This window comes from Clostridium sardiniense (assembly GCF_016907995.1).
In the GTDB taxonomy this organism is placed as follows: Bacteria; Bacillota; Clostridia; order Clostridiales; family Clostridiaceae; genus Clostridium; species Clostridium sardiniense.
In genome coordinates this window covers 1-57,671 of record NZ_JAFBDA010000008.1, presented here as the reverse complement: position 1 = coordinate 57,671, position 57,671 = coordinate 1, and the positions used below count along the sequence as shown (strand labels likewise).

60 protein-coding genes, 1 pseudogene and 1 riboswitch are annotated in these 57,671 nt (G+C 27.1%); of the genes and pseudogenes, 19 read left to right on the top strand and 42 right to left on the bottom strand.

Translation table 11 applies throughout. The annotated features are described in order from the left end of the window. Nucleotides 1–69 precede the first annotated feature (69 nt). The 5 genes from JOC62_RS19425 to JOC62_RS08510 all read right to left on the bottom strand — a co-directional run bounded on the left by JOC62_RS19425 (nt 70) and on the right by JOC62_RS08510 (nt 4,406). The gene (locus JOC62_RS19425; protein WP_204594842.1) at nt 70–1,563 is read right to left on the bottom strand and encodes a PH domain-containing protein; all 1,494 of its coding nucleotides are present in this window, start codon (nt 1,561–1,563) and stop codon (nt 70–72) included. A gap of 2 nt (nt 1,564–1,565) precedes the next feature. Next, entirely contained in the window at nt 1,566–2,069 is a 504-nt protein-coding gene (locus tag JOC62_RS08520) for a PH domain-containing protein (protein ID WP_204594841.1), read from the bottom strand. 202 nt (nt 2,070–2,271) lie between these two features. Beyond that, a complete protein-coding gene (locus JOC62_RS19340) occupies nt 2,272–2,397 on the bottom strand; it encodes a CPC_1213 family protein (protein ID WP_279381514.1) in 126 nt (41 codons plus the stop codon). A 69-nt stretch (nt 2,398–2,466) separates the two neighbouring features. Then, a complete protein-coding gene (locus tag JOC62_RS08515; RefSeq protein ID WP_204594840.1) occupies nt 2,467–3,843 on the bottom strand; it encodes a DUF4179 domain-containing protein in 1,377 nt (458 codons plus the stop codon). Continuing rightward, a complete protein-coding gene (locus JOC62_RS08510) occupies nt 3,840–4,406 on the bottom strand; it encodes a sigma-70 family RNA polymerase sigma factor (protein ID WP_204594839.1) in 567 nt (188 codons plus the stop codon). The genes JOC62_RS08515 and JOC62_RS08510 overlap by 4 nt, the downstream gene beginning before the upstream one ends. Nucleotides 4,407–4,614: 208 nt before the next feature. On the opposite strand from JOC62_RS08510, the gene JOC62_RS08505 reads away from it, so the two are divergent. Beyond that, nucleotides 4,615–5,223, top strand: coding sequence for a methyltransferase (locus JOC62_RS08505; RefSeq protein WP_204594838.1), 609 nt, complete (start codon nt 4,615–4,617; stop codon nt 5,221–5,223). Between the two features lie 78 nt (nt 5,224–5,301). On the opposite strand, the gene JOC62_RS08500 is transcribed toward JOC62_RS08505, so the two are convergent. Continuing rightward, nucleotides 5,302–8,094, bottom strand: coding sequence for a YfhO family protein (locus JOC62_RS08500; RefSeq protein WP_204594837.1), 2,793 nt, complete (start codon nt 8,092–8,094; stop codon nt 5,302–5,304). Nucleotides 8,095–8,621: 527 nt separating this feature from the next. Between JOC62_RS08500 and JOC62_RS08495 the strand changes: the two genes are divergently transcribed. Then, nucleotides 8,622–9,785: a cation:dicarboxylate symporter family transporter gene (locus JOC62_RS08495; RefSeq protein WP_204594836.1), complete on the top strand. Its 1,164-nt coding sequence runs from the start codon at nt 8,622–8,624 to the stop codon at nt 9,783–9,785. A 46-nt stretch (nt 9,786–9,831) separates the two neighbouring features. Here JOC62_RS08495 and JOC62_RS08490 read toward each other — a convergent pair whose 3' ends face one another. Together JOC62_RS08490 and recQ are read right to left on the bottom strand one after the other, a co-directional pair. Further along, nucleotides 9,832–10,491, bottom strand: a complete 660-nt coding sequence (locus JOC62_RS08490; RefSeq protein WP_204594835.1) for an Ntn hydrolase family protein — start codon at nt 10,489–10,491, stop codon at nt 9,832–9,834. 82 nt (nt 10,492–10,573) lie between these two features. After that, nucleotides 10,574–12,340, bottom strand: a complete 1,767-nt coding sequence (recQ, locus tag JOC62_RS08485) for a DNA helicase RecQ (protein WP_204594937.1) — start codon at nt 12,338–12,340, stop codon at nt 10,574–10,576. A 129-nt stretch (nt 12,341–12,469) separates the two neighbouring features. Here recQ and JOC62_RS08480 point away from each other — a divergent pair, with 129 nt between their 5' ends. Next, nucleotides 12,470–12,805: an SdpI family protein gene (locus JOC62_RS08480; RefSeq protein WP_204594834.1), complete on the top strand. Its 336-nt coding sequence runs from the start codon at nt 12,470–12,472 to the stop codon at nt 12,803–12,805. Between the two features lie 69 nt (nt 12,806–12,874). Here JOC62_RS08480 and JOC62_RS08475 read toward each other — a convergent pair whose 3' ends face one another. The 4 genes from JOC62_RS08475 to JOC62_RS08460 form a co-directional block, all read right to left on the bottom strand. After that, nucleotides 12,875–14,200: an MATE family efflux transporter gene (locus JOC62_RS08475; RefSeq protein WP_204594833.1), complete on the bottom strand. Its 1,326-nt coding sequence runs from the start codon at nt 14,198–14,200 to the stop codon at nt 12,875–12,877. A gap of 44 nt (nt 14,201–14,244) precedes the next feature. After that, a complete protein-coding gene (locus JOC62_RS08470) occupies nt 14,245–14,655 on the bottom strand; it encodes an arsenate reductase ArsC (RefSeq protein WP_204594832.1) in 411 nt (136 codons plus the stop codon). Between the two features lie 20 nt (nt 14,656–14,675). After that, complete coding sequence (locus JOC62_RS08465; RefSeq protein ID WP_204594831.1) at nt 14,676–14,987, bottom strand: ArsR/SmtB family transcription factor; 312 nt, start codon at nt 14,985–14,987, stop codon at nt 14,676–14,678. A gap of 170 nt (nt 14,988–15,157) precedes the next feature. Beyond that, nucleotides 15,158–15,802, bottom strand: coding sequence for an N-acetylmannosamine-6-phosphate 2-epimerase (locus JOC62_RS08460; RefSeq protein ID WP_204594830.1), 645 nt, complete (start codon nt 15,800–15,802; stop codon nt 15,158–15,160). Nucleotides 15,803–16,012: 210 nt separating this feature from the next. Here JOC62_RS08460 and JOC62_RS08455 point away from each other — a divergent pair, with 210 nt between their 5' ends. Next, nucleotides 16,013–16,429: a hypothetical protein gene (locus JOC62_RS08455; protein WP_204594829.1), complete on the top strand. Its 417-nt coding sequence runs from the start codon at nt 16,013–16,015 to the stop codon at nt 16,427–16,429. 102 nt (nt 16,430–16,531) lie between these two features. Beyond that, nucleotides 16,532–16,891: an SdpI family protein gene (locus tag JOC62_RS08450; RefSeq protein WP_204594828.1), complete on the top strand. Its 360-nt coding sequence runs from the start codon at nt 16,532–16,534 to the stop codon at nt 16,889–16,891. A gap of 30 nt (nt 16,892–16,921) precedes the next feature. Here JOC62_RS08450 and JOC62_RS08445 read toward each other — a convergent pair whose 3' ends face one another. From JOC62_RS08445 to JOC62_RS08425, 5 genes are all read right to left on the bottom strand, one after another. Beyond that, nucleotides 16,922–17,434, bottom strand: coding sequence for a hypothetical protein (locus tag JOC62_RS08445; RefSeq protein ID WP_204594827.1), 513 nt, complete (start codon nt 17,432–17,434; stop codon nt 16,922–16,924). Between the two features lie 114 nt (nt 17,435–17,548). Beyond that, nucleotides 17,549–18,448: a sensor histidine kinase gene (locus tag JOC62_RS08440; RefSeq protein WP_204594826.1), complete on the bottom strand. Its 900-nt coding sequence runs from the start codon at nt 18,446–18,448 to the stop codon at nt 17,549–17,551. Nucleotides 18,449–18,470: 22 nt separating this feature from the next. After that, nucleotides 18,471–19,205 (bottom strand): ABC transporter permease, encoded by a 735-nt coding sequence (locus JOC62_RS08435; protein WP_204594825.1) that lies wholly within the window; start codon nt 19,203–19,205, stop codon nt 18,471–18,473. Continuing rightward, nucleotides 19,198–20,121 (bottom strand): ATP-binding cassette domain-containing protein, encoded by a 924-nt coding sequence (locus JOC62_RS08430; protein WP_423882977.1) that lies wholly within the window; start codon nt 20,119–20,121, stop codon nt 19,198–19,200. The genes JOC62_RS08435 and JOC62_RS08430 overlap by 8 nt, the downstream gene beginning before the upstream one ends. 108 nt (nt 20,122–20,229) lie before the next feature. Then, complete coding sequence (locus JOC62_RS08425; RefSeq protein WP_204594823.1) at nt 20,230–20,937, bottom strand: response regulator transcription factor; 708 nt, start codon at nt 20,935–20,937, stop codon at nt 20,230–20,232. A 233-nt stretch (nt 20,938–21,170) separates the two neighbouring features. On the opposite strand from JOC62_RS08425, the gene JOC62_RS08420 reads away from it, so the two are divergent. Further along, nucleotides 21,171–21,584, top strand: coding sequence for a hypothetical protein (locus JOC62_RS08420; RefSeq protein ID WP_204594822.1), 414 nt, complete (start codon nt 21,171–21,173; stop codon nt 21,582–21,584). A gap of 51 nt (nt 21,585–21,635) precedes the next feature. Here JOC62_RS08420 and JOC62_RS08415 read toward each other — a convergent pair whose 3' ends face one another. The 4 genes from JOC62_RS08415 to JOC62_RS08400 form a co-directional block, all read right to left on the bottom strand. Further along, entirely contained in the window at nt 21,636–22,199 is a 564-nt protein-coding gene (locus tag JOC62_RS08415) for a beta-class carbonic anhydrase (protein ID WP_204594821.1), read from the bottom strand. Nucleotides 22,200–22,346: 147 nt separating this feature from the next. Then, nucleotides 22,347–24,224 (bottom strand): FUSC family protein, encoded by a 1,878-nt coding sequence (locus JOC62_RS08410; protein WP_204594820.1) that lies wholly within the window; start codon nt 24,222–24,224, stop codon nt 22,347–22,349. Nucleotides 24,225–24,414: 190 nt separating this feature from the next. Then, on the bottom strand, nt 24,415–26,235 hold the full coding sequence (locus JOC62_RS08405) for an ABC transporter permease (protein ID WP_204594819.1): 1,821 nt from the start codon (nt 26,233–26,235) through the stop codon (nt 24,415–24,417). A gap of 1 nt (nt 26,236) precedes the next feature. Next, nucleotides 26,237–27,007: an ABC transporter ATP-binding protein gene (locus JOC62_RS08400; RefSeq protein ID WP_204594818.1), complete on the bottom strand. Its 771-nt coding sequence runs from the start codon at nt 27,005–27,007 to the stop codon at nt 26,237–26,239. Between the two features lie 202 nt (nt 27,008–27,209). Here JOC62_RS08400 and JOC62_RS08395 point away from each other — a divergent pair, with 202 nt between their 5' ends. After that, nucleotides 27,210–27,851 carry a hypothetical protein gene (locus JOC62_RS08395; RefSeq protein WP_204594817.1) on the top strand — a complete coding sequence of 214 codons (642 nt, stop codon included), beginning with the start codon at nt 27,210–27,212 and terminating at the stop codon, nt 27,849–27,851. Between the two features lie 255 nt (nt 27,852–28,106). Here the strand turns inward: JOC62_RS08395 and JOC62_RS19335 are convergent, their stop codons facing one another. The 13 genes from JOC62_RS19335 to sdaAB form a co-directional block, all read right to left on the bottom strand. Further along, nucleotides 28,107–28,229 carry a hypothetical protein gene (locus tag JOC62_RS19335; protein ID WP_279381513.1) on the bottom strand — a complete coding sequence of 41 codons (123 nt, stop codon included), beginning with the start codon at nt 28,227–28,229 and terminating at the stop codon, nt 28,107–28,109. A 121-nt stretch (nt 28,230–28,350) separates the two neighbouring features. Further along, complete coding sequence (asrC, locus tag JOC62_RS08390) at nt 28,351–29,400, bottom strand: sulfite reductase subunit C (protein ID WP_204594816.1); 1,050 nt, start codon at nt 29,398–29,400, stop codon at nt 28,351–28,353. A gap of 13 nt (nt 29,401–29,413) precedes the next feature. Then, nucleotides 29,414–30,208, bottom strand: a complete 795-nt coding sequence (gene asrB / locus JOC62_RS08385; protein ID WP_204594815.1) for an anaerobic sulfite reductase subunit AsrB — start codon at nt 30,206–30,208, stop codon at nt 29,414–29,416. After that, entirely contained in the window at nt 30,201–31,241 is a 1,041-nt protein-coding gene (gene asrA, locus JOC62_RS08380; RefSeq protein ID WP_204594814.1) for an anaerobic sulfite reductase subunit AsrA, read from the bottom strand. Before asrA ends, asrB begins: the two co-directional genes overlap by 8 nt. Nucleotides 31,242–31,451: 210 nt before the next feature. Further along, nucleotides 31,452–31,598: a hypothetical protein gene (locus JOC62_RS08375; RefSeq protein WP_204594813.1), complete on the bottom strand. Its 147-nt coding sequence runs from the start codon at nt 31,596–31,598 to the stop codon at nt 31,452–31,454. A 131-nt stretch (nt 31,599–31,729) separates the two neighbouring features. Further along, nucleotides 31,730–34,096, bottom strand: a complete 2,367-nt coding sequence (locus tag JOC62_RS08370; protein ID WP_204594812.1) for a PAS domain-containing sensor histidine kinase — start codon at nt 34,094–34,096, stop codon at nt 31,730–31,732. 164 nt (nt 34,097–34,260) lie between these two features. Continuing rightward, nucleotides 34,261–34,773 carry a hypothetical protein gene (locus JOC62_RS08365; protein WP_204594811.1) on the bottom strand — a complete coding sequence of 171 codons (513 nt, stop codon included), beginning with the start codon at nt 34,771–34,773 and terminating at the stop codon, nt 34,261–34,263. A 53-nt stretch (nt 34,774–34,826) separates the two neighbouring features. Continuing rightward, nucleotides 34,827–35,447, bottom strand: coding sequence for a thiamine phosphate synthase (thiE, locus tag JOC62_RS08360; RefSeq protein ID WP_204594810.1), 621 nt, complete (start codon nt 35,445–35,447; stop codon nt 34,827–34,829). Then, the gene (thiM, locus tag JOC62_RS08355) at nt 35,434–36,258 is read right to left on the bottom strand and encodes a hydroxyethylthiazole kinase (RefSeq protein ID WP_204594809.1); all 825 of its coding nucleotides are present in this window, start codon (nt 36,256–36,258) and stop codon (nt 35,434–35,436) included. The genes thiE and thiM overlap by 14 nt, the downstream gene beginning before the upstream one ends. 56 nt (nt 36,259–36,314) lie before the next feature. Next, nucleotides 36,315–37,121: a bifunctional hydroxymethylpyrimidine kinase/phosphomethylpyrimidine kinase gene (thiD, locus tag JOC62_RS08350; protein ID WP_204594808.1), complete on the bottom strand. Its 807-nt coding sequence runs from the start codon at nt 37,119–37,121 to the stop codon at nt 36,315–36,317. 13 nt (nt 37,122–37,134) lie between these two features. Continuing rightward, the gene (gene thiW / locus JOC62_RS08345; protein WP_204594807.1) at nt 37,135–37,671 is read right to left on the bottom strand and encodes an energy coupling factor transporter S component ThiW; all 537 of its coding nucleotides are present in this window, start codon (nt 37,669–37,671) and stop codon (nt 37,135–37,137) included. 81 nt (nt 37,672–37,752) lie between these two features. After that, nucleotides 37,753–37,864, bottom strand: a riboswitch (TPP riboswitch). A 100-nt stretch (nt 37,865–37,964) separates the two neighbouring features. Next, nucleotides 37,965–38,843, bottom strand: coding sequence for an L-serine ammonia-lyase, iron-sulfur-dependent, subunit alpha (sdaAA, locus tag JOC62_RS08340; RefSeq protein WP_204594806.1), 879 nt, complete (start codon nt 38,841–38,843; stop codon nt 37,965–37,967). Further along, on the bottom strand, nt 38,843–39,526 hold the full coding sequence (gene sdaAB / locus JOC62_RS08335) for an L-serine ammonia-lyase, iron-sulfur-dependent subunit beta (RefSeq protein ID WP_204594805.1): 684 nt from the start codon (nt 39,524–39,526) through the stop codon (nt 38,843–38,845). Before sdaAB ends, sdaAA begins: the two co-directional genes overlap by 1 nt. A 279-nt stretch (nt 39,527–39,805) precedes the next feature. Between sdaAB and JOC62_RS08330 the strand changes: the two genes are divergently transcribed. After that, entirely contained in the window at nt 39,806–40,288 is a 483-nt protein-coding gene (locus tag JOC62_RS08330) for a hypothetical protein (protein ID WP_204594804.1), read from the top strand. A 34-nt stretch (nt 40,289–40,322) separates the two neighbouring features. Here the strand turns inward: JOC62_RS08330 and JOC62_RS08325 are convergent, their stop codons facing one another. After that, complete coding sequence (locus tag JOC62_RS08325; protein WP_204594803.1) at nt 40,323–40,664, bottom strand: hypothetical protein; 342 nt, start codon at nt 40,662–40,664, stop codon at nt 40,323–40,325. 179 nt (nt 40,665–40,843) lie between these two features. Here JOC62_RS08325 and JOC62_RS08320 point away from each other — a divergent pair, with 179 nt between their 5' ends. Further along, nucleotides 40,844–41,329, top strand: coding sequence for a DUF986 family protein (locus tag JOC62_RS08320; protein ID WP_204594802.1), 486 nt, complete (start codon nt 40,844–40,846; stop codon nt 41,327–41,329). 137 nt (nt 41,330–41,466) lie between these two features. Next, nucleotides 41,467–41,964 (top strand): hypothetical protein, encoded by a 498-nt coding sequence (locus JOC62_RS08315; protein WP_204594801.1) that lies wholly within the window; start codon nt 41,467–41,469, stop codon nt 41,962–41,964. A gap of 85 nt (nt 41,965–42,049) precedes the next feature. Here JOC62_RS08315 and JOC62_RS08310 read toward each other — a convergent pair whose 3' ends face one another. Next, nucleotides 42,050–43,708 (bottom strand): nucleoside kinase, encoded by a 1,659-nt coding sequence (locus tag JOC62_RS08310; protein ID WP_204594800.1) that lies wholly within the window; start codon nt 43,706–43,708, stop codon nt 42,050–42,052. Nucleotides 43,709–43,861: 153 nt separating this feature from the next. On the opposite strand from JOC62_RS08310, the pseudogene JOC62_RS19145 reads away from it, so the two are divergent. From JOC62_RS19145 to JOC62_RS08300, 3 genes and pseudogenes are all read left to right on the top strand, one after another. Continuing rightward, a pseudogene (locus JOC62_RS19145) lies at nt 43,862–44,302 on the top strand (DUF421 domain-containing protein); the annotation flags it as partial. Continuing rightward, entirely contained in the window at nt 44,282–44,788 is a 507-nt protein-coding gene (locus JOC62_RS19420; protein ID WP_341534800.1) for a YetF domain-containing protein, read from the top strand. The pseudogene JOC62_RS19145 and the gene JOC62_RS19420, both read left to right, overlap by 21 nt. Further along, nucleotides 44,785–45,165, top strand: coding sequence for a DUF4363 family protein (locus JOC62_RS08300; RefSeq protein ID WP_204594798.1), 381 nt, complete (start codon nt 44,785–44,787; stop codon nt 45,163–45,165). The genes JOC62_RS19420 and JOC62_RS08300 overlap by 4 nt, the downstream gene beginning before the upstream one ends. Before the next feature lie 36 nt (nt 45,166–45,201). On the opposite strand, the gene JOC62_RS08295 is transcribed toward JOC62_RS08300, so the two are convergent. Continuing rightward, the gene (locus JOC62_RS08295) at nt 45,202–45,537 is read right to left on the bottom strand and encodes a DUF1540 domain-containing protein (RefSeq protein ID WP_204594797.1); all 336 of its coding nucleotides are present in this window, start codon (nt 45,535–45,537) and stop codon (nt 45,202–45,204) included. Nucleotides 45,538–45,775: 238 nt separating this feature from the next. On the opposite strand from JOC62_RS08295, the gene JOC62_RS08290 reads away from it, so the two are divergent. Both JOC62_RS08290 and argH read left to right on the top strand, forming a co-directional pair. Further along, a complete protein-coding gene (locus JOC62_RS08290) occupies nt 45,776–46,996 on the top strand; it encodes an argininosuccinate synthase (protein ID WP_204594796.1) in 1,221 nt (406 codons plus the stop codon). A gap of 13 nt (nt 46,997–47,009) precedes the next feature. After that, on the top strand, nt 47,010–48,398 hold the full coding sequence (argH, locus tag JOC62_RS08285) for an argininosuccinate lyase (protein ID WP_204594795.1): 1,389 nt from the start codon (nt 47,010–47,012) through the stop codon (nt 48,396–48,398). A gap of 196 nt (nt 48,399–48,594) precedes the next feature. On the opposite strand, the gene JOC62_RS08280 is transcribed toward argH, so the two are convergent. From JOC62_RS08280 to JOC62_RS08270, 3 genes are all read right to left on the bottom strand, one after another. Next, the gene (locus JOC62_RS08280) at nt 48,595–49,632 is read right to left on the bottom strand and encodes a nucleoid-associated protein (protein WP_204594794.1); all 1,038 of its coding nucleotides are present in this window, start codon (nt 49,630–49,632) and stop codon (nt 48,595–48,597) included. A 185-nt stretch (nt 49,633–49,817) separates the two neighbouring features. Further along, the gene (locus JOC62_RS08275; protein WP_204594793.1) at nt 49,818–50,288 is read right to left on the bottom strand and encodes a GNAT family N-acetyltransferase; all 471 of its coding nucleotides are present in this window, start codon (nt 50,286–50,288) and stop codon (nt 49,818–49,820) included. A 184-nt stretch (nt 50,289–50,472) separates the two neighbouring features. Next, nucleotides 50,473–52,077 (bottom strand): Na/Pi cotransporter family protein, encoded by a 1,605-nt coding sequence (locus JOC62_RS08270; RefSeq protein ID WP_204594792.1) that lies wholly within the window; start codon nt 52,075–52,077, stop codon nt 50,473–50,475. A gap of 212 nt (nt 52,078–52,289) precedes the next feature. Between JOC62_RS08270 and JOC62_RS08265 the strand changes: the two genes are divergently transcribed. Continuing rightward, on the top strand, nt 52,290–52,832 hold the full coding sequence (locus JOC62_RS08265) for a class IV adenylate cyclase (protein ID WP_204594791.1): 543 nt from the start codon (nt 52,290–52,292) through the stop codon (nt 52,830–52,832). 55 nt (nt 52,833–52,887) lie between these two features. Here JOC62_RS08265 and JOC62_RS08260 read toward each other — a convergent pair whose 3' ends face one another. Then, nucleotides 52,888–53,829, bottom strand: coding sequence for an ABC transporter substrate-binding protein (locus tag JOC62_RS08260; protein ID WP_204594790.1), 942 nt, complete (start codon nt 53,827–53,829; stop codon nt 52,888–52,890). A 138-nt stretch (nt 53,830–53,967) separates the two neighbouring features. Between JOC62_RS08260 and JOC62_RS08255 the strand changes: the two genes are divergently transcribed. Genes JOC62_RS08255 through JOC62_RS08245 form a run of 3 tightly spaced genes read left to right on the top strand, consistent with a single transcriptional unit; the run spans nt 53,968 to nt 56,770 of the window. Then, the gene (locus JOC62_RS08255; protein ID WP_204594789.1) at nt 53,968–54,972 is read left to right on the top strand and encodes a FecCD family ABC transporter permease; all 1,005 of its coding nucleotides are present in this window, start codon (nt 53,968–53,970) and stop codon (nt 54,970–54,972) included. Continuing rightward, nucleotides 54,972–55,997 carry a FecCD family ABC transporter permease gene (locus tag JOC62_RS08250; RefSeq protein WP_204594788.1) on the top strand — a complete coding sequence of 342 codons (1,026 nt, stop codon included), beginning with the start codon at nt 54,972–54,974 and terminating at the stop codon, nt 55,995–55,997. The genes JOC62_RS08255 and JOC62_RS08250 overlap by 1 nt, the downstream gene beginning before the upstream one ends. A 2-nt stretch (nt 55,998–55,999) precedes the next feature. Next, on the top strand, nt 56,000–56,770 hold the full coding sequence (locus JOC62_RS08245) for an ABC transporter ATP-binding protein (RefSeq protein ID WP_204594787.1): 771 nt from the start codon (nt 56,000–56,002) through the stop codon (nt 56,768–56,770). A gap of 91 nt (nt 56,771–56,861) precedes the next feature. Here JOC62_RS08245 and JOC62_RS08240 read toward each other — a convergent pair whose 3' ends face one another. Further along, the gene (locus JOC62_RS08240; RefSeq protein WP_204594786.1) at nt 56,862–57,596 is read right to left on the bottom strand and encodes an FAD-binding oxidoreductase; all 735 of its coding nucleotides are present in this window, start codon (nt 57,594–57,596) and stop codon (nt 56,862–56,864) included. Between the last annotated feature and the right edge of the window lie 75 nt (nt 57,597–57,671).

Below are 57,671 nucleotides of genomic sequence, written 5' to 3'. Positions count from 1 at the left end.
ATTAGAAATATTAAATTTCTAATTCTTACTCTTTACAATACTGTAATACCTTAAATTTTATAATGTAAACTATTTTGTTTTTATCAATTTATCTACCAAGTAATTTTCCATAAAAATAAGATTTATCTCTTCACCAATCTCACTATAATAGTGAATTTTTATCTTACCTAACCCATACCTTTTTTGAAATGGTGTAGTTTTAAATTCAACTGCTTGTATATCTCTTTTATTTAATATATTTATCTTCTTAAAAAAGCCTCCATTGGCTGCCCTAATTTTATCATTTTTGATTCTTAAATTCATATTTTTCCCTTTAAGTATTGAAGATGGAATTGTAAATATAATAAATAAATTTATTATAAAAACATAATTATTTCTTAAAATAATATAAGCTATTATTGAAATAATAAATATATTTATAATAGGCTTTAATACTATTATAAATTTTCCCCTCTTCATCCCTTCTCCTTTTTCTAATCCAATATTCCAATCAGGAAGTATATCTTTTAATATTCTAATATGATCCTCTTCTTTTCCTAATGGGCAAAGAATTATCTTCTCATCATCATTCCCGCTATAACCTTTTATTACAACTTGCATCTCATATAAATTTAGCAATTGCCTTAAAACATTTGCTTTCAGTTTTATTATTTTAACGCTACTTTCATTAAATGAAAATTCCTTATTACTTATTAAGCCATAACTTATTTTTATATTTTTATTTTCCTTTGAGATAGTAAAATTATAATATTTTATCATATTATATGATATTGCAATTGCTTTCAAAATAATGATCAATGCTATTATTGCAAATATAGCATAAAATATATTTAATTCATTCGAATACTTTGGTGCAACGCTTGAAATAATGCTACTTATTCTACTTTTACTTATAATGTTTTCTAAGATATCATATCCTTTAGCTAATCCTATAAAAATTATTACTATATTAAAGCTTGTTAATCCATACATAAATAGAGTTTTCTTATCTATAATTTTTCTATAAATATTTAGTTCATTACTTTTTTCTTCTATTTCAATATCTTTATTAAGGATTTCATCACATCTAACTTTGGTGATTTCTTCTTTTTCTAGACTTATATTTTTTTCTAAGAATGCAAATTTTTTAAGAATATCTATATCATCTATTGTTAGATACATTTTTATCTCTTTAAATTCTGAATTCATTGATGGGCTTTCTATCTTTACTGCATTATATCTTAATAACTTATCTACTATTCCTCTAGAAATATCCATTGATTTTAAATTACTTCTAGGAATTATAATCATTTTTTTAGATAGTATTCCAAAACAATACCGAACTTCATCTTCTTTTAATAATATATACTCATTAAGCCAATTTAGATATGTATATACTAACTCTAAGATTATAAACGCTGGAATCAAAATAAATGCTAATTTACCTGCAAATATAATAATAGGTATAAAAGCTACTATATTCTTTATTATATTTGATAAAAATTTATAGACTATGCTTCTTATATTATTTCTAATTTTCTTATCATTATCCAAATTATCAGGAGAAATTATTTTATCTTCCACCTTTATGAAAACAACTCCTCTCTAACATTCTCATTTATCTTTTCTCTTAAAAATTCTATTATCTTTAAAACCTCATCTTTATCTAAATTAGGAATTTCAAATCTTCCGCCTGCTGTTCCTATACTTACAGATGCAAGATTGAAGTTTTTATTTATAGGTCCTTCTTTTAATTCTATGTGTTGTATTCTTACGATTGGAATTGTAACACTTTTAGTGAAATATATTCCTTCTCGAAAAACAATTTCTTCTTCATTAATTTTATAACTCCATTGCTTGTACTCAAAAAATGGTTCAATGAATGCACTTACAATTGATATAACTATTAGAATTAAAAATATTATGTTTATAATTTTGTTATTGCTAGAAACAAAATTACTTACCCAGGAAATATTTAATCTAGGAACTATATAAGTAACTATTATATATATAGCTATTAATATTGCTAAGAATATAGTTCGTGCTATAATCCATGATTTTATTGCATTGCTGCTTAATTTATTTTCCACGTACCCTCCCCCTTATATGTATTCATTTTCAACATATCATAAAAGATATATATGGTCAATTTTTCATATTACTTTATATACCATCAAATAGTATAAAAATTAAAGCCTCTTATGATACTAAGAGACTTTTACACTTTAAATTTATAAAATTAAATGCAATTAGAACCTAAATCCTAATTGCATTTAATTAGTCTATTTATTTTTACTTAAAAGTACGAGGAATAAATTCGTAACCCTTAGCTTTTGGTTCACCAAAAACTGCTTTTGAACTTTCTGATTGTGGGTCATGATCTATATGCTTCTTTTTATTATTCTTTTTATCACCCATAACTATCACCTCAAAAATAGTTTGTACAATCTATAGCTATGTTATTCCTAGTATATTTTAACTTAATTTTTATTTAGTTAAATCTACTTTAAAACTATCTTCTTCTGATATTTTAATATTGTTATTTTTATATACTCCGACTTCTATTTCTTTTGCTTTTCCAATCTTAAATATTCCTATATTACTTTGGGAAATATCATACTTTTTATATAATGAATCAATGTATTCAGTATCCTTCTTATTATCATCTATACTTTCCCTTAATTCATTTATTTCTTTACCATCAGCGTTAATATATAAATTATGTGTTGGTATATAGTGATATGCATTATTCTTATAAATATCATCATATTCTAATATTAAATATTCACTATCAAGTATAGTTTTATTTATTCTAATACCTGAATTTTTATCTATCTTAATATCAATTGGATTTTTGCTATTTAAATCCAACTTACCGCTCTCTAACTTAACTTCATCTTTACTGTCTCTATTTATGTTATAGAAAGGTATAAACTCTATACTCTTCATATCTTTATTTCCTATAAATAGAGTACTATGAAACATTTTATTTCTACTCCAAAACTTTCCTGAACTTGTTCCACCTCTCCAATTTAAAGGTTTTCCCTTATCATCTATAGCTATATAATCAACCAACGTCCTTTGATTTTTTTTTGTACTTCCTCTTACTGAAACTGTAAGTGGTGATGCTATTACTTTATCTATATTAAATTCTTCTCCTCCAACATCAATTCTTTTAGATATTTCTTTTTTTACAGTTTTATTTGATATATCTGTTTTATCTATAAAAAATTCTACACCAAAGTCTGCTTCTTCTCCTAGTACATCATCTATTTCTATTTTTATATTACTCTTATTTGGAATTCCTTTATCTCCCCATTCAAGTTCTTTTATAATCCTTATTGTGTTATCATCAATGAATTCCCAATTTCCTCTACTTGCAGCACCACTATTTTTTCCATTTATTTTTAATGATGTTGGAATAAGTAATAGATCTGAAAATGTGTCAAGATTATCTTTTTCAAATTTTTTATTGTTATTTTTTACAACAAAACTTAAAAGTAACATATTATCGTCTAATGCTGCCTGTTCAAATGTAATATCTATCCCACCAGCTGATTTAGTCTTTCCTATAACATTAAAATAATCTAAATAATTTGTATTTTTATTAATATGCTCTCTAAGCACATCCCCTATTATAGGTATATCATATGCAAAAGCAGGTTTAACTACAAAAAGAGAACTTATTCCGATAATCATTGTAATTAGTGCTACTATAACATATCTCTTATATGCAAACTTTCTCTTTATAGATTTATTTAACCTATCTTTAATTTTTTTCTTCTCTATATCATTACTCTCTAATTCAAAAATTTCATTTTCATCTATTTCTAAATCATTTAATAACTCATAAATATCTTTCATCTTAATGCCTCCTCTAATTTAATACATTCTATCTTATCTTTTAATTTCTTCCTACATCTATATATCCTGTTATTAATCGCAGTCTCAGATAAGCCCTTTATCTCTCCAATTTTCTTTGAGGTCATTCCTTGGAAAAATTTCATCAAGAATATATCTTTATCTATCTTTTCTAAAGTATTTATGAGTTTTATCAATTCTTCTTTGCTTTCTAAAGATTCAATTCTATCTTCTATATAATATTTATTACCTAGATCTACATCACTCTTGCTTAACTCAACTTGCTTTATTCTCTTTCTATAATAATCAATAGCTTTATATTTACTTATCTTAGCAATCCAACTTTTAAAACTATTTTTATCTCCATCAAATTTCTTAGCATTCTTCCATATAGATACGAATATATCATTTATACATTCTTCCACTAATCCATTATCACCAAATTGATTTAATATTTTATAAGTTATTCCTTTAACTAATGGTAAATATATATCGACAACATAATTTAAAGCATCCTCTTTTCCCCTCTTTAATTCCTTTATATAATTCCCCTCGTTTATTTTCATAATTATATTTTCTCCCATACTCTACAGCTTATTGTAAAAACTTCTACACTTTATATAACGATATAAAAACACTTTTCTCTCATATAAATTCCATTATAATTATTTTTTTATATTTTTACTATATTTTACCTATAATTTGACTTATAAATTAATTGCTATTATGATTTTCTTATTAGAAAATAATTAAATAAACTAAAGAGGTAGCTTTATGAATGAACAAGACTATGAAACTCTCCTTAATATAAAAACAAGCGGGAAGCAAGATTTAGATGAAACTTCAATTCATTACAATAGGTATGAACCAACTGAATACTCAGCTTTAGATAAACTTTTTAAAGAATATAAGATTACTGATAAAGATTCCATAATAGATTTTGGATGTGGAAAAGGACGCCTTAATTTTTATATAAATTATTTCTTTGATTTAAATGTTACTGGCATAGAAATGAATCATTACTTCTATGAAGAATCTCTACATAACAGAACTAATTATTTAAGTAAACATAAAAAGAACTTAGAAGATATAAACTTTTATTGTTGTCTTGCAGAAGAGTATAAAATAAAGCCTAATGATAATAAATTTTATTTCTTTAATCCTTTTTCAGTTCAAATCTTTATGAAAGTATTAGAAAATATTTTAGTTTCTGTTGAAGAAAATAAAAGAATAGTTGAACTTATACTTTATTATCCCTCTGATGATTATATATTCTTCTTAGAGAACTATACATTCTTTATGCTAATTAAAGAAGTTAGACTTGAAAATTTTGATAATGATAATAGAGAAAGATTTCTTATATATAGATTAGCTTATATCTAAAAAAACTCCCTTATACTAACTATAAGGGACTTTCTTAATATTAAATAGCTTTATATATTCACTATATTTTCTAATTAGTTATATAACTTTTTTCTTTGAAGATTTCTTTTTCACAATAATTATAGATATTAGCAGAGCTATTCCTATAACACTAAATATCATACCTAATCTTAAAAATGGAGTCTTGTATACTAATTCCACATAATGACTACCAGACTTTAAATTCACACCTAGAAAAGCCTCATTTACAGGAAATGCTTCCACTTTCTCTCCATCTATTTTTACTTTCCATCCTTTAGAATATGGCATTTGGAAAGTGAGTACTCCATCTATAGCTGAATTTATTCTGCCAGTTATTTTATCATCATTGATACTTGATATTTTAAAATCATTTTCTCTAAGTTTTTCAAATTGATTATTATATTTTTCAATCGGCAAATTAATCACATCTAATGATTCATAACTGTATTCTCCCGCTTTATTAAATGTTAAAACAATAGAATCTCCACTTTTAATATCTTTATAATATACTAAATTATAAATTAAGTCGTCCATTTCAAAGTATCCTGAAGCATCTAACATGTCAGGCTTATTAAAATTTTTATTCATATTCCTATATGAGGCATTTATACGAAAGCTATCTCCTTTATTTATTTCACAAAATCCTTTTATAATAAACTTTATTTTATCATTAAAGTTCCCATTATTAAATTTATCTACTTCTTTTTGTGTTTTTAGTCCTTTTGGAAGCTTTGTATATTGTAGATTTTTTATGTTAACAAATAAATTCCCTGCCTTAGTTTCATTAGGATTGATATTTAAAATAACTTTTTGATTAGGTTCTGTAATTATAATTTTTTTATCTATAATTTTTGCTGTACTATTTCCAGTATCAAAAGATATACTTTCTAAATTTGAAGTTGCTACATCATCTATATTACTTTTTAAATATTTTGAATCAACACTTGCAGTGTTTACTAATGATTCTTCTTTTTCCAAACCATTTAAATCTTCAAAAACATCTTTATCTAATATATTTGAATAGACATATCCAAAAGGTAATACATCCTCTTTTTCATATATTGAAAACTTTCCTTTATCATAAATTTTCTTTATTGATGGATCAAATCTTGGATCTTTATCTTTTCTACTTACATAGTATTTAACACCCATTATATTGCTAACAATAGGTCTGTTATCAAAATTAATTATTGGACTATTTGGCGTAAAAGCTCTGTTATTTAATGATCTAGAAAACTCAGCTAAATATCCATTATTTATTGATAAAAATGAATCTATTCCATTATAATTTAATACAAATGAATTATTTCTAGTTTTATCACGAGATATATTATCAACTTTTCCTATTCTATAAAAAGTCTTATCCTTCTCTTTAATATAATTTTCTGCCCCATCAAAAGAATCTCCATAATACGAGAAAGCCTTATCTCTACTTAAAAACTCTTTAATATAATTATTTCCTGAAGGACTGTATCTATAATAATTATTAAATACTATATTTAAGGAAAGTAATGTTAATAAAATTATAAACGTAGTTCTATTGCTTTTTGATATATTATTTTTTAATGCCTTCATATAATAAAAAATAAATATGACTGTTATAATACCTAAAAAAATACTAGGAAATACATTATTACTAACCTTTTTAAATAATATATTTAAAACTCCAAGTCCTACAAAAGATAAAAGTATAAATATACTAATAAGCATCCCCTTCTTACTTATTTCCTTTAGGTTATCAAAACCTACTGCTATTATTACACTTGAAAGAAATGTAAATACAAATGTCCATCTATTTGATATAGATGAAAATCCATTCATCATTGATCCAAAAAAGGGTATTAAAATCATTATAGAAAAAATAATAGTCATATAAAAATATGTTTTATATCTTTTTCTCATCTTAATAAATACAGGAAGTAAAATAAAGGTCAATATTGGTAGTGTAAGAACTGTCCAAAATGCATAACTTCCACTTGATATAGATGAGTATAATAAATTAATATAATATCCAATTGGATAAAGTAATATTGTTCCCTGTGAATTATCAGATGAAATTCTAGATGATGTAACTATTGAATATAGTGTTGGAAGTAAAATAATACAAGATATTAAAATCCCTATAGAAAAATAGATAAATAAGCTTCCAAAATACTTTCTAAATTTTACACCTCGTATCTTTCCTATCTCAATGTATCTTAAAAAAGCATATATTATACTTATAATTGCAATCATATATGAAAAATAAAAATTAGAAATCATTGATACGGCAACAATGATTGAAAATAAGTATTTTTTCTTATTTTCTAATATATTCTCTATACAGATAAAAATAATAGGCAAAATTATTAATGGATTTATAAAATATGGATGTCTAATTGCTGACATTAATATAAATCCTGAAAAAGCATATGAAATACTTCCTAAAATACTCCCATAATTTGAAAATCTCATTCTTTTGCTGTAATAAATAAAAGCTAATCCAGTGCAATATAATCTAAGTACTATTAGTAAATTATATGCAAGCTCTAATTTATTAAGTGGAAATAATAATGATAAATATGAAAAGAGATCCCCTATAACATAATAAGAGTATGCTCCTATAACATCACTTCCATAAGCTATATTCCATGACCATTCTGGAAATCCAGCTGAAGGATCTTTAATAAAGTTTCTAATCATTTCATTAAAATCATATAAAATAGAAAAATGTTGATTAATACCATCCCCACTCCATATTAATGTTTTACCGTCTTGTACGAATACAATATAATATAAAGAAAAAATTATAATAAATATCATCGTATAAATAGTTATTGGTGATTTTTTTATTCTATATAAGTTTTTCATAAATTTCTCCCCCATCGTTATTTAAGTTATACCATCTAATAATGGTGTCCAAATAATATATTTGAATACTTAAAATTAAAATATATTCAATTATTTCCATTTAATCTTTTTAAAATATATTAACTTATATCATTGATTTTGTAAAATTTTTCTTGTATAATTTGGTTATAAATTCAAATTTATTTTAATATTATTTAAATAATCACATTAAAAGCTATGAGTAGAAAAGTATGATATATCTAACTTACACAGAGAATAGTCTCCTTAGGCTGAAAGAGACTTTAAGATGGTCTATCAATTGAGTGCGTCTATGAGCTCTTTTTTCGAAATTTTTAAAGAGTAGATTAAAGCGTGTACGCCCGTTACAGCGTTAGGGTATGTTAGTACCTAAATTTTAGAGTTTTATGCAATTAATACTTTGCATATAAACAGAGTGGAACCGTGGAAGCTATTACTTCTGCCTCTGTATTTTAGAGGCAGAAGTTTTTTTATGCTTATAAATACATTTATAAAAAGGGGGACTTTTTTTGAAAAAACTTTTCAACAATCTAATTTTCAAACTACTTTTAGGAGTTATTATCGGTATTATAATCGGAAATGTTGCTTCTATTTCAGTAATCGGAGTAGTTGTTACCATCAAGTATGTACTAGGACAAATTATATTTTTCTCAGTACCATTAATTATTTTAGGATTTATTACTCCGTCTATAGCAAAACTTAGGGAGAATGCTGGTAAGCTAGTAATATATACTATAGTTATAGCTTACCTTTCATCAGTATTTGCTGCATTATTATCTATGGTAGCTGGATATAATTTAATTCCTAAGCTTTCAATAGCTTCAAATACTTCTGGTTTAAAAGAACTTCCAGAATTACTATTTAAGCTAGACATACCACCCGTTATGAGTGTTATGAGTGCACTTGCATTAGCTCTACTTGTAGGTCTTGCAACGGGTTGGACAAAAGCTGATTTAGTTGAAAAACTATTAGATCAATTTCAAAATATAGTACTAAGTATTGTAAACAAAATAATTATTCCAATACTTCCATTTTTCATTGCAACAAATTTTGCTGCTTTATCATATGAAGGTGGTCTTAAGACTCAGCTACCAATATTTTTTAAGGTAATAGTCATTGTCTTAATAGGTCACTTTATTTGGCTTTCTGTCTTATACATAATAGGAGGGTTTATATCAAAAGAAAATCCATGGGAAGTTGTCAAATACTATGGACCTGCATATCTTACTGCTGTTGGTACTATGTCAAGCGCTGCAACTTTACCTGTTGCTTTAGAATGTGCTAAAAAATCTAAAGCACTTCGAGAAGATATTGTTGATTTTGCTATCCCACTTTGTTCTAATATACATTTATGTGGTTCAGTTCTTACAGAAGTATTCTTCTTAATGACGGTATCTCAAATACTTTACGGTAAGCTACCTAATCTTACAACAATGATATTATTTATTTTATTATTAGGAATATTTGCAATAGGTGCACCTGGAGTTCCTGGTGGTACTGTTATGGCATCTTTAGGTATAATAATTAGTATATTAGCTTTTGATGAAGCTGGAACAGCCCTTATTTTAACTATATTTGCTCTTCAAGATAGTTTTGGGACAGCTTGTAATGTTACTGGAGATGGGGCAATTACTCTTATGCTTACAGGTATAGCTAAAAAGAGAAATTTATAAAATGTTTGAAAATGGAGCAGGTAATATTGCCTGCTCCATTTTTTCTTTATGGATGTAATATCTTATGTTTTATAAATTTAGAATAATCTTTAGTTATAACTAAAAGATCTATTGCACCTCCACAAGTTGCAATACCAACATTAAACCTCTGAGCTTTTATAGTTAAATCAACCATAAATTCTGCAAAATCCATTCCATCTTTTAGTTGCATAAACTTCCAATCTACCTTAATGCTTTTACTTGATGCCATTAAATTAACTAATGCATCAGTTTCTCCATCCCATGATGCACCGGCAACAATAGTATTATTATTTAGATTAGGCCTAATAACTTCATTATTTTTAATATTATAGACATACTGCTCATCTTCGTAATATCCACAAACATGATAAATCACTCCATTACCATGTTTTTCTTGAGTATAATTTACTAACTTTCTAACTACATCTTTAATATTATCTTCTTCTGTAACCTCATCTATTTCAAAACTTCTTATAAAATCTCCTACAGACTTTCCACCTATAGTAGCATCTCCACAACAAGAAATTCCTATTGTATTTTTCTTTATAAGAAATAGCTTTTGAGAATTATCACTTAAAATACGTCTATCTCTTGTACCATCTTCATGCTCTGTAATACCTGTTAGTCTACTATCTGCTGCCATTGCAATTCCTTCTGGCAGAAATACTGTTGCTATTATTGACATATTCCCATCTCCTCTGTTTAATGTATATCTATTAAGTTTTATATATTTAATAAAATCTTACCTTTTTAATTAATCATCTAAATTACAAAAACGAGTTTATTACTTTTAGTAATTCATCTCCATACTTTTCAAGCTTCTTTTCACCCATTCCTCTTATATTCATAATCTCCTCTTCAGTCCTAGGTTTATTATTTGCAATTTCAATTAATGTTGAATCTGAGAAAATTATATATGGACGAATATTTTCTTTAGTTGCTTTAATCTTTCTCCATGATTTTAATGCATTATAAAGTTCTTTATTTATTATTTCATCTTCACTCTTTTGAAGCTTCATAATAACCTTCTCTTCTGATTTTAAAACTTTTATAGATCTATTGTTTAGTATAAGCATAGAATACGTACCTGGCTTTAATTCAATATACCCTAAATCTATAAGACTTTTTATAAAATCTCTTATGAACTTAGAACTAAATTCCTTCATAAGAGCAAATGTTGTAACTTTATCTAGCTCATATTGAAGTATCTTAGGTCCTTTAATTCCCCTTAATATATCAACCAAAACTGATATGCCAAACCTTTCTCTAGTCCTAAATACAGTTGATAATATTATCTGAGCTTCCCTTGTAAAGTCTTGAATATCATCACTATTTAAACAGTTAGTACAGTTATTACAGAAGCTAGTTACATATTTATTATTAAAATATTTTAATATAAACTCTCTATAGCAATTATGAGTTTCTGCATAATCAACCATAGATTGAAGCTTACGAAGGGCTATCTCTCTTCTATTCATTCCACTGCTTTTATTTATTAAAAATTCTACTCTCTTAATATCATCTCTTGAATAGAAAAGATAACAATCGCAATTCTCTCCATCTCTTCCGCCCCTACCAATCTCTTGATAGTAAGTCTCTAAGTTTTTAGGTAGAGTTGCGTGTACTATAAATCTTATATTTGATTTATCTATTCCCATTCCAAAAGCATTGGTAGCTATCATTACATTTTTTCTTTCAAAAAGGAAATCTTCCTGTGCAATCTCTTTATCACTATCTTTCATACCAGCATGATATTTAAGAACACTATATCCTATATCATTTAGTCTTTGGTAAATAATTTCAACTTCTTTTCTTGATGAGCAATAAACTATCCCCGATTCATCTTCATGACTTCTTATAATATCTTTAAGCTCTTCCTCTTTATCAATTTCCTTTAAAACTTCTATGTTTAAGTTTGCTCTATTAATATCACCTAAATATATGTATGGGTTTCTAAGGCCTAATAAACTTATAGAGTCTTTTCTAACTTCATCTGTTGCAGTTGCTGTAAAAGCTGAAATAACCGGTCTATTTTTAAACCCTTCATAAAAAGCCTTAATATATCTATAACTCTTTCTAAAATCATGTCCCCATTCTGATACGCAATGTGCCTCATCTATTGCTATATGAGAAATATTTAAATCTAAAATCATATTTTTAAAATAACTTGATTCAAGCCTTTCAGGTGCAATATATATAAGTTTATACATTCCAAGAGAAGCATCTTTCAATATTTCTTTTATTTCATCATTTTTCAAACTACTATTTATATAAACTCCTGTTATACCATTTTCTCTTAAAGCATCAACTTGATCTTTCATAAGAGAAATAAGTGGAGAAACAACTAATGTAATCCCTTCAAAAAGAATTGCAGGAATTTGATAACAAATGGATTTCCCTCCGCCTGTTGGCATAAGGCAAAAAACATCTCTTTTATTTAAAATTGTATTTATAATATCTAATTGTCCTTCTCTAAAGCTTTCATATCCATAAAACTTCTTAAGGGCATGGTATGCTTTTTGAGTGTTATTCATAAACCTACTCTCTCTTTCTTTTAATTTAAGATTATTATACATTATTTCCTCATAAGGATAAAATATATAAATTACCTTAAAGTAAATTTATCATTTTGTAATGCATAAATATTTATAGGGGTGATTTTTTTGATATCTTTAATAGTTGGGTTTATTTTTCTTATAACTGGAATTCTTTTAGCACTTAATCCACCAAGAAGCAGAAATGGTGTTCTAGGTTATAGAACTTCTATGTCTATGCTTAATCAAGATACATGGGATGAAGCTCAAAAATATGGTGGTATTAGTATGAGCTTTTTCGGAATACTAAATATAATTTTTGCTCTTTGGATCTATATATTTCCTATGTCCATAAATGCCGATAAATTTCAATTAATCTTTTTCATTATAACTTCAGTATTGATGATATATGTAGATGAACTTCACTTAAAGAAATTATTTAATAAAGATGGAACAAGGAAATAAACCACTATAATTAAAAACGATAATAGAAACATTTCTATTATCGTTTTGACTTAATTTAAATACTTTTAATTAGACACTTATTTTAAGAAATCCGTTAGAAATTTTAATTTTATATACTATATAAGATGTAATTCCTTTTAAAACACTTGATAACGCAATACTAAGCCATATTCCATTTACCCCCATATATCTTATAAAAAATAAAGACATAGGAATTCTAAGGAGCGTAAATCCTATACTTATAATAGCTGGTATTTTTGGCATTCCAAGCCCTGTGAAAAGACCATTCGATACCATTTCTATAGCGCTAAAAACTTGAGAGAAACCTATTATTTGAAGATATGTGCTTGCTATCTTTACAGTGCTTTCAGATCTAATAAATAATTTTACTAAATAACCCGGCCATAAAATAAATATAATAGCAATTATAGCTGAATATATTACTCCTATTTTCACTGCTGATTTATATCCTTCTTCTATCCTATCATATCTTTTAGCTCCAAAATTTTGTCCAATGAAACTTGAAACAGCTCCATTTAATCCACCTATTACCATATAAGTTATAGATTCAATTTGAAGCCCTATCTTTTGAGCAGCTATTGCATCTGCTCCAAATATAGCAATTATTTTAGCAATAACTATATTAACAAGAGTAAATAGAATTCTTTGAAAAGCCATTGGAAAACCAAGTCTTATTATTTCTAAAACTCTTTTTTTCTCTACTCCTAATTTAAAATCAAATCTAAATAATCTATTAGATTTTATCTTATATAGAATAAACATTATAATATTTGCAACCAATGTAGCAAGTGCCGCACCTACCACTCCAAATTTCAATATATAAATAAATATTGGATCTAATATTATGTTTATACCTATTCCTACTGCATTTATTTTTAATGCAGTTTTATTATTTCCAAAGCTACCAAATATTCTTGTATATAATGAATTAAAAAATGTAAAAAACATCATAGGTGCACTAACTGCTAAATATAAATAAGATTGTCTTTCAACATAGGAATTATCAAGTCCTAAAAATCCTATGAAATTTTTACCTAAAAATAAAAGGGCCAATACATAAACTATTCCCATTACTGCATTTATAAATATTCCTGAATTTATATATCTTTTTACATCCTCCTTCTCATTCTTTCCTAATGAATGAGAAACCTTTATTCCAGTACCAATGACAACTAGTGCATTTATTGAATATCCTAGTCCTATATAAAAACTAGCTGATCCAATACTTGCAACAGCATCACTTCCAAGTCCTCCTACCCATAACATATCAACCAAATTATACGCAAATTGCAATAGTGAACTTCCCATTATTGGTAATGCTAAAACTGCCAAAACAGATATTACATTTCCTTTTGTTAAATCTACACCTTTCATATTTCCTCCATAATATTTTCTATATTTTGAAGTTCAACTCTTAACTAAAATTCTATTTCATTATTTCTAATTCTATTTGTCAAATCTTTAATTTTCTCTTCTATTAATCTTACAGTTTTTATAAATTCTTCTTCGCTTTTTCCCGTTGGATCATCTAGTCCCCAATCTTCAACGTGTCTTGAAGGAATATATGGACATATAACATTACATCCCATTTTTATAACTATATCAACTTCTGGAATATCACCTAGTAATTTTGAATATTGACTTTTTTCCATATTAATATCATATAGCTTCTTAATTACATAAACTGCATCTTGGTTTATATTGGGTTTAGTCTCTGTTCCTGCTGAGTAACTTAAAAATATATCTTTACCATATATATTTCCTAAAGCCTCTGCCATTTGAGATCTACAGGAATTATGAACGCATATAAATGCTACTTTTGGTTTCATATAATCTACCCCTTAAATAATCAATTTTTTTCTATTTTACAAATACATTTTTCTGTATCGGTTATTATATTCATTAAAAATAGTGCTAATCTATTTGCATTTACAGAATTTAAAGTATAATAATTCCATGTCCCCTCTTTTCTTGCTACTACAAGATCACACTCAATTAAAACTTTCATATGATGTGATAATGTTGGTTGGGTAAAATTAAAATTTTCTAATATATCACAAGCACATTTTTCTCCGCATGATAATATATCAATTATCTTAATTCTATTAGGATCGCTTAATGCTTTAAATATTTTTGCATTCACTTCATAATTTTTTTCCATTTTCACCACTCCTTATATAGATAAGTATCTATATATAATATAGATTACTATCTATATTTTGTCACTATATTTCTTTAATACCAATCTATCAGCATATAATATATTGATAAATATAAAAAGAGACAATTATTTTTGCCTCTTTTTTATATAATATATAATATTTATAATTTCTAAATAACCTTATTTACTTCTTCTGCAAATTTTTTAGTTATAAGTTGTGGTCTTGTAATAGCACCCCCAACAACTACACCATAAGCTCCAAGTTCTATTGCCTTTCTTGCTTTTTCTGGAGTATCAAAGTTACCTTCTGCAATTATTTTTGCCTTACATAACTCTAATAATCCTCTTAATACATCAAAGTTATTCATCCCCTTTGAGTGCTCATTATATCCTGTAAGAGTAGTTCCAACAAAATCAAACCCTAAATTTCCAGCTCTTATTCCTTCTTCTACAGTTGAAATATCAGCCATAAACTGTTGCTCTTTATATTTTGCTAATACTTGTTTTAAAAATTCAACATCTTGATTTATTGTAGCATCAAGTGCCACAACATCAACTCCAGCCTCTACTAGTGCATCAACTTCTTTCATAGTAGGTGTTATATAAGATTCCATACCTTCATAATCTTTTTTTATAATTCCTATTATAGGTAGCTTTACAACCGCCTTAATAGCCTTTATATCTTCCACACTATTCGCTCTAATACCTACAGCTCCTCCAAGTTCTGCTGCTACAGCCATTCTACTCATAATAAACGAACTATGCAGAGGCTCCTCCTTCAATGCTTGACATGATACTATTAATCCTGAATTCATAAAAAATCCCACCTTATATATTTTTTCTTATAAATAATATATTTGAAAATTATTTTTATTTTTAAATCATTAAAGAAAATTATTTTCTTTAATCACATAATACCATAATGGATTATCCTTTACAACGTTTAAATTCTCCTAAATAATTACACTTTTCTATTTAATTTTATGTTATAATTTTACATATATTGATAATACAAGGAGGTCTCTATGAATAAAAAAACTGCTATTATAAATATAACTCTAATTTTCATTGCGCTATTTGGACTTAAATTTGCTCGTCCTATTTTCTTTCCAAATTTTACTGAGTCTATTGATAAGAAATGGGGTATGGATATACCTGACCCATCAGAGGAATCTAAAATTGAAAGTTCAAAAGAAGGTAATAACAGTGAAAAATCCTTATACAAGCTTATCTATAATAGTGAATCTGATTTAGAAAAAATTAAAACATCTTTTAATTGGGTATTTAAAGGTGATACTGAAGAATTTATACCTGTAGATATTATGGAAGTTATAGAAAGTGATAATGAAAATTCTAGATATTTTTATAAAAGAGAGAAAGATGATATGATTGCACTTTCATTAGATAATAATGTATTAACTGTATATCAAACATATAAATAAATGTTTTTTAAAGTTTAAAAAATATCCTCTAAACATTAACATTTATATACTATAATATAAATATATAGAAAGTAATTGTTTACTTAGTAAGGAGGAGATTTTATGAATATTATAAATTCTTTTACTGACTTTTTAATTTCTATGACCATGATTTTAGTTGGCTTAATTTTTATAATTAAACCGCCAAAATTTAATGAATTTTACGGATATAGAACCACATATTCAATGAAGTCTAAAGAAGCTTTTGAATTTGCTAATAATCGCTTCGGTAAACTTTGGCTTATATTTGGTACAATTTCCTTTATATTTGTTATTGTTTTAAAGAGTTCTTTAACTCTAAATTCTGAGCTTACATCAATTATATGTATGATTATATCTTTATTTAATATGTTTATACCATTAGTATTAGTAGATATAGAACTTAAAATTAATTTCACAAGCTCTGGAAAATTAAAAAATTAATTAAATATAAAAAGCTAGAATAGTGATTTGCTACTCTAGCTTTCTTAATAACACTTTATTTAATTCATATAATAAATATATTGTTACTATTACAACAAAATATGTAAGCCATAAACTAAAATTATATCTATGCCAAAATACTGTATCCATCAATCTAATATTTGCTCCAATATTATACCAGTCAATTACTTTTAATGTTAATACATCATTTTTCACTTCATCTTCAATGAATTCTCCTATAACTACAAAATCAATATATTTTCTATTTCCAAGTTCAAACGTTGATATCTCCTTATATGGAACATTGCCTATAATATTTATTTCGGAATAATTTATATCTTTTATTCCATTTACACTTGCGTATGATTTTATATAAGCTGCACCTTTAACAACACTTGGTATATCAGAACCTTCTTTATATTGAATTATTAAATTTACCTTGGTCTCATCGAAGTTTTTTAAAGTAAACTCTTTTTTGTACGGAAGAAAAGGAACTGTAAAAAGTATAATTAACAATATTATATTTAAAATAATTTTTTTCACTTAATAGGCTCCTTTATAATTAATTTAAAGATCACTAATAATAATTTAGTAGTCCTTTGTATAATTATATAAAGTTTACCTATTAATTATTAACTATTTCCTATAATTCTTATATTAAAATTTCCACTTTATTTTTATGCTAAGAACATCCTCTATTTTCTCTGATGTAATCTCATGACCTTGTCTTTCTACTAATATTTTGGTTATTGCAAGACCAAGACCCGTGTTTTGCCCAGTTCTCATTCTATCTCCAGTAAAGAATCTCTCAAATATCCTCTTTGCGTCATCTGCATCAAGGTCTGGTGCTTTATTTGAAAACTCAGTAATAATGTAATCATCATATTTTTTTAAATATATTTCCACTTTCCCTTTTGAGTGTTTTAATATATTTTGAATCATATTTGTAAAAATACGATTTATTGCTTTCTTATCCCCATATATTAATGGAATATTTTCCTCTATTTCTACAACTGGCTCAAGTCCCTTTTTACTTATCTCATCATAAAAAGCTGCTATAAGTTCACAAAGTATATTGCTTATATTAACCTTTTCCATATCTAAAGCATACTCATTTGCCTGTAATCTTGATAAATCATAAAAACTTGAAATTAACTCCTTTAAAACCTCTGCTCTCTTTTCTATTATACCTAAATATTCTGACTTATCTTCATCTGATATATTAAAATCTTGTAGAAGTTGTATATACCCCATTATAGATGTTAATGGAGTTCTTAAATCATGTGACATATTTGCAATCGCCTGTCTTAGTTCCAAATCAAGTTCCCTATGCTTTTCATCTGTTTTTATTCTATAATCTATAGTCTTGTTAATTTGGAGTACAAGCTCTTCAATATACTTATCAGGTGCCGGTATTTTAAGCCTTGTATTACTCTCCATATTATTTAAATATTTAAGTTTTTCTGTTACTGATTTTATATTGCTTATCTTTAATCTATAAAGGGCAAATATAATACATAATAAAATTACTAATATTACAATTATTAAATCTTTCATCATATCTCCCCTCTAACCTAATCTATTTTATTTCTCTATTTTTAAATATAGTTAATCCTAGACCTGTAAATACTATAGTCCAAAATATACCTAAAACAACAGCATAAATCATTTGCTCATTAGTTGCTGCTGTATCAGTTAATGGAATAAGTGCATACCCTATTGATAAGTATTTTAATTTTTCAAATATATTTGAAAATGAACTTAATATACCTAGAACTATTGAAAGTGCAAATGGTACAAGATAATATGCTAGATATACTGTTCCTTTTTTAAACATAACTACTAATAAATCTATAAAAGATAATAAAGCTATATATACAGGAATAACACATAGACATCTTAATAAGAAGCTCATAGCGTATACTCCAAAATCATCTCCTGATGGCAATAAAAGCAATCCTATAAATAAAGCTATTAAGCATACTGCTGATGTAATTAATCCCATTATTGTTTGAACTATAAGTTTTCCTATATAGTACTTACTTCTTGATATATCTGATGACATTATATTTTTTAAGGTTCCGTATCTATAATCATCTAAGAATACTGAAGTGAATACTGTTAAAAATACAGCTATAATAGGGAATATTCCACCCATTCTCTCTAAAATAAATCCTTTAGTTGCAATATCACTTTCAGTGCCATTAAATGATAAACAAACCAAAATTAATCCCGCTACTAATACAGCATTAATTACATAAATTAGTGGTAACTTAAATTGCTTATATAGCTCAGCTTTAATAAAATTAAGCATTATTATCACCACCTCCAATTAGATTTATAAAGTACTCTTCTAAGCTAGTACCCATGGTTTGTAATGAATACACCCTTATTCCATTTTTAATTAATTCTTGATTTATTATATATGGCTCATCTAAAAAATCATATACTCTTATAAATCCATTATTTAAAACATCATAAGAAGAACAATTTAGTGATTCTAATATAACGCATGATTTCTCTAGATTATCAACTTTTACTGATATATAATTTTTACATTTATCATTTAGATCTTTAGCTGAAATTTCCTCAATTAATATACCGTCATTTATAAATCCATAACACGTTGCAAGTTGAGATAATTCTCCAAGTATATGACTTGAAATAAGTATTGTTGTATTTTTCACTTTATTTAATTTCTTAAGTACATCTCTAATTTCTTTGATTCCCATAGGGTCTATCCCATTTATAGGCTCATCTAAAATTAAGAATTCTGGATCTCCAAGCATTGCTAATGCTATTCCAAGCCTTTGCTTCATCCCTAAAGAAAATCCTTTTACTCTTTTATCTTTTACTTTATTTAATCCAACTAAATTCAATAACTCTTCTATACAGTCTTTATTAGGTATACCTTTTTGAATTCTGTAATATTCTAAATTTTGTCTTGCAGTAAGCTTTGGCATAAAAGATGGTGTTTCAACTATTGCTCCAATTCTTGAATGATCTTTTATTCTATCTTCTACTCTAACCTTATCAAATAATTCAATCTCTCCGTCACTTTCATTTGTTAATGATAAAATCATTCTTATTAACGTAGTTTTACCTGAACCATTTTTTCCAACCAGGCCATAAATATCGCCTTTTTTTATGGTCATATTTAGGTTGTTTACAGCTGATTTATTTATATAATTCTTACTTAAATTTCTTGTTTTAAGTACAATTTCATTCACTTTCTTCATCCTTTCTTAAACTCTCATTCTAATCTAAATTTTATTCTTACATTATTGTAAGATATAAACACTAATATAAATTAAAGAAAACCTTAAGAAAGCATTAAATTATTCCATTTTAAAACCTATTCCCCAGATAGTTTTTATATAATCATTTTCTTTATCTACAGCAGCTATCTTAGAACGTATATTACTAATATGTACATTTATAGTATTATCATCTCCTAAGAATTCATCCTTCCAAACTGATTCAAAAAGGTTAGCTCTAGTAAAAACTTTATTAGGATTACTCATTAAAAGTTTAAGTATTAAGTATTCTTTTGCTGTAAGTGATATAGGCTCATTATTTACTTTTACTTCTATAAGTTCCTTATTTAAAGTTATATTTTTATGCTTTAAAATTTTACTATTACTCTCTTCTTTATTATTATCTGAAAAACGTTTATATCTTCTAAGCTGTGCATTAACTCTAGCAACAATTTCATTTACATCAAATGGTTTTGATACAAAATCATCTGCACCTATATCTAAGGTATTTATTTTATCATCTTGCCCTGTCTTTGCTGAAATTACTATAATTGGCATATCCTTTGATTTTCTTACCCTTTCAATGATTTCTTCTCCACTCATACCTGGAAGCATTAAATCAAGCAAAAGCAAATCAAATTCATATAATTCTACACACATTCTTCCTTCTGAACCTGAAAAGGCCTGTGTTACATCATATCCTTCTTTAATTAATATTCTATATATTAATCCATTTATATCTAAGTCATCTTCAACAATTAAAATTTTTCCTTTTTTATTTTCATCCATAAAAACACCTCATCTACTCAATAATTAGTAATATAATATCAAACTTTTACTTAATAGGAAAATTATATTATATCTCTATATTTAGAATAACATAATAATAACATTATAACCCTATTCATATTACAATTATATAACTTCACTCCCTATAGTATATATTACTTATATATCTGCAAATAATAGTCTTGAAGTTAAATTTATATTTATATACTTCTTTAAGGAGGATTTATAATATTATGAGAAGATCATGGATTGTTGCAATAGTTATAGGACTTTTAATTTCAATAATAGGATTATTTTTTGTATTTGAGCAAATTCAAAAACCTGATAGATTAGTAAACTCTTCTACATCAAAGGATATAACTTATATGACATCAACAGAGTTTAGTTCATTATTAAGTAAGGATAATGGTAGTGACTACAATGGGAAAGTATTTGAAATTGCAGGTGAAGTTAACATGGTTCTTCCTGAAGAGAATAAAATCATAATAAAAGGAATGGTTAAAAACATAAAAGTTAACCTCCAAAGCAATCAAGATTTAAGCGGGATAAAAAATGGATCTTTTGTTGCAATTAAAGGCATTGCAAAAGCTCCTATAAGTAATGAAGGTCTAATTGAACTTAAATCAGCAGTAATTAAAGTTAAATGATATAAATTAAACCTAGATAAAATATTTTATCTAGGTTTAATTTTTCTTATACTATTTTTCATATCCATTTACTATTACATCAATTTTTCCAGTCTCAGGACTAATTGCAATTCCATGTACTACAACTCCCTCTGGCATTAGTGGATGATTTCTAATAACTTTTACACTATTCTTAATTGATTCTTCTATTGAATCAAATCCATGCAACCATTTCTTTATATTAATTCCTGAATTAGAAATAGTCTTTATAACCTCTTTAGATATACCTCTATTTTCTATTTTATCTAATAAATTATCAGTATCTAAGTTACACATACCACAACCATAATGACCTGCTACAATAACTTCATCTGCCAAAAATTCATATATAGCTACTATTATACTTCTTGAAATACTACCAAAAGGTTGCATTACTGTTGCACCTGCATTCTTTATTATCTTTGCATCTCCATTTTTAAGATTCATAGCCTTTGGAAGTAATTCTGTAAGCCTTGTATCCATACAAGATAATATTACTAGCTTCTTTTTCGGATTCTTTGATGTTATATATTCTTCATATTCTTTATTCTCTACAAAAGCTTTATTATATTCTAATATCTCATCTAATTTACTCATAATTATACCTACCCTTTATATTTTTAAATATTATATCATAATATAAATGTTATATATTATTTATTTCTTAAAAATTCCAATATTAAAAATATTAAAGTAATAAAATAATAAAAGATGCAAAATTATAAATCCTGCATCTTCTCTTTACTATACTGTTAAACTTTTTATTTTATCTACACCATTATATACTTCTATTATATTACTTAATATTAGCTTTTCATCCAAACTATGAGAACTATGAATATAATCTTCTAATTTAATTTCAAATCCTTTTTCATCCTTATCTTTTTCTTTTTTTAATTCCTCAAATTCAACTTCAAGATCCTTCTTATCACCATTAAATTTTGCAATTCTTATATATAATTCATAAATGCTACATACAAGATTTCTTTCCTTTATCATAAGTTCCATAAGGTCATCTTCTGGATTTATATTATTAGCCTTTAATCTCTCTTCTATAAAAGAAGTAACTATAAACAAATTATTTATCTTATCTCCTCTTTTATTCTTATAGGCTTCCTTTAAACTATCTATCATCTCTTTTATTACATTAATATACATAACCTTTAATATTTTAACATCTTTTTCAATGCTATATGGTAATATAAATTTATTTATTAAGATGGCAAGTATAGCCCCTAGAATAACAAACATTATTCTATTTATAGCCATAGTGTTTGTGTCTCCTAAAATAGCTGCTGCTCCTATTGCAGATACAGTTACACATATCATATTATATTTATACTCTTTCATATATCCACTTATATAACCACTTATCATAAGGATTAATGTTCTCTCTACAACACCTTTAAATATATAGAAAAGTATTTCTACTATAATAGCACCAATTATTGTAGCAATTATTCTATCTCTTGTTTTTGTCTTTGATACTTCATAAATAGGATTTACTAATGATAACATAGTAAATGCAATCCATCTTCCCTCTCTTAAATGGAAGTAATCCATTATAAATGCAGCTACTGTTATACCTATTGCAATACGTACTGCATAAGAAAACTTTGCTGACCTTGCTTTATAATTAGATTCTATATTATGTGTTAACTTAAAGTTATTAGGTATTCTTTCTATTTTATTTATTAGGTTATATTGTTCCTTACCTAAATCCTTAAGCTCACCTAACCCTTCATATATAAATGAAATATTATTTAATATCTTAAGGGCAGTTAAATCTTCTATATCATGTCCATTATAATTTTTTATTGAATTAATTATATCATCACTTATAGTGCTTTCATCGTTTAAATACCCTCTAATTTTTATTAAAGATGTTTCTATATCTGATATAATCTTTTCATTATTAGAATAATTTAATTCTTCTAGTAATATAGATATTTTCTCTAAAGCCACTGATATATTTAATTTTATTCTACTCTCTTCTGTTAAATAAAAATTTTGCTCTCTTTTATTATATATAATATTTCTAAAAGCATTTAAGCTAGTCCTTACATTCTTATCTAAGTTTTCATCTTTCTTATTTAAAGAACTATTTTTTATTTTTTCTATCATATCATCACAAGCTTTTACTAATAACTTGTTTCCCTTTTTTAGTACATTATCTCTATTAGCTATTAATTGAACTATCATAATTATAATAGCACCAACAACTAATGATAAAAATCTCATAGGAAGTCTATCATCACTAACTGGATTTACTAATAAAAATAAATATTGAAGTGAAAATGGTAGATATACTGGACTCTTCAAGTTATAACATAGAGAATAACTTAAAACAAACATCATAATAAAATTAACTGGAATAGCTATCCACATGTTCATGCTGGCAACTGTTGCAGCTAATCCTATAACTACATTTAATATAATCAGCAATGCAGTATTTTTAATTGGTGATAAAGTCAAATCCTTTTGTAATAACATCAGCATTGCTGTTGCTGTTGTTACACCTATTAGTGTATTCTCATCTCCAAATATACTTTTAAAAGCAATAACAAAACCTACAACGAATATAAATATTATAGTTTTTGATATAACTAACTTTTTATTCATAATTCATACACCCTTTCCATGTATAGTACAACTTATACAAGAAGCAATTTTACTCTTAAAATATATATTTTTCAATTAAAAAGATAATATTTTTTTACAAAATTCATATTATTTAAACTAATATATAATTATTTAATATTATTTAAAATAATTAAGACGAAATTGTTAACAATTTCGTCTCTTAAATACTTTATTTTTTCTTTGGCAGAACAATACCTTTATATAATTGAACTGTAATAAAATAATATAGTAAATATATTACTCCAAATACTGATAATGATATCCATATATGATAGTAAGGATGTACTAAGAATATTTTAAACATCTGCATACCTATTAGTACATGTGCTATACCAACTATAGCTGGAATTGCGTATATAAATAATATTTCCTTATATATTGATTTGATTAATAGTTTTTTACGAACTCCTATTTTTCTAAGCATTTCATAACGCTTAATATCTTTTGATGCCCCTGTTAATATTTTAAACATTAGACAACTTGCCATCATTCCAAGGAACGCAATACCTAGGAATAGTCCCATAAATACCATACCACTTGTCATTTCATAATACTGAGTATAAAATTCATATTTACTACTTATATCATTAGTCTTATATCTTAACCTTTCAATATCATCTATCTTCTTAAAATTATCTAAGTCTTTAATAAAATCATTAGTTTTTATAACAACAGCTTTATTTACATTACCTGTTATTGAATTAAATTTCTTATCATCAACTACTTTTATTTTTAAATCTGAATCAGTATATCTATTCTCTATACTATAGAAAAAGTTTAACCACTGATTATCTTTTTTACTTTTATCATAAATACTATTATTTACAATTAACTCTGACTTAACTTTACCACTATATGTGAGATTGCCCATCATATCTCTTTCTAATATAATTGGTTTATTCTTTAGCAAATCACTTGAAATATAATATACAAACTCCTTATCTTTTTTATATCTATACTCTAATTTTTCTTTAGTATCTAATTTGCTTAATATATTATTTTCTTGTGATGTTGGATTATTTAAAACTACATCATAATACTCAGATTCCTCTGCTATAAATTTTGCGTTGTTTTTAAATGCCATACCACTTGAAATTGCTCCAGCAGATAATGCTATTAACATTGCAACAGTTGCCAAAACTTTAGTAAGTTCTTTTACACGGAAACTTAATTGAGAAAGAGTAAATACATTTACTCCTTTTTCTTTTATATGTTTATTTTTAAGTAATATATCAATAAGTATAGGAACAAATGCCATAAATAATAAATATGTTCCTGCTGTTATAGTTATCATTCCTATAAATAAGCCCGCTATCATAGTTACTTTAATATTAATTATGGCTGCATATCCAATAACTAAAAGTATAATAGCTAAAATAGCTTTAACTACTGAATTCATTGGCTTAACTTTTACGTTATCTGCTTGATCTTCTGCATGCAATAATTGAAGGACAGAGGACTTAAATAACTTAATAGAATTAAATATTGCTGCGATCAAAAATAATATCATAAAGAAAATACATGTAATTGATATAGAAGGCATATAAAATGGATAGTACTTTCCACCTTCAAAATTTAATTGTGTCATTAATATATAGCTAATTATTTTGGAAAGTATAGCTCCAATTATAATACCAACAATTAATGAGACCACTCCAATTACCAATGTTTCTATAAACATTATAAGTGTTATTTTTTTCTTTTTTGCACCTAGCATCATATACATTCCAAATTCTTTTTGTCTTAATAAAAGAAGGAATGAGTTTGCATAAATTATATAAAATACTGTAATTATAGCAAGTAATACAGCGCCTATTTGGAATACTGACATTATTGAATTAATGATAGAATTAGATTTAACAAAATCCTCATTTAATGCAAGTGTCTGAAACATATAAAATATTGAGATTGCCATTACAAGACCAAAAAGTAAAACTAAGTAATCTTTAAATTTACTTTTTACTCCTGACATTGAGAGTTTTAATAACATATTACTCCTCCCCATGCTTTATATTAGTATCCATATTAGCTACTACATCTAAAATTTCTTTATAAAATTCATCTTGAGTTAATTTCTTCTTCAACTCATTAAAGATTTTTCCATCTCTAATAAATAAAATTCTATTACAGTAACTTGCACTATAAGCATCATGAGTAACCATTAATATAGATACTCCTTGCTCTTTATTTAAGTTTGTCATTGCTTCAAGCATACTTGTTGCATTTTTAGAATCAAGTGCTCCTGTTGGCTCATCTCCTAATATAATTGCTGGATTATGTACGAGTGCTCTTGCAGCAGCAGTACGTTGTTTTTGTCCACCTGACACCTCTGTTGGATATTTTTTTAGTATTTCTAAAATATCTAAAGTTTTTGCAACTTCATTTACTCTCTTTCCAATTTTCTTTGATGACATTCCTTGAAGATATAGTGGCAATGCTATATTTTCATAAAGTGATAGATTCTCTAAAAGATTAAAATCTTGGAATATAAAGCCTAAATTTTGTGATCTAAAGTCTGATAATGCATCTGATTTCATATGAGTTATATCAGTCCCATCAATTTTAACTACCCCACTTGTTGGACTATCTAATGTAGATAAAATATTCAAAAGAGTTGTCTTACCTGAACCAGATGGTCCCATTATTCCAACAAACTCTCCTTTTTCCACTGAAATCGAAATACCATTTAAAGCATAAAATTTATTATTTGTTTTTCCATATACCTTTTTTAAATCTCTTACGTCAACTACAGGTTTCCCCATTTTAACGCCTCCTTTTTTCATTCTTGTTTCTATCTCATGTTAGCACCTTCACTTTTTATTACATATTGATTAATCTTTCACTTATCTTACAGTTTTGTAATCATTCTCTTTAGATAAGCTTTACTCTATAATTTAAGTTAATTTTAAGTGACTAAAATCTTATCTCATAACAAAGACTAATATTGAGATTGGAGTGATTTTATTGACAGATAAATTTATTAAAATAAATGATAGTATGATTTCTGAACTTTCCTCTATGCTTTCGAAGGAATTTTCCTCGTCTCCTGTTGTTAATTATATATTTCCTAATGAATATGATAAAAATATAGTTCTTCCTCTTATTTTTGATAGACTACTTAAACTTTATAAAGATATTGGAGTTACATATGTAACATCAATTGATATGGAAGGTACTTTTTCTTTAGTTAATTTTGATAAAGAAAATAGACTTTATTATGAATCTTTAATTACCTCTATACCTAACATACTAAGAGCTACTTTAAATATTGATGTAGCTGAGACAATAAGTAGGTTAATTAAAGCAAAGGATACTTTACTTAATGTAAAAGATTATATTAATTTTAAAAATAGCTATATTTTTATATCTAGTATTGCTTCATCTAATAGAGATAATAAGGATATATTTTTAAAAGATATGTTAGATTATTTAGTTAAGGAATCCTATGATAAGCAGACTCCGCTTATTGTTGAGACTGAAACTGAAGAAATGGTTAACTTATACAAAAGCTATGGATTTAAACTTTCTAGGAAATTCACAATAGATAATACTGATATTAATATTTTTTTACTTACTTATAATCCTAAAAAGACTAAAAGAAAATAATATATATTAATTCTAAAATAAGATAAGAGGTAAAACCCATCTTATCTTATTTGCTATGTATTCTTTTTGATGTAATATCTTTTATTACCTTCAAAATAATTTTCTAATATTCCGAAATCTTCTCTTAATCATTTATGATCTTTACAACTAAATACTTAGCCATATTTATTCTATTAAATTTTTATTTTAAACTATAAAAAAAGACCATATTATAAAAAAAATATAGTCTAAATTATGCTTTAATTTATTGCCCAATTATTGATTTTTCTTTATATATATTTTTAATGCCTTAATAAATAAAATAAGTGCATATATCCCAACTCCCCATACTATTATCATTATTATTAATGGTATTAACGAAAAAATCATAGTATTCATAAAAATCTCCCCCTCTTTTAATTCTTCCTCTAGTTTTAATTTTACCATTTAAAGTAATATTAGCATATTAATTCATAAAAAAGGCTATATTACTTAAGTAATATAGCCTAATATAATAAAATTATTCTCTAATTTCTCTATTTGTATCTATAGTCTTATGTTGACCAATTGGTTTAACATTAAAGTTCGATCTATATTCTGTTTCTGCCCAGAATATATTATCAGCAACTAAAGCTTCTGGATTTAACTCTACTCCATCTAGAATTATCTCCTTAAATTTATGATATCCTGCTCTGTCTATTAAATGTCCACCATGTAAGTATTCTGGTTTATAATCTAAAGCCCATGCAGAGAATTTTTGCCAGTTACCAAATATTCCAAGTACAACTTCCTCTGTTGCGAAGTTTATGAATGTCTTACCCATTCTTGGAGTTTGCTTTCCTGTTCTTCCTCCAATAACTATTCTGTAAAACTTTTCTGGCTTTCTAGTCCATGCACTTGCTGGGCATGCAAGAACACATTCTCCACAACCAACACAACAACAAGGATCTTTATCTACAGTACCATTCTTATTCATACTTAATACTCTAGTTGCATGATGTTCACATGCTCTAACACAAGCTCCACATCCAATACATCTTTCTGGATGATATTCCATTCTAGCTTGTCCTATAACACCAAAATCTTGAAAATGTCCTTTACCACAGTCATTTGGGCATCCTGAGACTGATACCTTTATATGATAATGTGAAGGGAATACTAGCTTTTCTATCTTTGTAGCTAACTCTTTTGTATTAACATTTGCTTTTATACAATGTGTATTACCAATACATGCCATAATATTTCTAGCACCTATAGTTGGATAACCATTTTTATCAATTTCCATATCACAATTACATTCATCTACTTCAACTTCTTTTAAATAATTTTCAATAAATGAATTTACAGCTTCTATATTTTCATATTTTATTCCTGGTATATTAAAAGTTTGTCTCATACCAACATGGAAAGTTCCATTTCCCCATGTTTCTGCTATTTCTTGAACAGTAGTTAAATATTTAGCGTTTACTGTCCCTCCTGGAATACGCATTTGAAGCATGAATTCTCCTGGAACTTTAGATTGACGATAACAGTTAATTCTTACTTTTTTAATATCTATATCATGATTCATATATAACACTCCTCTAATCTAATAATGTTTTTGCTTTAGTATAGTTAAATACAGGTCCTTCAAGACAAACATAAGTTTCATCTATTCTACAATGTCCACATTTACCAACTGCACATGACATCTTCCTTTCAAATGATACCCATATTTTTTCTTCAGGAACCCCAAGTTTTAAGAATTCTAATGCTGTAAAGTGCATCATTATTGGAGGTCCAACTATAATAACTTCATAGTTATCATCAAATCTATCAAGTGGAAGCTTTTCTAAATGAGTTGTAACAAGTCCAGTCTCCCATCCTTCTTTAACGCCTGAATCTAAAGTATAGATTGTATTAAATATTTCTTTCCACAAATATAATTCATTCTTAAATAATATTCCACTTTCATTTTTAAATCCAAATATTAAATTTAAGCTCTTAACGTAATTTGGAGTATTATAGAACTTATTTATCATACTTCTAACAGGTGCTACCCCTGTACCACCAGCGACGATAACTATATTTTTATCCTTAAACTTTTCTACTGGCCAACCTATACCATAAGCTCCTCTTAGGAATAAGGTATCTCCTGGTTGTAAGTTAAAGATAGCATCTGTTACCTTGCCTACTGAACGTATTGTAAAATCTAAATATCCATCTCCAAATCCGCTAACTGATATTGGAGCTTCTCCTATCTTTGGTATTGATAATTGTAAGAATTGTCCATGTTCTGGAACAATATCAGTTTCTACTCTAAATGTATATTCTGAATTGCTTTCTTTATTTATGCTAATAATTTTGCATGGTTTTGGTGTTAATACATTATTACTCATTATCATTACCTCCACAAATTTCATTAACTGCTTTTGTGACTTTATTTATTGTTGCTGTAATTGAAATGTTTTCAGGACATCTATCTGTGCATCTTCCACAACCAACACACATATGATTATCTCCAAATTTTTCTTTATAATCATGGATTTTATGAAGTACTTTATATCTCATTCTGTCTCCTAAATTATTTCTAAATTTATGCCCTCCAGCCATTTCATCAAATCCATCTACATGGCATGAAGCTTGCACTCTTCTTCTTTCCCCAACATTTGCATTTTCATTATATATAATATCTTTAGTTGTAAAACATGTACAAGTGCTACAAGCTAATGTACAACTTCCACAACCTATACATCTTTTGTTATATTCTTCCCACATTGGATGTCTCTTTAGCTTTTCAATAACTTCTTTATCTTTTATTTCCGGTAATTTTACTTTTGCTTTATTTTCTTTTATAAACTCAAGTGTAAATTCTTCTTGTTTTTCATTTCCAAAGTAGTCTTTAAATTCTTCATCATTTACATTAAATAAAATAGCATCTTCTAAAAATCTAACTGCTAGGCTATAATTATCTGTCTTGTTACTTTTCATAGTTGTACAAAAACATGTATCCCATCCTTCAACACATTCCATACATACAAATTTAACTTTATCTCTTACTCTCTTATAGAACACATCTTCAAAGTTTCCATTTTCAAGATATATTTTATCTTGTCTTTCTTGAGCATTAATATCACAAGGTCTTGCAAATATTAATATTTTTTTATTATGTGGATTTTTACTTTCTCTAAATTCATCTTCTGTAAAATAGTATAAAGTTTGATTTATTGGTGTTATTACTTCTTTTACAGGATATGTAGACTTTTCCTTATAAACTATCTCTTCTACTGAATTAACTTCTGCGTAACGAATTATATCAGTATCTGAATACCTTCCTTGCTTTTCAAATCTTTTTGGTGCATAAATCTTGTACTCTTTTTTTAATTCTTCAAACAAATCATTAACTTTTTGGAATTCTAACTTGTATCCCATATCTTTCCCTCCGAACTATCTTATTTAATCTAAACACAGGATTGTCTTTTTTTTGACAATCTTACATCTTGATAATACTACTATGCTTCTTATAATTCCAATCCTTATTTTTTATAATAATAATAAGTAAAAACCTATTAGTAAAATTCCCATAAAAAACTATCAAATTTCTCAACCTAAAAATTTGATAGTTTTTTATAATCATTTTATTTAATTATTTAATTTTCCGACCTCTGTAAGACCTATTCTATCTATAAGTTCTGCAAATCTTTCTTTTGTCTTTGCATTTTTCTCATAATAATTTATTACTTTTTCTACTACTTTAATTAATTCATTTTCTTTAAATCTTCTTTTCATAGGTACAGCTAACCTTGCCTGATTTCTATATATGATACTAATATTATTTATACATCTATTATAAATAAAAATAAAGTTAGGTAAATTTAGTCTTTACCTAACTTTATTCAATAATATTTATATGTAAACTATTAATATAGTTCATATATATCTGATAACTCTAATTCAACTTTTTGCATACCTGAGTTAAAGGAAGGTATTATTGCACTCTCTTCATTGTCTAATTTAACATTAGGTAAAAATATATTAAATGTAGTTCCTTTGTTGACTTCACTCTCTACTAATATATTTCCATCATGTATTTCAACTAATGATTTAACAATACTGAGTCCAATGCCACTTCCTTCAGTATTTCTGTTTAATGATTTATCAACTTGTACAAATCTTTTAAAAATAAGATTTTTCATAGTATCTGGAATTCCTCTCCCCTCATCTCTTACCTTTATATCTACCCAATCATCATTTGATGTTATATTTACAAAAATAGTTTTATTATCATCAGTAAATTTTATAGCATTAGAAAGTAAATTTAACATTATTCTTTCTATTTTTTCTGCATCACACTTTATGATTAGTTCCTCAACATCTGTATCAAAAATTATATTTATATTTTTTATCTTAGCATATGATAATACAGATAAAGTAACATTTTCAACAAGCTCTACTATATTTAAATTTACAAATTCGCCCTCAACTGATCCAACCTCAAACTTTGTAACATCAATAAGATTATTAACAAGCCTAAGCATTCTATAACAGTTCAATTTTAATACTTTTTTGTATTTTATATAGTACTCCTTAAAAGCATTTACATCGCTATTTTCCATTCCATCAAGTAGCTGCAAAGTTGAATATATTATATTTATTGGAGTTCTTAATTCATGTGATAAATTCGCAAAGAACTCATTTTTAGACTTCTCATATACCTTTATTTCGTTATACTTATAGTTTAATTTATCATATTTATTTTTTTGAGTTAAATCCTTAGAAATTATTATATTCTTTACATCTAACTCATTATCTTCACTTATATTTCTACATATAGACTGAAGCTCTATCTCATTATCTCTAGAATCAATTCCTATGCAATTAAACCTTCTATTTACCTCTTTAAATATATTATCTTTATCATATGAATAAACTAATTCACTATAATTTTTATTGATTAAGTCACCATACCTATATTTAAAAGTTCTTATTGCAGCTTTATTTGCATATTCTATAGAGCCATCAGCAGATAATCCAATAATAATATCTTGTATATTATCATTTATTGTTCTTAAAAGTTCTTCTTTCTTTCTTAATTCTTCTGTTAATTTATATTCTTTAGTTATATCATTAAAGGATATAAAAAAATATATTTCTTTATTATATGCAATTTGCTTTATATACAATTCCATAACTTTATCTAGCTCTTTTAATATAACATTCCCTTTCCAGAACCCAATGTCTGTTATATCTTTATATACATCAGTGAAATTAAATTCTTCTACATCATCTGCATATTTACAAAATATTTTATTTAATTCTTTGTATTGAGCCTCTACCTCACTTTCACTACAATAATTATTTATTATTGTTTTATTTGCATAAGCTACGTTCCACTCACTATCAAATAATAAAATATTATTTGTGTAATCAAACTCTGTTATATAATAAAATATATTCAATTCATTTTCTAATCTTTTGTTTCTATTTATTTCTTTTATTATTTCTATAAACAATCCCGATATAATTACTATATTTGATATAATTGTTAAATAATTTAGTGCATAATAATTTTGTTGAACAAAATGTATGCTTGGATATCTAGCAGAATATAAAAAATATACACCTCTTAAAATTAATAAACACATACTTGCAATTACACATGTATATACTATCTCAACTTCTTTTAAGCTTTTTTTAACCAACAATATGTTCGATATGATATATCCTATTATTATCATTATTATTATAATAGATATAATAATATTTAAATAATCTAATGTTTCATCACTTATAAGTAGCTTACTTATTTTAATATCTAATATTGAAAATATAATAGTTAATATAGATGCTTCTATACTAGTTTTTATTTTATTATCTATGGAAAAAATCTTCTTTTCACTTATTACTTTAGTTAAAATAAATAATCTAAATGTAGGATTCAATACTTGAATAAATGAATCATTAATAACATTACTATTTAAATTCATTAATGAGCTTATAAATAAATTTAAATATAACAATGATATTAAAAAGAAGTTATCCTTTTTATTACTAAAATAATATATTAGTGAACTTATATATGCCATAATTCCAAGCATTAAATTTAAGTTTATCACTCCATATGGATACATTACTTCCTTATTAATTAAAACCTCTCTTTTATATAATAAATCTTTAGATATAAATATAGATATTATTACTCCTACAATAAAAATTATAGTCAAAGTCCCTCTTATAATATTCTTCTCTCTCAATAAATTTCTCTCTCTATTAGCTAAATTCAGCATTTTTCCCCTCCCCACCAAATCTATTATATAATAACATCTTTTTTGGCTAATTTGTATCTTTTTGTAAATTTTTTGTAAATTTAGCCTTATTATTTTTAGAGATAAATATTAAGTAAGTAAAAAACAGGATTGCTAAGAATCCTGTTTTTTTGATTATTTTTATACTATTTATTTATATCTCTTATTATAGCTTTTAAACTTTCAATTTCTTTAGTAAGAGATTCCATATTACCTTTTAAAATATTAATTTCTGTATCATAATTAGTATTTTGTCTTATTCCCCCATGATCAGCTGCATTGTCAGGTGTTGGATTTGCTTCACAAAAAGGATTTCCTACATTTTTATTTTTTCTCTTATAGTATCTTCCCGGTCCATTTTGAAAATATTGTTGCTGAGCACTATATGTTAGAATTACCTGTCCTATTAATTCAAACCAATTTCCTATGGCATTTTGAACGTTAAAAGGCATCTCTCCTGCCATAATTTGTCCCATTATATCACCAATTAGCACAAATAACTGAGGATGTAAATCTTGAAATCCACCTGGTATATCTTCGCATCTTTCGTCTGGATCAAAATTTTCTGCATTATCTCTATTATTGCAGTTATTATCTCTAAAATTAAAACCAAACTGTTTCATAAATTCATTAAAATCATTCATGCTATCAGATTTCATTTACTTCTCCTTAAATAGTGCTTCAATTATTATATTATTCTTATAATATAATCTTATTCCTCTAGTATGCTTTTAAATCTTTTAATACTTTCTTTTATATTATCTGTATTTAATATGGCTGTTATAACAGCTGCTCCATCTAATAAGTCTTTTAATTCATCCGTTATATTCTCTGTATTTATTCCTCCGATTCCGTATATAGGAAGATTTATATTGTCTTTTATTTGTTTAAGGGCACTTATACTTAAAACACTTGTATCTTTAGTGCTTGTACTATATATAGCACCACAACCTAAATAATCTGCTCCATCATCTAAAGCTTTTTTGCTCTCTTCTAGTGTCTTAGTAGATACTCCTATTATTTTATCTTCTCCAAGTAAATTTCTAGCTAAACTGCAATCCATATCATCTTGTCCAACATGAACCCCATCAGCATCAATAGCCATAGCTACATCTACTCTATCATTTACTAAAAATATAGCATTATAATTTTTGCAAAGATTAGACAACCTCTCTGCTCTGTCACACATTAATTTAGTTGAAATATCTTTATCTCTATATTGGACAAGTTTTACACCTGCTTTTAACGCTTCTTCTGTTTTTTCTAATAACTCCTCAAAAGGTATTCTATAATCTGTCACTAGATATACTTTTTTGTCACTAAAATTCTTCATAAGTTATCTTTCCTCTTTCTATTATCTCTTCATCTTTCAAACAAGATATTTTATCTAATGTTTTATGTTTAAATGAAAGTATTCCTTCTCCTTCATTATTTTCCATAGCTATTTCCCCAGAAATATTCATTGTAATAACTGCTTTAGCTACTCCAAATATAGTGTTATCCCCTAAGTTTTTACCACATTCTACTGCAAGCATTCCACCAAGCATACATCCTGTTCCTGTCACTAATGAAAGCTCTGATACTCCATTATCTATTGTAATTTCTCTTTTTCCATCTGTAATATAATCTACTTTTCCTGTTATAACTATAATGCAATTATTATTTCTTGCATATGTTCTTAAAGTACTTCTCAAGTTGTCTGTAAATTCTCCATCATCTAGTGAATCTATGCCTATAAAATTACTCTTAACACCTATAAGACTCTTTATTTCAGTTAAATTTCCTTTAATTAAGCTTACACCAACCTCTAGAATATTTCTAACTACTGTCTTTCTAAGCTCTGTAACATGTACACCAACAGGATCCAATACTACAGGAATATTATTTTCTTTTGCTACTTGTGTTCCTAATACCATACTATTGCCCTTTTCATATCCCATTGTTCCAATATTTATATGCAGGCAGTTTGATATAGCTACGCCTTCTCTTATTTCTTTTAAATCATCAATCATCATTGGCTTACCACCATATGAAAGTATAGTTTGTGCTACATCATTCATAGTAACATTATTAGTTATTGAATCTACAAGTGGGCTTTCTACCACATATCTATTAGCTCTCTTTAAAATTTCTCTTATTTCCATAACACTACTCCTATTAATATTATTTAATTTCTAAATTATATTTTTTAATATAACAACTATTTTTCTATACCGGCTGCTTTATATAGCTCATAAAAATGATGCGTAGGTCCAACTCCACCACCAAGCTCTATACCATGTTCTATTGCTACTGTTATGTATCTCTTAGCTTCTCTTACAGCCTCCTCTATTCTCATACCCTTTGCAATATTTGCAGCTATAGCAGATGATAATGTACAACCTGTCCCATGTGTATTTTGGCTATTTATTCTTTCTTGTTTTAAATAAATAAAGTTTTCTCCATCATATAAAAGGTCTGTTGCATCATCTTCTAAATGTCCACCCTTTACCAAAACAGACTTAGGTCCAAGATTTTTTAAATTAATTGCAGCTTCCTTCATATCATCTAAAGTTTTTATTTCTACTCCAAGTATTTCTTCTGCTTCTGGAAGATTTGGAGTTATAAGCGTAGCTATAGGGAATAGTTCTTTAATTAGTGTATCCTTAGCATCTTCTGATAAAAGTTTAAATCCACTTTTTGATACCATAACTGGATCAACTACAACTGATGGAAGATTATTTATTTCTCTTAAAGCTTCACCTATTACCCTTATTGATTCTTTTTTTGATACCATTCCAATTTTTATAGCATCTACTCTTATATCATCAAATATTACTTTTATTTGATCTCTTATCATCTCTTCATTTATATCTTGAATTCCAAATACACCTTGTGTATTTTGTGCTGTAATTGCTGTAATTACGCTCATCCCAAATACTCCATTTGCTGAAAATGATTTTAAATCTGCCTGTATTCCTGCACCTCCTGAACAATCTGATCCTGCAATTGATAATGCTCTATACATGTATATCATCCTTTCAATTAATAATTTTTTCTACTTGCTTATTTAATCCTTCATCATAGACTCCAAGTACACTTTTAATAGCTGGAACACTTATAAACATATAAGCTATAATAGCCCCCACTATACAACTTGAAGAAAATGGCACTATATATAAAAATAATGATGATTCTTTTCCAAGAATTAATGAAGCAACTGGATAAGCAAGTATAGCTCCCAAAATTCCTGTTCCAATAACTTCTCCAATTACAGCTCCTAAAGAACTTTTAAACTTTTTATAAATAAGCCCTGCGAGTAATGCTCCTATCATACTTCCTGGAAAAGCAAGTAAACTGCCTGTCCCTAAAATATTTCTAAGAAGAGATGCTACAAAAGCATTTCCTACTGCAAATGCTGGCCCAAGAGTTATTCCAGAAATAACGTTTATAAAATGCTGTACTGGTGAGACCTTCGCACCTAAAATAGGTATTGATAAAGTTCCTAAAATAGTTGCTATTCCTATTAAAAGTCCACTTAAAGCTAGTTTGTAGGTTAGATTATTTTTCCTATTCATAAAATTCCCCTTTATACATGATTTTAAGTAATAAAAAAAGAGTATAACCTCATAAGGCTATACTCTATCTATCAATATAAAAATTCATAAACAATGCTATCCCTACGATGGTACTAACCATATCAGGTAATAAGGGTTTAGAAATTAAAATTTCAATCTCAGCTAAAAACTTATAGCTCCCCTAGCTCTATATTCTATTTACTTTTCTATTTTAATTCTATAACAAAAATTTTTTAAAGTCTACACTAACTTAAAACTTAATAAAATTATATATAATCTACTTTGCTTATTTTCTAATTATCACCGAAAACTTTTTTCTTAAGTTCAAGTCCTGTTTTAGTTATTGCAACTCCACCCATTGCTGTTTCTCTAAGTGATGGTGGTAATTGCTTACCTACTTTATACATAGCTGAAACTGTATCATCAAATGGGATTTTTGATTCAACTCCTGCCATTACTAAATCTGCTGTACAAAGTGCACTTACAGCACCTGCTGCATTTCTTTTAGCACATGGAATTTCAACAAGTCCTGCAACTGGATCACAAACTAATCCTAAAATATTTTTTATAACAATTGCTGCTGCATCCAAGCTCATCTTTGGAGTTCCACCCATCATTTCAACTACTGCTGCTGATCCCATAGCTGCTGCTGATCCACACTCAGCTTGACATCCACCTTCTGCACCTGAAACAGTTGCATTCATTGCAATTATTGTACCAACTGCTGCTGATGCAAAAAGAGCCATTACAAGTTCATCTTCAGTCTTATCAAGCTTTGCTCCTGCTGATAATATAACTGCTGGAAGTATTCCACATGAACCAGCTGTTGGGCATGCTACTATTCTTCCCATTGAAGCATTTACTTCTGATGATGATAATGCCATTGCCATTGCCATAACTGTTGTAGTACCAGTTAAAGTTTCGCCTTTTTTTAGATACTCATTTATCTTATATCCATCACCTCCAATAAGACCACTTACTGAATAGACTTCTTTTTCCATTCCTTCTGTAGCTGAATCAATCATAACCTTTAAAGTAGTTCTCATTCTATTTATTACTTCTTCTCTAGTTGATCCTGACTTTTCTATTTCCATTTCTATTGCATATTCACTTAAAGATATTCCTCTTTGACTGCATATTCTTAAAAGATCTTCTCCACTTCTTGCAACCATTATTCTTCACCTTCCTTTACAGGATTTATCATAATTACTCTAGTTATATGTTCAATTGTTTTTAGTTTTTCTATTGTATTACTATCTATACTATGGTCTAATTCAAATACCATATTTGCTCCATGCCCTCTTTGTCTTCTAAATACACTCATAAATGCAATATTTATACCTTCATCATAAAGAAGACTTGTAACTTTAGATACGACTCCTGGAACATCTCTTTGAGCTATTATAAGCGTTGGATAATCTCCTGTAAACTCAACTTTATTTCCGTTAACTTCAGTTATTTTAATACTGCCTCCACCTATTGATGATCCAATAACTTCTCTTCTTTCGCCACTTTTTGTTATCATATCAAATTTAACTGTATTTGGATGCACATCCCCAAGATCTGTTTCAGCAAAAGCAAATTTTAATCCCTTTTCTTTAGCTATTTCAAGAGAATTTCTAAGTCTTTTATCACTTGGTTCCATTCCAAGAATACCTGCAACTAATGCTCTATCTGTACCATGTCCTTTATATGTTTTTGCAAATGACCCATGTAAGTAAAACGTTACTTTTACAACCTCATCACCTGCCACTGCCCTTGCAACTTTTCCAAGTCTTGCAGCACCAGCTGTATGTGAACTTGAAGGTCCAATCATTATCGGTCCTAAAATATCAAAAACACCTACATTATTCATACTTCTCACCTTATCCTATGCGTAAATTTTCTATATTCTTTATATTTATAGTTTAATCTATTAATATAGCTTTTATCAATATAAAGAATCACTTTAGAGTATAATATTAATGAATTTAACTATTATTTAATAATTCTCATTTATAAACATCTAAAATAATTAATTTAAGTTAAATTTAGACATGCTTTCAATTTTAATTCAAATCTTATTAATTTATTGTTCACACAATGATGTTATATTTAACTTACTATTAATGTTAATTTAAAAGGAGGAAAACCTATGAATTTATTCTTAATTATAGAATTAGTATTTATTCTTGTATACTCCTTCGCTATGCTTAAAAACTACTTTAAAAGAGTAGCTTTAAAGAAAGAAGGACCCTTTGTAATAATAAAAAATTATAATCTATCATCTACAATAACATTAATAATTTTACTTATTATAGTTTGTTTTTACTTAATCTTTGTAGATCAAAATTCAATTCCTGAAAAAATATTATCTAGTATAATAATTTTAATTTTGATACTAAATACTATTATTAATACTGAAATCTTGCTTACACATAGCTCACTTTATTACATGTACTATAATGTGGACTATAAAGAAATAAACTCTGTTATATTTAAAAAGAAATCTGAAAATAGGTATTTATTAAAATTAAAATTCGAAAAGACAACTTTTAATTTTTCAATTAATAAATTGTCTGCTGATGACTTCTATGAAGTATTGAAAAGTAGAAAAATAAAAGTTATAAAAGAATAATAAAAATACCTCGCATTAATTATGCGAGGTATTTTTATTTAAACTTTATTCCTGTATCTACTGTCTTTGGCTCAAAAAGACTCTTATAAAAGTTATCAAATCCATCGTCCTTAATTTCTATATTTGACTCATCATTTACATAGAATTTATTCATAGTTGATGTTATTAAATCAAATTTTTTAATATTACCTTCTTCTAGAAGAACATTATACAGGTATGCTAAATGATTTTGAAGATATTCTTGCATATCTTTAACCTCTTCATCGGTTAATCTCCCATCTTCATACAGCTTCTTAACTGGACCATTTCTAAATATGAAATATGCTGATGCCTTTGTTATATCTTTTAAATAATCTTTAATTTCCTTGTTTTCCACAGTAACACCTCATTTATTTGTCTAGATTACATAATAATTTAACTACATTTATCATAAATGTACAAGTTTTTTGGATATTTAGAAGTTATTTCTTTTATTAATATTTAACACTTTATTCACACCATTATCTTTTTTTAGCTATAAAATTTAAGGTATATAAATTTTTAAGGAGGACTCTTATGAAATTTTTTTCTATAGCACTTAATATAGTTATTGTTTTAACTCTAGTATTTTTAGTTGGTAAAGCAATCTATATTGAACACATATCTAGCAAAACATCTACAAAAACAAGATTTGTTATCTTTTCAGGTGTAGCTTTAATAAACATAGGTTTAATTATTATCCCTCTTGCATACATAGCGGCAAACGGTATTAATCTATTTTCATTTAAATACATATTTATACTTTTTATATTAATATTATTTGTATTTCAAACATTCCAAGCTTCAAGATTAGTTTTATTTAATCATGGCTTACTTTGTATGGGACAATATATTGACTATAAAAAGATAACTAAATTAAGTATTGGCAAAAAGCGTCATTCATCAATTGTTCTAATCGGAACTGGTAATGATTCTCTAACTTTTAGAATTGGTAATAAAAAGATGGATGCTTTAGCTAAGCTTTTAAGAGAAAATCGTGTTAAAGTAAAAATATATGAATAAAATTTTTAATAAAGATATCTAAGAAGATATCTTTATTTTTTTACTCCATATTTTGTTTAATTGTTTACATACTCTCAACATTTTGACTTTAAAAATTTGTTATTATGTAATTATCCTAATAATAAGGAGGATTTTTAATGAATTACACGATACTAATAGAAATACTATTATGCATAGCTGTAGCTTTCTTTATGGCAAGAAGTTTTACTATTGAAAGAAATCATAAAAAAAAGGGACCATTTATAACAATTGGAGTATTTTCTTATATTGCAATATTTAATGTACTAATTGTAATATTTATAATAATAACCTCATTTACATCCCTTAGAAAAAGTGGTGTAACATCTCTCCTTGATCCTGTGAATTTACTTATATTAATACTTGTATTATTCGTTATTTATCAAATAGTTCTTTCTTTAAAAGTTACATTCTGCCAAGATGGTATATGCTATTTAGGCGAATTTTTTAGTTATACTAAGATTAAAAGCGTTCAGACTTCAAAGAATAAAAATAAATACAGTATAGTTATTTATACAAATAGAAAAACTCTTACTTTTAAGGTGAGTAAAAACAATAAAATTCTTATGGAAGAAGTTTTTAATAAACATAAAATTAAAGTTTCAAACGTAGCATAAGTTTATACCTATTCTATAACTAAATAAAATATAAGAAAAACTCCTTAGATTTTCATTCTAAGGAGCTTTTTTTATTTAATAATTTCTAATATTTATAGAAGCAACTTCCACCAATAAATTCACGTAATATTGAGTTTTCTGGTACTTTATCCATAGGAATATCTTTAAAGAAATTAAGTAATGATATAAGCCTTTGCGCTTCATTGAATACTGAACTTTCTTTACTAATTTTCTTTAATTCATTTAATGCATATGGTTTTAAAACACATAATTCATATACTAAAGTTGAATTGAACATATCATTTGCTTCTTCTTGGTATACAAATATATTTTTCTTTTCTCCTCTTTTAATTGAAGGCCACATCTTTAATGTTTCCTCTCCACCATATCCCCTTGATAAGAAATCTCTAACTATTCTCCTTATCTTTCTAACATCTGTTGTTGGTATTCTATTATGATTATCAAGATTTAATTGGGTTAAAGCTGATATATAAATTTTGTGCTTATATTCATCTGATATTGATTTAGTAAGTATTGGATTTAAAGCATGAATACCTTCTAATATCAGTACTCCATTTTGAGGAAGTTTAACTTTATGTCCAAGCCACTCTCTCTTTCCTTTCATGAAATTATAAGTTGGTATTTCAACTTCTTCACCATCTAATAATCTTTCTAGATGTTCATTTAAAGTCTTTAAATCTAGTGAATATATTGATTCAAAATCATACTCACCATTTTCATCTCTCGGGCTAAGTTCTCTGTCTATAAAATAATCATCTAAACTAAGAGGTACTGGTACAAATCCATTTACTCTAAGTTGAATACTTAATCTATTTGCAAAAGTAGTTTTACCTGATGAAGATGGTCCTGCAATCAATACCATCTTAACCCCATTTTTTTCTGATATTTTATCTGCAATATATGCAATCTTTTTTTCATGAAGAGCTTCTGATACAAGTATTAAATCTTTAAGATCATTATTTACAACCTTATTATTTAAGCTACCAACATCTCCAACACCTATTATATTAAGCCATCTTTCTGTTTCATAAAAAATGTTTGATAATCTTTTTTGTTCCTTATATGGTGGAAGGTTATTTAAATCTTCTGGCATAGGACTTCTAAGTATAAATCCTGGCTCATAAAACATTAAATCAAAAGCTTTTATAACTCCTGTTGAATATGCCATTTTTCCATAGAAGTAGTCATATCTTCCTTCTAATTCATAAAGCTTTACAGTATCAAATTCCATATACTCTAAAAGCATTACCTTGTCTTCCATTCCATAGTCTTTAAATATACTTATAGCCTTATTCTTTGAAACCTCTATTTTTTTTATAGGTTCATCTTTGCTTATAATTTCTTTCATTCTTTCTTTTATTTTTGTAACATCATCTGCATTTAAAACTTTTTCTTTATGAATTTCTCCGAAAAGTCCCTTACTTATTGAATGTTCTATAGTTATCTTTGAACCTTTAAATATATCAAGAGCTGCCTTAATAAAAATAAATTGAAGTGTCCTTGTATATATATTCATCCCCTCTTCAGTATTAAATGAAATTTTTTCTAAAGGTCCACTTTCCTTTATTTCTTGGGAAAGCTCATAATATTCATTATTTAATTTGCAAAGTGCAATATTCTTTACATCTTCTCCATAGTATTTATCCATTAATTCCTTGAATTTAGTTCCTTTTGCTACACTTTCTTGTCTTCCATCTTCAAGCGTTATATTAAAGTTAGTCATTTTCTTCCCTCCTCTAAATTCTTATATATCTATATTAATACCATTATATTACTTTCTATTCCTCCTGGAAACTTTTAAGATAGAAACTTTTTATCAATTTATTCTGAATATTAAATAACAAATCTACAAATATTATTTTAAGAGGTGTTATTTATGTTTATTGTTTTTATAAGAACTGCAATTTTATATGCTCTTGTTGTCTTAGTAATGAGACTTATGGGAAAACGTCAAATTGGAGAGCTTCAACCCTATGAATTTGTAATAACTATTATGATTTCAGATTTAGCTTCACTTCCAATGCAAGATACTAGATTACCATTACTTTTAGGGGTAGTTCCTATACTTACCTTACTTTTACTTAAAATTTTTCTATCACAGCTTCAACTAAAAAGCCAATTTACTAGAAAAATTATAGAGGGTGAGCCATCTATATTAATTTATAAAAGTAGAATAAATTATAAAGCTTTAAAGGGTCAACAAATAAATATAGATGAACTAATGGAAGAAATCAGGCTCCTAGGATATTTTGATTTAGAAGAAATACAATATGCAATACTTGAAACAAATGGTCATATTTCTGTATTACCTAATTCATCCTCTGGATCTTCTGGTGGTGGTTCTTCAACATCATCAGGTAATTCAAACTCCAGTGGTAGCTCTCCTAATAGTAGTACTAGTCAAAGTGGCTCTCAATCAAGTAATCCAAAGCTTGGAGCTAGTTCTAATAATTCAAATAATAATAGCTCTAGTAGCAATAGCTCTAATAAAAAGAAAAAATCTAAATCAAAAAATAAAAATAATTCAAATAGTAATTCAGGTAATAGTTCAAATAATAATTCAAGTGGAAATACTAACACTAATTCCAATCAGCCACTTTTTCTTCCAAGAATATTAATTTCTGATGGAAAAATAAATAAAAATTCTTTAACTAGAATAGGCGAAGATAAAGCGTGGATTGAAAATAAATTAAAAGAATATGGAATAGATAGTATAAAAAAGGTACTAATTGCTTTGTATGATACCCAAGGTAACTTTAAATACCAACTTTTTGATAAATATGAGAAGGAGAGCGAAAAATGAAAAATGTAATAATTTCTCTTATTTTATTTTTGGCAGTAATGGGATTCATGCTATTTGCTAATTCAAAACTAATACAACTCTGTAATGATATATCAACAGAAAGCGCTCAAATTGAAGAACTTTTAAACGCTAAAAAATGGGATGAATCTTATGCTGCAAGTGTTAAACTTCTTAATAAATTAGAAGAAGATGGAACAGTATCTTCTGTATACATAAATCATACAGAAGTAGATGCTCTTATAGATAATACAGTTAAATTAACTGTACTTGTAAAATGTAAAGATGAAAGCGAATCACTTTCTACGCTCCATGTAATTAAATACAATGCAGAAAGAATTAAAGAACTTCAGTACCCATCACTAGAAAATATTTTTTAAAAAAGGTTCTATCTATATAGATAGAACCTTTTTAAATTATATTCTTTGTCTCTCAGTGAATGATAGACATTGTGCATGACCATCATTACTTAAACTTTCTACTGCTATATCAACATAGCTTGATACACATCTTTGCTCTTCATTGTGTATACAATTTATAACATCACAACCTATTGCCATATTAGGATTTGGTTGCCCAGCACTTCCACATCCTATCCCACTTTGCATTGATAACTCCTTTTCATCAAAATTATCACATACTGTTTCAGCTGATGACCTTGATTCTCCACCGCCAACATGTATTGAATGGTTACAACACTTGTTATCTTGGTTATGTACACATTCTATAACTCCACATCTTAATGTAGCCATTAAAATCACTCCTCTTTTATTTTAAATTTATAGCCTTTATTAGTATTTGTATTTTTTAAAATTTAATTCTGATTTCCGCTTTATCTGGTATGCATAAAATTCAGTGTTTTATGCATATTTTCTGTTTATTTATTTATATTTTAAATTTTTATACAAAAATAGTTGCATAATTATACTTTTGCGAATATAATATTTATTAAATTACAACTTAAGGTAATACAAAAAGGGGGCAATTATTATGAAAAAATATAACAAGGTGGTTTTAGCATATTCAGGAGGACTTGATACTTCTATTATTATTCCATGGCTTAAAGAAACTTATGGATGCACAGAAGTTATTGCAGTTGTAGGAAATGTTGGCCAAAAGGATGAGCTTTGTGGCCTAGAAGAAAAAGCTATAAATACTGGGGCTTCAAAAATCTATATTGAAGATTTAAAAGAAGAGTTTGTAAATAATTATATCTTCCCTACTATTCAAGCTGGGGCAATTTATGAAGGGAAATATTTACTTGGTACGTCATTTGCAAGACCTATAATTGGAAAAAGAATCGTTGAAATAGCAAAAAAAGAAGAGGCTGATGCTATTTGTCATGGTTGTACTGGTAAAGGGAATGATCAAGTTAGGTTTGAACTTGCAATAAAAGCTTTTGCACCTGATATGCCAGTCATCGCACCTTGGAGAATATGGGATATAAAATCCCGTGAAGAAGAAATTAAATACGCACTTGATAAAGAAATTCCAATAAATATAACCTATGAAACTAATTATAGTAAAGATAAAAACCTTTGGCATTTAAGTCACGAAGGCTTAGACCTTGAAGATCCATCAAATGAGCCAGACTACAAAAAAATACTTGAGCTTTCAAAAACATTAGAGGATGCACCTGATAAAGCAACTTATATAACTCTAAGCTTTGAAAAAGGTATCCCAGTTGCACTTGATGGTCAAGTTTTAAATGGAGTTGAAATAATTGAAGCTTTGAATAAACTTGGTGGAGAAAATGCAATTGGAATAATTGATATGGTTGAAAATCGTTTAGTTGGTATGAAATCAAGAGGTGTATATGAAACACCTGGTGGAACAATTTTAAACTATGCTCATAAAGAACTTGAATCTATTTGTTTAGATAAGGAAACTTCACATTATAAAGAAATGGTGGCATTAAAATTTGCGGATATAGTTTATAACGGACAATGGTATACACCTCTTAGAGAAGCACTTTCAGCCTTTGTTTTAAAAACTCAAGAAAATGTAACTGGTGATGTAAAACTTAAATTATACAAGGGAAATATAGTTAATGCTGGTCTTTCATCACCTTACTCACTTTATAGTGAGGAGTTTGCAACTTTTGAAGAAGATGATGTTTATAACCAAAATGATTCAGAAGGATTTATAAATCTTTTTGGATTACCTATAACTGTTAAAGCTAAACTTGATCAAAATTTAAAGAATAACTAAGGAGATGATTTAAATGAAACTTTGGGGCGGAAGATTTAAAGAGGGAACAAATACATTAGTAAATGATTTTAATTCATCCATAAGAATAGATGAAAGAATGTATAAAGAAGATATCTTAGGAAGTATAGCACATGTGAAAATGCTAAAAAAACAAAGTATAATTCCTGAGGATTCTTGTAATAAAATTGAAGATGGATTAAATGATCTTTTAAAAAGACTAGATAATAATGTTATAGATATAGATGAAACTTCTGAAGATATCCATAGTTTCATTGAAGGCTTATTAACTTACTATATTGGACCTTGTGGTAAGATGCTTCATACTGGAAGAAGTAGAAATGATCAAGTAACTCTTGATTTAAAACTTTATTTAAAGGGATATGTTCCCCTTCTTACAAAAGATATTATTGAACTTTTAAAAGTAATTTATAATAAAGCATCAGAAAATATAGAAACAATAATGCCTGGATACACTCATATGCAAAAAGCTCAGCCAATTACTTTCTCCCATCACATTTTGGCCTATGGAGAGATGTTTAAACGCGATGTATCTAGAATAAATGATTATCTAGTAAGATTAGATGAAATGCCTTTAGGAAGTGGAGCTTTAGCTACCTCTACCTATCCTATTGATAGAGAATTTGTTGCTAAAGAACTTGGATTTTCAAAAATAACATTAAATAGTCTAGACTCTGTATCAGATAGGGATTATGTTATAGAATTGCTTTCTACTTTATCAATTATAATGATGCATCTTTCTAGATTCTCAGAGGAAGTTATTCTTTGGTGCACAAATGAATTTAACTTTGTAGAACTATCTGATGAGTATAGTACAGGTAGTAGTATAATGCCTCAAAAGAAAAATCCTGATGTTGCAGAACTTGTTCGTGGCAAAACCGGAAGAGTTTATGGGGATTTAGTTACTCTACTTACATTAATGAAGGGCCTTCCTCTAGCATACAATAAAGATATGCAAGAAGATAAGGAAGCTTTATTTGATGCACTAGATACAGTAAAACTTTCACTTAAGACATTTACAGGAATGATAGATACTATGAAAATAAATAAAGAAGCTATGAAAGAAGGCGCTTCTAAAGGATTTACTAACGCAACTGATCTTGCAGACTATCTTGTAAAGAAGGGTGTGCCATTTAGAGAAGCTCATGGAATAGTTGGAGAAACTGTTCTTTATTGTATTAAAGAAAATAAAGGTATATCCGATCTAACTCTTTCTGAACTTAAAAACTTCTCTCATATCTTTGAAGAAGATGTATATGAAGCAGTTAATCTTTTGACTTGTGTTAGCGGAAGAAAGGTTCTTGGTGGACCTGCAAAAGAATCTATAGAGCTTCAACTAAAATACCTTGGAAGCTTTATTAAAGAGCATGAACTTAAATATTAGTGTATATCTTTGGTTATTAATATTTAATATTCATACTAAACTAAGTACTAACAGACATAAATCATATATATTAGTCTAGAATCTCTTATACTTTTCTAAATAAATATATAAAAAATAGGTATTTAATCAATGTGATAATTATATTATTACTTACTTTTGATTAAATACCTTTTTACTTCAATGTTTCTATTATTTATTATTTTTCTATATAGTTTTTAACATGCTTAATTACCATATTTATACTTCCATCACCATTTCTAACTATCTCAAATTTACTTGAATCATTATAAACTTCTTCATCTATGTAAAGATCTATTTCCTTATCTATCTTAAGTCTAACTCTCTTAAGCTTCTTTTCTACCCATGTCTTATCAACCTCTACTTCTTCAACACTTTGCTCTTTAACAAAGTTTGAAAAGTTATTCTTTATATTCCCTTCATGTTTAAATAACTCTTCTGAAAGCTCATCAACATTTATTATTTCTTCTTCTTTAAGCTTTGCTTTTACAGTTGAACGAACCTTTTCTGCTTGGTCTGCATCCTCTGCAAAATTTTCTCTAGTCCATGCCTCTGTTGCTTTTAAGAAATTCTTTGTCATATCTCTCTCATTAGTTACGATAGTACATCCTAAGAAATTATTTATAAAATAATTAGCCCCATACTCATCTTCATTTTTACTCTTCTTTTGCTTATCTAAAACCATAAGATTATATCTATCTTCTTCTCTTAGAGGTTTAATAAAAGCAGCTTTTTGAATCTTTTGTCCACTCCCTGGAAGTCCTGCAGCTTGTGGAACAATTCCTATACCTATTTTATCATCCACAAAGTTAACTTGATGAGTAAAATTCTTTATGTAATCCATCTTTAAAATAGCAATCATTGGTCCTTGATCTGTTACTATTGATGCCACTATAAGATCACAAGAAGGTATATTAACATTACCATTCATTATAGCAAACATTTGTCTTGCAAGTTCCTTTGAAAGTCCTATTAAATCACTATCTATACCATTTAAGTAATCTTGAGTTACTTCTTTTACTATACTTCTTCCTTCATTAAACTTCGCATATTTAAGTTCCTCATCCTTAAAACATTTCTCTATATGTTTAAATACAAATTTATATATATCTTCATTTAAATCTAATGAGTATTCATTAAGTACTGGCTCTCCCCCATTGCTATCTAATATATGTATTACAGCTTCATTTATATTAATATCACTTATGTATTCCATCCTACAACTACCTCCACCAAATTATCAACATTTTATATTGTAACATAAAAAATATAGTTTTTATAAAAAGATTATTGATCAAAAATAAGAAAAAGTAGTAATAACTCCAAGTCTATTACTACTTTAAATTAATAATCCTTAATTGTATTCTAGTTTAACACCTAATTATATTTTAATAACTAAGTTTAACTATTAAAATACTTCATTATATAAAATTCACCATAACCTATGTAAGTTTTATTATTAATCATATCTATAATCTCAAACCCTTGAGACTTATAACAATTAATAGCCCTATCATTCCAAGTTCTAACTTCTAATTTAATATCCTTTCCTTTAAATCTTCTTTTACTTTCTTCTATTGCCATCTTAGTAATTATCTTTCCAATACCTTTACCACACATCCTTGGGTTTAAACCTATCCCAAAGAAAACTTCATCACCTTCATCTAATAGATTAGTAAACCCTACTAATTGCTCATCTTCATCTAAATAACCTCTAAAACTATTTCTTTTTATATCATCACACAAGGAACATCCACTTTTAACTAACTCATCCCATGTTGATAAATTATAAATTTCATATATCCCTTCATATTTCCAATTTACTATTTCTTTTGCTTGCTCTTTGGTTAATACATTACTTATTAGCTTCAAAATTATCATACCTTCTTTCATGAGAAAGCTCTCTATTAAATATTTTAATAATATTATATGCTTAATTTTCTTGGAATAGTTTAATTAACACACTCATTAAGTTCATTAAATAAAAAATACACCTCCAAATGTTAGTTATTTTAATCTAACATTTGTGGTGTATTTTAATCTAATATCTTTTTTATTACTGCGAAATAGCTCCTGCTATATTTACTGCATGGTCTCCTATTCTTTCTAGATTGCTTATAACATCTAAGAATATTACACTTGCATAAGCGGTTGTCTTTCCATTATTAAGTCTCTTTATATGACTACTTCTTAATTCTTTTTCCATAGCATCAATACCATCTTCTAAATTACTAAGAGAATTTACATTCTTAAAGTCTTTTTCTTCATAAGTATTTATAGCCATTTCCATTGATTCTAGCGTATTATTATACATAACTTGAAGATCATGTATATCTTCACTATCATATTTCACTTTTTCATATATCTTTTCTCTTGCAAGATCTGATATATTCTTAGCATGATCTCCTATTCTCTCTATATCATTTATTACATTAAAGGCTGATGTAACATCATTTGTTATATCATCTGATAATTCTAATTGAGATAACTTAACTAAATAATCTGCAATTTCTCTCTCTAATGTATTTATAAGTGTCTCATTTTTTATAACTTGTTCTGCTAACTCTTCATTACCTTCACTAAAACATCTCATAGCAAGCTCAAAGTTTTCTTTAGCTTTATTTGCCATTCTAATTGTTTCTTTTTGAACTTGTATTGTAGCTATAACAGGATTTTCAAGTAGATTATCATCTAAGTATAATGCACCATTCTTTTCAACTTTAATATCACCTGGAAGTATCTTATTTGCTATAAATACCAATACATTTGCAAATGGTAATAAAATTAAAGTTACTATAACATTAAATATTGTATGTGCATTTGCAATTTGTCTAACTACTTCATTTGGACTTATTACTTGAACTGCCTCTATAAGCCATCCTATAAATGGCATAAATATAATTGTTCCTATAATATTAAATAATAAATGTATTATTGCTGCTTTTTTTGCTGTTCTATTAGCATTAACTGCTGCAAGTAATGCTGTTACACAAGTTCCTATATTACATCCTAAAATTATTGGAATTGCAACATAAAGATTTATTTTACCAGTTGTTGCAAGGGCAATTAATATCCCAGTTGTTGCTGATGAACTTTGTACTATAGCTGTCATAACTAATCCTGTTAAAAGTCCTAAGAACATATTGTTTCCAACTAAAAATACAAATTCTTTAAACATTTCTGATTCAGCAATTGGCTTCATAGCATCTGACATTAATCCCATTCCTAAGAATAATAAACCAAATCCTAATAAAATATTTGCAATATCTCTCTTTTTTTTGCTCTTAGCTATAAGAGAAATAAATACTCCTATTCCAATTACAAAAGGTGCTATTCCTTCTAAATCAAATGATACCATTTGAGCTGTTATAGTTGTACCAACATTTGCTCCCATGATTACACCAGTTGCCTGAATTAAATTCATAATTCCTGCATTAACAAAACTAACAACCATTACTGTCGTTGCACTGGAACTTTGAATTATCGCTGTAACTAAAGCACCCACTGCAACACCTATTATTCTATTGCTAGTTACTCTTTCAACTACGCTCTTTAGCTTATCTCCAGCTGCATTTTCAAGACCGTCTCCCATTAACTTCATTCCATATAGAAATAAACCTAATCCACCTATAAGACCTGAAATTATCCCTAATATCTCCAATTCATTATTCCTCCAAACCTCTTCTTTTGTTTACAACTTAATTTTATCTATTATTCTATGTAAAGTTAATAGTAGTTCTATTTTATTAATCATTTATTTACATTGGTCTTTTTTTGTTAACTTTATAATACTTAGTTATTTGTGTTAGTTTTAATTTATATTCATTTGATGTACTATTAAAGAAAAGTATTTATTTTAGGAGGAAAAACCTTATGGGAAAAGAGTTAGAAACAAGAGTTATAAATATAAATGTAGATGATATGAGAGCAAAACTAAAAGCTATAGATGCTAAGATGGTAAAGTCTGAAAATCAAGTAAATGATATATATGACTTTGATGATGGTAGACTTTTAAAAGCTAAAGGATATGCAAGAATTAGAACAGTTAATGATCTATTAAATTCTAAAGAAGTAATCTTTATGACAACAAAAAAAATGCTATCTCAAGGCAAGTTTAAAGAAATGGAAGAAAATGAAGTTATAGTAGATAATAAAGATATGGCTGAAGGAATATATAAAGCTCTAGGGCTTAAACTTCATCAATCAATAAAAAAATATAGAGAAAGTTATAAGGTTTTAGATGGCTTAGTTGAAATAGATATAAATGATAAGGAATTCTGCCCTTTTCCTTATATTGAAATTGAAACTTCATCAGTTGAATCTTTAGAAAAAATATTAGACCTAATAGGATATACTATGGAAGATACAACATCTAAAACTATATATGAGCTTATTGATGAATATAATAAAAAATAAATATTCTGAGTTAATATAAGGGTGTGTACATAGTACACACCCTTTATGTAAATCCTTAAATTTTTTCTTCTTTTAGCATATTATTTAAATCATCAAGCATTAAGTTAGCTGCCTTTATACCACCTGCTGTATTCCATATAGTATCATCTACTTTAAACGCCTTGTTGTTTTTAACTGCATTTAATGATTTAAATAACGGATCATTCATCCATTCTTTTTCTCTTTCAAGACCTTTTCCATCACCTAATTCATAAGTAAAATAGAAAATTACATCTCCATCAGCTTCCTTTAATCTTTCCTTACCAATTTCATTAACAAATTCAGTTCCCTGTTGAGCTGCTGGTCTCTTAAACCCTATTTCTTTTAAAATAGTTCCTGCAAATGTATTTCCAAGATATATTCTAGTTTTTCCAGGCATAAATCTAACAAGAGATATTTCAGTATCTAATTTATCTTTATAATTTTCTCTTATAGCAGTAACTTTATTTTCATATTCTTGTATAGCTTTATCACCTTCTGATTGCTTGTTTAAAACCTTAGCATAGAATTGGAAATTATCCTTCCATGCTCCTCTTATTGTATCTGAAAAAACAGTTGGTGCTATTGATTTTAATTGATCGTATATTTTCTCATCTCTCATTTTATTCCCAATTATTAAATCAGGCTTTAATGCAGCTATTGCTTCTATATTTGGTGCCTTTTCTTTTCCTACAGGCTTAACATCTTTAAGCTCATCTTTAGCGTATTCATACCACTCACCCATAACACCCGTTACGGCCCCAACTGGTTTAACCCCAAGTGAAAGAAGTGCTTCTACACCTTCATTAGTTAATACAACTACCCTTTTAGGATTCTCTGGAACCTCTACAGTACCCATAGCATCCTGTATAGATATAGTTTTACCCGTTGCTTTATCCTCTGTCTTACTTCCACATCCTACAAATAGACTTGTAGCTAATATGCTTGATAAAAGGATAGACAATACTTTTTTCGTCATATAAAATGAACCCCCTAATTAATTATTTATTTTTTGTCGAATTTTGTAGATTTATCGACACGATTATGATACCATAATCGATATGGATTATCAATATTATTTGATAATTAATTTCACTATAAAAACGGAGGAAATTATATGATAAACATTCTAAAAAGCAATAGAAATAAATTTATATTACTTTTATTGTTAATAATTTTAATTTTCATATTATGTTATTTAAGTATTACTAAAGGTTTTATAAAGACATCTTTCCATACAGTTATAGAGTCTTATAAAAATTTTAATAATTCTCAAGAACATATAATAATAAGAACTTCTAGAATTCCAAGAACTCTAAATGCTCTTTTAGTAGGGGGAGCCCTTGGAGTATCTGGTCTACTAACTCAAGGATTAACAAGAAATAAATTAGCATCTCCAAGTATATTAGGTATAAATTCTGGAGCAGTATTTACTATAGTTATAGCAATGACCTACCTTCCACAAGTATCTACTTTCGGTTTGGTTTGGATAGCTTTCTTTGGAGCACTTGCAGCTGCTGCATTAGTATATATTTTATCTGGTGGCCTTTCGGGAGATGTAAGATATATGGATTTAACATTAGGCGGAACTGCTCTTGCTGCGTTACTATTTTCTTTAACTCAAGGAATTTTATATAAAAATGATATTGCTCTAGAGGAAGTTATATATTGGATGACAGGCTCAGTTGAAGGAAAAAAATTAGAACTAATTCTTGAATTTACTCCAATAATTCTTATAGTAATAATATTTACATTGTTTATTGGAAAAAAACTTAATGTATTCTCGTTGGGAGAAGAAATGGCAAGATCTTTAGGAATGAAAACACTATATTTAAAGATACTTATAATATCAATAATTTCAATTTTATCGGGTGTATCTGTCGCTCTTGCAGGACCTATCGCATTTATTGGTCTAGTAACACCACACATAGTACATAAATTTATTGGGACAGACTATAGATGGCTTATTCCATTTTCATTATTAGTAGGTTCATCAATATTATTACTTGCAGACATACTATCAAGATTCATAATTTATCCAAAGGAAGTTCCAGTTGGTGCTTTAACTGCACTTATAGGTGGACCATTCTTCATATATATTGCTAAAAGGAGGACTACTTAATGGTTAATATAAATAAAAAGACTATCAAATTAATTGGCATTTTATTAGCTATTACACTATTAATAGCAACTATATCTTTAGCTATGGGTGAAGTAATAGTAAATCCTTTAGATATTATTAAAAGTATACTAGGCTTAGATACAGGATTTTCTTCTATCTTAATATTGAATGTAAGGTTACCAAGAGTTATTGTTGCCTTCTTTGTTGGTGCTTCACTGGCATTATCAGGATCTATACTTCAAGGAGTAGTAAAAAATCCTCTAGCATCTCCTAATATATTAGGAATAGTTAACGGCGGAGCTGTTGGAGCTCTAGTATTTTTAACGATTTTTACGAATCCTACAAACAACTCACTAACTACATCAATATTGTATATGCCTATATTCACTTTTGTATTTTCATTCTTAGCTTTAATACTTATTTTCTTTATTTACGGAAAATCTTCTTCAACTAATAAGCTAATAATAATAGGAATAGGGATATCTGCTATCTTTAAAGCAATTACTAATATTCTTGTAATAAATGGTCCTGTAGTATTTATGAAAGAAGCTACAACTTGGATAACAGGAAGCATATATGGAGCTAATTGGACTCATGCTATATTAATAACAGTAATATTTATTGTCTTTACTATATTAACTTTAATATTTATAAAAGACCTAAACCTTCATCAGTTAGAAGATGAAGTTATAACGGTACTTGGTAATAATGTACATAAGAGTAGATTAGTTCTTTTAAGTATTTCAGCGGCATTAACTGCTGGTGCGGTAACTATTGGTGGTGGAATTTCCTTTGTAGGTTTAATTGCTCCTCATATCGCTAGAAAATTAGTAGATTCAAAATTTGAAAACTTAGTTCCACTTTCTATATTTATAGGTGGAATTATAACATTACTAGCTGATTTTGTATCTAAATGGTTATTCTATCCACAAGACTTACCTATAGGAATATTTACAGCCGCAATCGGCGCCCCTTACTTTATATATCTTTTAGTTAAAAATAGAAAGCAAATAAAAAGGAGATAATTATGATAAAAGCAAATAACTTAAAATTATGCTATGATGAAAAAATCATATTAGATGATATTAATTTAGATATAGAGAAAGGAAAAATTACAGCTTTAATTGGTTCTAATGGTTGTGGTAAATCTACCTTAATAAAAGCTATAGCAAGGATACTTTCTCCTAAAAGTGGTACCGTCTTAATGGAAGATAAAGATCTTCTTAAAATGCAATCAAAAGAAGTATCAAAGCTATTAGCAATGCTTCCTCAAAGTAGTACTGCTCCAGATGACTTAACTATCTATGATTTAGTTAAACAAGGAAGATACCCATATCATACCCTACTATCCTTTTGGAGTAAAAAAGATGAATCTATAGTTTTAAACTCCATAGAAAAGATGGGACTTATAGATGATAAAGATAAAACTTTAGGAAATCTTTCAGGTGGACAAAAACAGAGAGCATGGATTGCTCTTGCATTAACTCAAGATACAGAGATTATTCTTTTAGATGAACCTACAAATCATCTAGATATAAAGTATCAACTAGAAATTTTAAATATACTAAAAGAATTAAATGAAAAAGAAAATAGAACTATCGTGTTAGTTATACATGATATAAATCATGCTTTAAAGTATGCTCATAATATAGTTGCATTAAAAGATGGAGATATTTTTGCACAAGGTCCAAAAGAGGACATTATAGATGAAAATCTTATAAAAAATGTCTTTGGAGTAAGCTGCAAACTTATTGATTCACCTGTAGACAATTATAAAATGTGTGTACCTTTCATATAAAATTATTAAACTATACAATAAAAAATGACTGAGCAAAGTCTAACACTAAGTTCAGTCATAATTTCTCTTTATACTATATTATATTAAAAATTTAAAGATTTGCTAAATTTTTTGATGGACCAAACATCTCATAATTTATTGCATCTTCTGAAACATCCATACCTCTTAACGTATCATATACATGCTTCATAAATCCTAGAGGCCCACAGAAATAAAAATCACCATCTTTAGGTAGATTTTCTTCAATCCACTCTTTAGTTGCTACTCCCTCAAAATCATAATCTTTACCCTTTTTATCTGATTCTAATGGGTTTTGATAAAATATTGCAGTTTTAACATTAGTATTCCCATTCTTTATGCTATTAATTTCGCCTTTAAAAGTGTGTGCAGTTGAATTTAATACTGCTTGCACAAAAATTACATCCCTTTTTTCTTCTACTGCTTTATAAAGCATAGACATCATTGGTGTAACTCCTATACCTCCACTTAATAATACTAAAGGTTTATTGCTTTCTTTTAATATAAAACTACCTAGCGGATCTGATATTTCAACTGTATCTCCTATTTGAACATTATCATGCATATATCTTGATATCAGTCCATGCTCTTCTCTTTTAATGCTTATTCTATAAAAATCTTCTCCAGGTTTCATAGATAAACTATATTGTCTAATTGCACTTTTATTCTCTCCATCTTTAATTGGTTTTATTGCAATGAATTGACCTGCTTCATTTTTCTTAAGTTCTTTTCCATCTTCTGATTTTATATAAAATGAAGTTACAACATCATTTTCTTTTACTTTGTTATATATCTTAACTTTATTCATAATATTTAACCATCCTTACTTTTATATTATTGATTAGATTATCTAATCTATCAATAACTCTTTTCTTTTGTTAAA

Bases quoted from the DNA above. Each gene is read 5' to 3' on its own strand.
- JOC62_RS08410 (WP_204594820.1), bottom strand. From the start codon at position 24,224: ATGAATAAAAAGTTAGTTATATCAAAAACTATAATATTTATATTCGTT.
- JOC62_RS08260 (WP_204594790.1), bottom strand. From the start codon at position 53,829: ATGACGAAAAAAGTATTGTCTATCCTTTTATCAAGCATATTAGCTACA.
- asrC (WP_204594816.1), bottom strand. From the start codon at position 29,400: ATGAATCATGATATAGATATTAAAAAAGTAAGAATTAACTGTTATCGT.
- JOC62_RS08310 (WP_204594800.1), bottom strand. From the start codon at position 43,708: ATGACTAACTTTAATATAACGCTTGAAGATGGAAGACAAGAAAGTGTA.
- thiD (WP_204594808.1), bottom strand. From the start codon at position 37,121: ATGTATAGAGCATTATCAATTGCAGGATCAGATTGTTCAGGAGGTGCA.
- JOC62_RS08490 (WP_204594835.1), bottom strand. From the start codon at position 10,491: ATGTCAATAATAGCAACAGTATTTCTGCCAGAAGGAATTGCAATGGCA.
- JOC62_RS08290 (WP_204594796.1), top strand. From the start codon at position 45,776: ATGAAAAAATATAACAAGGTGGTTTTAGCATATTCAGGAGGACTTGAT.
- thiM (WP_204594809.1), bottom strand. From the start codon at position 36,258: ATGGAAATAAGAGAAATTTTAAAGAGAGCTAATAGATATGTGGTAGAA.
- JOC62_RS08460 (WP_204594830.1), bottom strand. From the start codon at position 15,802: ATGAATTCAGGATTAATAGTATCATGTCAAGCATTGAAGGAGGAGCCT.
- JOC62_RS08250 (WP_204594788.1), top strand. From the start codon at position 54,972: ATGGTTAATATAAATAAAAAGACTATCAAATTAATTGGCATTTTATTA.
- JOC62_RS08330 (WP_204594804.1), top strand. From the start codon at position 39,806: ATGAATTTATTCTTAATTATAGAATTAGTATTTATTCTTGTATACTCC.
- JOC62_RS08300 (WP_204594798.1), top strand. From the start codon at position 44,785: ATGAAAAATGTAATAATTTCTCTTATTTTATTTTTGGCAGTAATGGGA.
- recQ (WP_204594937.1), bottom strand. From the start codon at position 12,340: ATGAATAACACTCAAAAAGCATACCATGCCCTTAAGAAGTTTTATGGA.
- JOC62_RS08315 (WP_204594801.1), top strand. From the start codon at position 41,467: ATGAATTACACGATACTAATAGAAATACTATTATGCATAGCTGTAGCT.
- JOC62_RS08320 (WP_204594802.1), top strand. From the start codon at position 40,844: ATGAAATTTTTTTCTATAGCACTTAATATAGTTATTGTTTTAACTCTA.
- asrB (WP_204594815.1), bottom strand. From the start codon at position 30,208: ATGAGTAATAATGTATTAACACCAAAACCATGCAAAATTATTAGCATA.
- JOC62_RS08280 (WP_204594794.1), bottom strand. From the start codon at position 49,632: ATGGAATACATAAGTGATATTAATATAAATGAAGCTGTAATACATATA.
- JOC62_RS08455 (WP_204594829.1), top strand. From the start codon at position 16,013: ATGAATAAAAAAACTGCTATTATAAATATAACTCTAATTTTCATTGCG.
- JOC62_RS08370 (WP_204594812.1), bottom strand. From the start codon at position 34,096: ATGCTGAATTTAGCTAATAGAGAGAGAAATTTATTGAGAGAGAAGAAT.
- JOC62_RS08405 (WP_204594819.1), bottom strand. From the start codon at position 26,235: ATGTTATTAAAACTCTCAATGTCAGGAGTAAAAAGTAAATTTAAAGAT.
- JOC62_RS08450 (WP_204594828.1), top strand. From the start codon at position 16,532: ATGAATATTATAAATTCTTTTACTGACTTTTTAATTTCTATGACCATG.
- thiW (WP_204594807.1), bottom strand. From the start codon at position 37,671: ATGAATAGGAAAAATAATCTAACCTACAAACTAGCTTTAAGTGGACTT.
- JOC62_RS08435 (WP_204594825.1), bottom strand. From the start codon at position 19,205: ATGCTTAATTTTATTAAAGCTGAGCTATATAAGCAATTTAAGTTACCA.
- JOC62_RS08295 (WP_204594797.1), bottom strand. From the start codon at position 45,537: ATGGCTACATTAAGATGTGGAGTTATAGAATGTGTACATAACCAAGAT.
- JOC62_RS08240 (WP_204594786.1), bottom strand. From the start codon at position 57,596: ATGAATAAAGTTAAGATATATAACAAAGTAAAAGAAAATGATGTTGTA.
- JOC62_RS08440 (WP_204594826.1), bottom strand. From the start codon at position 18,448: ATGAAAGATTTAATAATTGTAATATTAGTAATTTTATTATGTATTATA.
- JOC62_RS19335 (WP_279381513.1), bottom strand. From the start codon at position 28,229: ATGAATACTATGATTTTTTCGTTAATACCATTAATAATAATGATAATA.
- JOC62_RS08515 (WP_204594840.1), bottom strand. From the start codon at position 3,843: ATGAAAGATATTTATGAGTTATTAAATGATTTAGAAATAGATGAAAAT.
- JOC62_RS08375 (WP_204594813.1), bottom strand. From the start codon at position 31,598: ATGAAAAGAAGATTTAAAGAAAATGAATTAATTAAAGTAGTAGAAAAA.
- JOC62_RS08400 (WP_204594818.1), bottom strand. From the start codon at position 27,007: ATGGGGAAACCTGTAGTTGACGTAAGAGATTTAAAAAAGGTATATGGA.
- sdaAB (WP_204594805.1), bottom strand. From the start codon at position 39,526: ATGAATAATGTAGGTGTTTTTGATATTTTAGGACCGATAATGATTGGA.
- JOC62_RS08475 (WP_204594833.1), bottom strand. From the start codon at position 14,200: ATGAAAGGTGTAGATTTAACAAAAGGAAATGTAATATCTGTTTTGGCA.
- JOC62_RS08245 (WP_204594787.1), top strand. From the start codon at position 56,000: ATGATAAAAGCAAATAACTTAAAATTATGCTATGATGAAAAAATCATA.
- asrA (WP_204594814.1), bottom strand. From the start codon at position 31,241: ATGGGATACAAGTTAGAATTCCAAAAAGTTAATGATTTGTTTGAAGAA.
- JOC62_RS08470 (WP_204594832.1), bottom strand. From the start codon at position 14,655: ATGAAACCAAAAGTAGCATTTATATGCGTTCATAATTCCTGTAGATCT.
- JOC62_RS08505 (WP_204594838.1), top strand. From the start codon at position 4,615: ATGAATGAACAAGACTATGAAACTCTCCTTAATATAAAAACAAGCGGG.
- JOC62_RS08465 (WP_204594831.1), bottom strand. From the start codon at position 14,987: ATGGAAAAAAATTATGAAGTGAATGCAAAAATATTTAAAGCATTAAGC.
- argH (WP_204594795.1), top strand. From the start codon at position 47,010: ATGAAACTTTGGGGCGGAAGATTTAAAGAGGGAACAAATACATTAGTA.
- JOC62_RS08500 (WP_204594837.1), bottom strand. From the start codon at position 8,094: ATGAAAAACTTATATAGAATAAAAAAATCACCAATAACTATTTATACG.
- thiE (WP_204594810.1), bottom strand. From the start codon at position 35,447: ATGAAGAATTTTAGTGACAAAAAAGTATATCTAGTGACAGATTATAGA.
- JOC62_RS08420 (WP_204594822.1), top strand. From the start codon at position 21,171: ATGAGAAGATCATGGATTGTTGCAATAGTTATAGGACTTTTAATTTCA.
- JOC62_RS19340 (WP_279381514.1), bottom strand. From the start codon at position 2,397: ATGGGTGATAAAAAGAATAATAAAAAGAAGCATATAGATCATGACCCA.
- JOC62_RS08415 (WP_204594821.1), bottom strand. From the start codon at position 22,199: ATGAGTAAATTAGATGAGATATTAGAATATAATAAAGCTTTTGTAGAG.
- JOC62_RS08265 (WP_204594791.1), top strand. From the start codon at position 52,290: ATGGGAAAAGAGTTAGAAACAAGAGTTATAAATATAAATGTAGATGAT.
- JOC62_RS08255 (WP_204594789.1), top strand. From the start codon at position 53,968: ATGATAAACATTCTAAAAAGCAATAGAAATAAATTTATATTACTTTTA.
- JOC62_RS08425 (WP_204594823.1), bottom strand. From the start codon at position 20,937: ATGGATGAAAATAAAAAAGGAAAAATTTTAATTGTTGAAGATGACTTA.
- JOC62_RS08365 (WP_204594811.1), bottom strand. From the start codon at position 34,773: ATGAAATCTGATAGCATGAATGATTTTAATGAATTTATGAAACAGTTT.
- sdaAA (WP_204594806.1), bottom strand. From the start codon at position 38,843: ATGGTTGCAAGAAGTGGAGAAGATCTTTTAAGAATATGCAGTCAAAGA.
- JOC62_RS08510 (WP_204594839.1), bottom strand. From the start codon at position 4,406: ATGAAAATAAACGAGGGGAATTATATAAAGGAATTAAAGAGGGGAAAA.